Raw genomic sequence first — 57206 nt, 5'->3', positions numbered from 1 at the left:
AGTCCCAGTTGGAGAATGAGCCGCACGTTCATGTCCAGCCTGCCCTGGCGCAACGTGCCGATCACGTGGTCCAGCCAGCTCTGGTTGCGCAGAACGCCGAAGACCAGGGCCTGTACCAGATGCCTGTCCGCCGGGGACAGGGAGAGCCGCGAACATTCCCGGTCCACCAGGGTTTCCGCAAAGGCGCGGCCTTCATGCCAGCGCGTCAGGCAGGCCAGGGCGGCCTGGCGCGAGTTGGATAGGTTGCTGTTCACCGGGGCACTCTACCTGCGGAATGGGGAAGTTTCAACCAGCAAAAAAGCGGAAAGGAATGGAAAGCTGCGGAGATTTCTCCCTATTACCTGTCTTTCCGCGGACTACCCGCTTCCTTTTTGTAAATGGCCTGGAGCCGTTCCAGTTGTTTTGGCTGTTTTTCCGCCAGATTGTTCCTTTCTTCCGGGTCCCTGCTGATCTGGAACAGGAGCCACTGGCCGTTTTTCATGGTCAGTTTCCAGCCGTCTCCGGTGATGATCGTGTGGTCGATGACGATGTAGTCCCTCAATTTGCCCGGTTTGCCCAGCAGCATGTTTTTGTAGGAGACGGCGTCCTTGCCCTCAGGCATGCGGACTCCCGCCAGGTCGGCAAAGGTGGCCATGTGGTCGTAATTGGCCACCAGGCCGTGGCAGACTTTTCCGTGCGGGAGGGTTCCCGGCCAGGAAACGATCATGGGAACGCGGATGCCTCCTTCGTGGTTGGTCCATTTGAGTCCCGCCAAGTTGACCATGGCATTTTTCAGGCCCACTTTCCCGCGGTTGCCGCGGAAGATGTCCAGCAGTTCCCCGTTTTTATCCACTACCCCGCCGTGGTAGTCGAGGCCGCGGCCTCGGCCCTTGTCCGTGCGGTAGTAGATTTCATGCCCGTTGTCGGAAGCGAAGATGATCATGGTGTGTTTCTCCAGGCCCAGCTTGTGCACCTGGGCGACGATAGCCCCCACCTGCCTGTCCAGCTTGTCCACCATGGAGGCGTATTCCTCCGCCGCCGCGCCGCATTCCTTGTTGCCGCCGGAGGCGTTGGCGTAGGCCTTGCGTATTTCCGGGTTCCCGGCATAGACGTTTTCCGCGGGGAGGATGTCCACCGGCCCGTGGGGAAGGTTGGTGGAGAAGAAGATGAACATGGGCTTTTTGCGGTTTTCCTCCATGAATTTGAGGGTTTCCCGCAGCATGACGTCCGGGGCGTAGGTGACTTTGCCCTCCCGGTTGCCGCGGCGTTTTTCCGTAGCGCCCTGGGAGTAGTTTTCCGGAGTTTTTCCCGCATCGGCGTGCGTGTTTCCTTCCAGCGGCAGGCGTTCTCCGTTTTTCCAGAGGAAGGAGGGATAGTAGCCGTGGGCGCGCACATGGTCCATGTAGCCTACGTAGTGGTCCCAGCCGTGGCGCTGCAACTCCCCGTGCCAGGTGGTGAAGCCCCAGTCCAGTTTTCCGAACTGGGCTGTCACGTAGCCGGCCTTTTTCAGCATTTCCGGGAGGAATACTTCCTGCGGGGTGGGCTTGATGCCTGCCCTCCGGGCGGCCTTTTGTTCAAATTCCTCATTGCTCCAGCCTTGTTTTTCCGCCGTGATGACCAGGCCTCCGGGAGTTTCCGAGTAGGATTTGGAGTGGCTGTCATGCACGCCCATGAGCAGGGAGGCGCGCGCCGGGCAGCAGTACTGGCTGCTGTAGCACCTGGTGAACATGACGCCCTGTTCGGCAAGACGGTCGATATTGGGCGTTTTGACGAGGCTCTCGCCGTAGCATCCCAGCAGTCCCATGCCCATGTCGTCCGCATAAATGAGGATGATGTTGGGTTTGGGCGGGGTTACGGCTGCCTGGGATAGGCCGGCGGTCATCAAAAGGGCCGTCTGCAGGAAGAGTCGCAGGAAAGTGTGCATCATGAATAGTACGGCAGGGACAATTTCCTCTATCGATAAATAAAAAGCCGCCCGGAAATTACTTTTCCGGACGGCTGGCAAAAAGTCGGTGCCTTTAGTGGCCGTAAGGTTTGTTGACGCGGCTGAATTGCTTCAGGCGCAGGCCGTTGAGGTGGATGAAGCCTTCGGCGTCGTCCTGGTTGTACAGTTCTTCGTGACCGCCTTCCATGGTGGCGATTTCTTCGGAGTACAGGGACTGCGGGGAACGGCGGCCTGCGTACATGATGTTGCCCTTGTAGAGCTTCAGGCGCACTTCGCCATTGACGGTTTCCTGGGATTTGGTGACCAGGGCCTGGATGGCCTCGCGTTCCGGCGCGAACCAGAAGCCGTTGTACACCAGCGTGGCGTATTCCGGAATGAGGGAGTCGCGCACTTTCTGCACTTCGCGGTCCACGGTGATGGTTTCAATGTCGCGGTGGGCCGCCAGCAGGATGGTGCCGCCGGGGGTTTCATAAATGCCGCGGCTCTTCATGCCTACGAAGCGGTTTTCTACGATGTCCACGCGGCCGATGCCGTGCTTGCCGCCCAGGGCGTTGAGCACATACATGACGCCCAGCGGGCTGAGCAGGGTGTAGCCGTCGCGTTCGCCGCGGGGGGTGACGTCCAGTTCTTTCAGCAGGCCGTCCAGTCCGTCGTACTGAATGCCGACCACGTCGCCCTTTTCATACAGGAGCTGGATGTATTCGGCCTGGTCCGGGGCGTCTTCCGGAGAGACGGAAAGCTTGTACATTTCACGGTCGGCCGGGGTGGTGCCGTCGTACCAGGTGTCTTCCAACATGCCCGCTTCAAACGAGATGTGGAGCAGGTTGCGGTCCATGGAGTACGGTTTTTTCAGGGACTGGCGGATCGGAATGCCGTGGGATTCCGCATAGGCGATCATTTCCGTGCGGCCCGGGAACTGCCTGCGGAATTCGGGGTCGCGCCACGGGGCGATGACCTTGATGTTGGGTGCCAGGGCGTTCACGGCCAGTTCAAAGCGCACCTGGTCGTTGCCCTTGCCGGTGGCGCCGTGGGCGATGGCGTCCGCTCCTTCCCGGATGGCCAGGTCCACCATGTCCTTGGAGATGCAGGGGCGCGCGATAGAGGTGCCCAGCAGGTAGCGGCCTTCGTACAGGGCGTTGGCCTGCATCATCGGGAAGATGTAATTGGTGGCGAAGTCTTCCTTGAGGTCGCCGATGAAACATTTGGAGGCGCCCGTCGCAAGGGCTTTTTCTTCCAGGCCGTCAAGTTCTTCAGCCTGGCCTACGTCCGCGCAGTATGCGATGATTTCGGCATTGTACTTTTCCTTGAGCCACTTCAGAAGAACGGAGGTGTCAAGGCCGCCAGAGTATGCAACTACGATTTTCATGTACGTCAGTGATTAGTGTGCGCGGTCATGATGCCCCATTCCCTTTCCGGTGGAAAGGACAAAATCGTCTTGTACGGCGTCCTTTTTTCAATATTCCCTTCCGGAAGGGGCGGGAGGGGATGGGCGGAGTTTTTGCCCTGGTCCGCCAGGGTGGGGCCGGGGAGGGAACAGGAAGAGAAAAGAAGAAGGAAGGTTTCCCGGAAGGGCGGGGAAGCGGGAGTTCCGGAGATGGTTAGGAAGTGTTAAGCAATTCCGGGAGTCCTTTCCCGGAAGGGGTTCCCCGGCGGCGTGTTCCGCGGTGCGTTTATGGAAGAAGCAGGCATTCAGGGTCATAGATGTGTGGACGGGAAAAGGCCGGATGACATTGAAAACAGCTTGAATTTGATGAAATTGAAAAAAAGCGCTTGATTTTTCACTGCGGGGCCTCTACTTATTCCGCCGAACTTATGGCTAAGAAGAGCTGGATAGCAAGAGACAAGAAAAAGGCTGACACCGTCAAGCGCTACGCAGAGCTGCGCGAGCAATTGAAGGCTGAGAAGGATTATATCGGTTTAACCATGTTGCCCCGCAATGCAAGCCCGACCCGTATGGTCAACCGCTGCCTTGTTTCGGGCCGCCGCCGTGCATTCATCCGCCGCTTCAAGCTTTCCCGTATTTCCTTCCGCGAACTGGCCAACGCCGGCATGATCCCCGGTGTGACCAAGTCCAGCTGGTAAGAGGGGAAAAGGTTGCAGCCTTACAAAGATTTTGACGCTAGGCTGATTTTTATTTAGCCTAGCGTTTTGCTATGCCCATATACGAGTACATTTCCGAACACCCCGACGATCCCGAACAGTCCTGTCCGGTGTGCCGCCGCGGTTTCGAATTGCGGAGGCCCGTGGACCGTGCGCCGCTTGAAAAGTGCCTGGTATGCAAGCACCCGGTGCGCAAGGTGATCAGCCGGGTGAACGTCCCGGAAATCACCAAGCCCCTGTCCGTTTCCGACGCCAAGGCCGCCGGCTTTACCGTGCTGGAAAAACGGGACAAGGGTGTTTATGAAAAATTGTGACGTACAAAGCATGTGCATGAGAACGGTTTTTCCCGTATTTTAAATCCAACGGAATGAGTGATCCAGACCCTCTGAGTATTCTTGCGGCCTCCGGGGCCGCTGAAGTGCCGGTTATTGAACCGGCGCTGGGTGGGATAGCGCTGGCAGTGGCCGGCCTTGTCCTTTTCTTATTATTGAATGCGTTTTTCGTGGCGAGCGAGTTCGCCCTGATGAAAGTCCGCGAAAGCCAGCTGCACGCTGAGGAAGGCGCCACGGCGCGGACGAGGAGGAAGCTGGTCCTCGCTAAAAAGGCGGTCAGGCACCTGGACCTGTATTTGTCCGCCTGCCAGATAGGCATCACGCTTTCCTCCCTGGCGCTGGGTTTTTTGGGCGCTCCGTTCGTGGCGGAGCTGACGGCACCCTTTCTGTACTCCCTGGGCCTGGAAGCCTCCGCACCCGTTTACTGGGCGGCCCTGGTTCTTACCTTCCTTTTCTTTGCCTGCTGCCATGTGGTTCTGGGGGAATTTCTTCCCAAGTGCATGGCGGTCCGGCATCCCGGCAAGTCCGTCATGGCGGTGGCCCCCCTGCTGTATTCCTTTTATGGGGTGTTCAAATATACGGGCATTCTCGGCCTGACCAACGGAATCGCCCGGTTTATCATGAAATACCTGCTGGGTATTGATCCCGGAGTGGCGGCGTGCACCGTGCACAGCACGGATGAACTGATGTACCTGGTGGAGGAGAGCGAGCGCTCCCGCGAACTGACCCGGCAGGAGGCGGAAATCTCCAAGAACGCCCTTGAATTGAACGATATGTGCGTGAAGGACGTCATGACGCCGCGTTCCGAAGTGGACGTCATGGACCTGACGGCTCCCTTTGAGGAGAACTGGGCCCTGGCGCGGGAATCATGGCATACCCGCTTTCCGCTGGTGGAAGGAGACCATCTGGACGAGGTGAAGGGCTGGGTGCACGTGAAGGACCTGCTCAAGCTCGTGGGCCAGGATAATCCGGACCTGATGAGCGTGAAGCGGGAATTGCGCGTGGTGCCGGATACGATGCCCCTGGACAGCCTGCTGACTTTCTTTTTGAAGGAGCACGCCCATTTTGCCCTGGTGGTGGACGAGTTCGGGGATTCCATCGGCCTCGTGTTCCTGGACGACATTCTGGAACAGATCGTGGGCGATGACATTCAGGACGAGTTTGACCGGGAGGAAATGAGGGAATTCGTCAAGACGGGCAAGGATACTTATGCCGTGAACGGCGCCGTCACCCTGTTTGACCTGGCGGACTACCTGCCGGAAATGGACCTGGATTGTCCGGGCGTGACCACGCTGGGCGGCTACATGATCAGCCAGCTGGGGCATATTCCGGAGGAAGGGGAGGAATTGAAAATAGGCCGTTACCGGGCCGTGGTGACGGGATCGGACGGCAGAAGGATCACGCAGATTCTGCTGACCAGGCTGCCGGAGGAACAGGAGGAGAAATAATCCCATGGCGGAAAGATCACACCCGGACATGAGCTTTGAAACGGAGGCGCGGGCTTCCGGCTTCCTGCACGTGGCCGGGGTGGACGAGGCCGGACGCGGTCCGCTGGCCGGTCCCGTGGTGGCCGGCGCCGCGATTCTGCCGGAGCATCTGGAAGGCCTTCCCGGCCTGAACGATTCCAAGCAGCTTACCGCCGCCAAACGGGAGGCCCTGTTTGCCGCCCTGCTGGAACGTGCGGACGTGCATTGCTCCGTGGGCATTGCCTCCACGGAGGAGATCGACCGGCTCAATATTCTGCGCGCCACCCATCTGGCGATGGCCCGCGCCGTGGAGGGGCTTTCCCTGCGGCCGGATTTCTGCCTGGTGGACGGCCTCCCCGTGAAGGGACTGCCCGTGCCGCACCGCGCCATTGTGAAGGGGGACGGCAGAAGCCTGTCCATCGCCGCCGCCAGCGTGCTGGCCAAGGTAACGCGCGACCGGATGATGACGGAGGCGGACGCCGAGTTTCCGCAGTATGGTTTTGCAAAACACAAGGGGTATGGCACCAAGGTTCACATGGAGGCCCTGCGGAAGCATGGGCCTTGTCCGCTGCATCGCCGCTCGTTTGCGCCTGTTTCACAGATGGAATTGTCCCTGCCTGAATAGGGAAGAGCGGAGTACGGACTGGCTGGGCGCTTACGGGGAGCTGGCTGCGTCCTCCTTCCTGCGCGCGGCTGGCTGTTCCGTTTTACGGAGGAATTGGCGTCCCGTCCGCGGAGGAGAGATTGATTTGGTGTGCCGTGACGGAGCCTGCCTTGTCTTTGTGGAGGTGAAAACGCGCACGCATGGCGGCTACGGGGGAGCGCGCCGGGCCGTGAATGCCCGCAAGCGCGCCCTGATCCGCCAGGGAGCGGCTGAATGGCTGCGCCAGCTTCCGGACACGGTTCCCTTCCGCTACGATATTGTGGAAGTCATGTACCGGGAAGGTGAAGTTCCGGAAATCACGCGCCTTTGCGGAGCGTTTGGAGAGCGGGACTTGGCGGCGTCATGAAAAATGCCGCAGGCGCAGGGCGTTGAGGATGACGGAAACGGAACTCAGGCACATGGCCGCCGCCGCAATGACCGGGGAGAGCAGGATGCCCCAGAAGGGATAAAGGACGCCCGCGGCTATGGGAATGCCCAGTGCGTTGTATATGAAGGCAAAGCCCAGGTTGGACTTCATGTTGTTCACGGTGGCGGTGGAAAGGGCGAAGGCCTTGGAGATGACCAGCAGGTTCCCTTTCACCAGCGTGACGCCGCAGCTCTGCATGGCTACGTCCGATCCCGTTCCCATGGCGATGCCCACGTCCGCCTCCGCCAGCGCGGGGGCATCGTTCACGCCGTCGCCGGCCATGGCAACCACGCTTCCCTGTTTTTTGAGGCTGGAGACCAGGGATTGCTTGTCCGCCGGAGACATGCCTCCGTGGTATTCGGGAATTTCCAGTTCCTGCGCCACGGCTTCCACCGTTGCCGGCGCGTCTCCGGAGGCGATGATGATGTGGATGCCGCGCGCCTTCAGGTCCGCAAGAGCCCTGCGCGTGTTGTCGCGGATTTTGTCCGCCAGGGAGAACGCCCCCGCCGCCTGTCCGTCCAGCGCGGCAAAAACGGTCACGCGGCCCTGCCGACGCTGTTCATCCACCCACGGGGCCAGGGAGGAAATGTCCACGCCCTGTTTCTGCATCATGTCCCCGGTACCCAGGGATACCTTGCTGCCCTGGATGGTTCCGGCCACACCCCCTCCGGGGAAGGACTGGAAGTCCGCAACGGAGTCCAGGGGGAGTTTTTCATCCCGCGCTCTCTGGACGAAGGCGCGCGCAATGGGATGTTCGCTGCCTTGTTCCAGGGAGGCGCATTGGGCAAGCAGCTTGTCCATGTTCATGCCGCCTGCCGTGGTGACGTTGACGAGGGAGGGCCTGCCTTCCGTGAGGGTCCCGGTTTTATCCATGACCAGGGTGTCCACCTTGTGCATGGTTTCCAGGGAAGCCGCGTCCCGGAACAGGATGCCCAGGGAGGCCGCCTTTCCGGAGGCCACCATCATGGACATGGGGGTAGCCAGTCCCAGTGCGCACGGGCATGCCACAATCAGGACGGCCACGGCGTTCACCAGCCCGTGCGGCCAGCTCGGCTGCGGTCCCCAGAATCCCCAGACGAAGAATGTGAGTATGGCGACCGCCGCCACGGCAAGGACAAAATAACGCGCCACCTTGTCCGCCAGCCGCTGCATGGGGGCCTTTGTCCTCTGGGCCTGGGCCACCAGGCTGACGATGCGTGCCAGCACGGTGCCGTCCCCCACTTCCCGGGCCGTCATGGTGAAGGTGCCCGTGGTGTTCAGCGTGGCGCCGATCAAGGTGTCTCCGGGAACGTGGGTGACGGGAATGGGTTCTCCCGTGAGCATGGATTCGTCCACATCGCTCCCTCCGTCCTTCAGGATGCCGTCCACGGGAATCTTTTCTCCCGGTTTCACCCTCAGCACGTCGCCGGGCTGGACTTCTTTCAGGGGAATGTCGCTCTCCACGCCGTTGGGCAGCACGAGGTGCGCCGTGGAGGGGGCCAGGTTCATCAGCGACCTGATGGCTTCCGCCGTGCGGGACCTGGCCTTCAATTCCAGGACCTGCCCGAGCAGGCTCAGGGAGATGATGATGGCCGCCGCTTCATAATACACGGGTACGTGGCCGTCGCGGACGAAGACCTCAGGAAACCATCCGGGCACGATCGTAGCCGCCAGACTGTACAGGAAGGCGACGGAAGTTCCGGCTCCGATCAGCGTCCACATATTGGGATTGCGCGTTTTAACGGATTCCCAGCCACGGATCAGCAGCGGCTTGCCCGCCCACAGGACTACGGGGGCGGCCAGCAGCAGTTCCACCCAGTTCTGCACCCCCGGATTCAGCCATGCGGCGATGTGGCCGCCCATGGAAATGGCAAAGAGCACGATCACCAGCGGGAGGGAAATGTAGAAGCGCCTGCGGAAGTCGTCCAGTTCCCTGTTGTCCTGCGGGGCGGCGGAAGGAAGAACGGGTTCAAGCGTCATGCCGCAGATGGGGCACGAACCGGGATGGTTCTGCCGGATTTGGGGATGCATGGGGCAGGTGTAAACGGCGCCGGAAGGGGAAGGGCCTGGGTCCGCAGGGGCAGGGGAGGAGGGAGGCATGTCCATTCCCTTCATATTCATGCCCCCGTGGGGTGAGGAAGAATGGGAAAGAGCCTGTTCCGGGGCCTCGTTTTTGCCGGAATCATGCCGGCAATGTGAGCAGTTCGTCATGTCCATACGAAAAGTGAGACAGGACGCGGTCCCGTTCCGTTTCAAATGGGGCGTGATTGGGATAACGAAAAGGATTCATGCCCGCGGTTTTTCCGGAGCGGGCATGAATCCGCCACACTATATTATATATAGTGCAGGAAAGGGGCTGGAAGGGTTATTCCGCCCTCAGGGCCAGGATGGCTTCCATGAATTCCTGGGGAATGTCCAGGTGCGCCAGTTCGTCCTGGAGAATGACTCCGTTCGCACCGGCATCCAGCATCCGGAGGGCGTCTTCCACGGTGCGGATTCCGCCGGCTGAAAGAACGGTGACGGAGGCGGGGAGTTCTTCAATCAGCCTTTCCGTGACTGCCGGATTGGCCTGAAGGGTGTGCGGGTCCGCGTTGTTGATGCAGACGAAGTCGGCTTCCAGATCCATGGCGGCTTCAAGCTCTTTCAGAGTATGGACTTCCATCATCACGTCCAGCCCCAGTCCGGTGGCCATGCGGTACAGGGGTTCCAGCTCCTTTTCCGGAACGGCCGCCACGAGGAGGTTGACGGCGTCCGCCCCGGTGACGATGGCCTGGCAGATTTGAACCGGGTGAATGAAGACGTCGCGCGCCATGACGGGAATGGAACTTATTTTGGAAATCACGGATACCATGTCCCAGGACCCGCCGTACACCTGCGGTTCCACCGCTATGGAGACGCCTTGCGCGCCGCCCTGCACGAACATGGAGTACTGGCGCCTGATGTCCATGTCCATATGCGGGAGCCCCTGTGCGGGATAGGACCGGGAGATTTCCGGAATGACGGAGAGGCGGTTTTCGCCCAGGTCCACGGCGGTCCTGAATCCCGCATAGTCGTTCCTCAGGATGGCGGAGGCCCGCAATTTGCCTTCCAGGGGAAGGATTTTTTTCAAATCGGCGCGTTTGCGCTCCAGAATGGCGTTTAAATAATCCATATGTTACTTTCTGGGTAGGAAATAGGAACGCTGTTTGTCCGAGATGGGGAGCCCCGCCCGTTCCATGACGCACAGCATGTCTTCCCAGACCTTTCGCTTTTCCGAAATATCTTCCGTCCGCAGCAGGTAGCTGGGGTTGTAGGTGACGCGCACGGGCGTGTCGAAAGCCGTGTGGAAGGTTCCCCGCAGCGCGGAAAGCGGCGTTTCCCCGGATTGGAGGATTCCCCTGGCGGCGATGGCGCCCAGGGCGACAACCACTTTCGGACGCACCAGCATGATTTCTTCCCGGAGGATGGGACGGGAAATTTCTATCTCCCGGTCGGTGGGGGGGCGGTTGTTGGTGAGCTGCCGGGGCAGGGAGGGACGGAACTTGACCAGGTGGGTCAGGTAAATGTCCGCTCGGGTAATGCCCATGGCCTGGAGCATGGCGTCCAGCTTTTCCCCGGACGGTCCCGCCAGGGGCCTGCCCAGCTTTTCTTCATACAGTCCGGGAGCGTCCGTCACCATCATGATGTCCGCCCGGGGATTGCCGGAGGAAAAGACGGGGGTGTCCCGCAGGGAATTCAGGTTTTTGAGCGGGGGCCAGTGCAGCACCAGTTCGCGGAGGGAGGCAAGTTTTTCTTCTTCCGTTTCCCCCTCCAGGTCAAAGGCCACGTGGCGCGGAACGGCGGGTTCCTCTTCCGTCCCTCCGGGATGCACGCCGTTGAGGATGGCTCTGAGTTCGTTGCCGAAGGAGATTTCATCCACGGAAGCGGGTTGGGAGTTCTCCGGAATGCCGGCAGGATGGGGATGTTCCGTTCCGGAAACGGGCGGAGCGGAGGCGGGAGTGTCTCCCCGGGCCACCCGGCGCGCCTCAATCACCCACTGCCTCAGGACTTTCCGGGCCTCTTCCGTCACGGGCGCGTGCTCCACGCCCCTGGATAACAAAGAGCGCAGATAGTCAAGGGTGAGGTGTTGGGGCAGGCCGGCGGACATGTTTGGCCGGAATTGTAGTCTATTTCCTTGTGGATGCAACAGCCCATTGGGTATGCGGCCGCTTCGCCGGAAGGGGAATTTGCAGGAAGGGAATACAGCATTTCGTTCACTGTTTTTAAGCAATGCAGGAGTTCCCGCTTCTTTCCCCCTTGAACTTTTTTATGGAAAATTTTGAAGGGTTGAATGCTTTTTGCGTAAATAACGCATTCACTGTAAAAGGATTTAATGTAAAGTAAAAAAGTGTGTCGTACTATGATAGAAAAAGAGAATTCGTGAAGTATATTATTTGTCATGATATGACAAAAATGCGGCATGTTTTTTATATTGTTGATTTTTAATGTGTTGCGGTAAGGAATTTTTTGTGTTTACAAGAGGTGGTATAGAAAAAAAGTTTGCCAAGGCTGAAATTATTTCGTAACCAAGAGCCGCCGTTGCCGATTTTTGTCGGCACCGCACGCGGCCAGAAGGTTTTTTTCAGGCGTGATTGCCGCGTGTGTGGCGCTTTAACCACGTACCACATGAATCTACGAATAATTGCCACCCTGTCTTGCGCCGTTATGGCGATGTTTGTCAGCAGCTGTGCGACAAACGGTGCCGTCACCGGCACGGGGAAATCCGATAGTGATACTCTTGTCCTGGCCCGCGTAAGTGAAAAATCGCCGGGATTTGTTCAGCCTCTGGCGCCCAGCCGCTCGGCGATGCCCTCTTCCAGCCTGCCCAAACTGGGGCGCGACAAGCACAAGATGCCGTTTTACCATCCGTCCCAGCGTACTCGCGTAGTGCGCACGACGGCTTACACCCATTCCGAACGCGACCATTTGGCGTACGGCCCCCGCAATGCGGTGGGCACGTCCCTGAAGTACACGTCTTCCGTGCGCAGCGCGGCGGCGGACTGGTCCGTCTATCCGCTGGGGACCACGTTCCGCATCAAGGGCCAGCCCTACCTCTACGTTGTTGACGACTACGGCAGCGCCCTGGTGGGCACGGGCACCATTGACATTTACCAGCCCAGCAAAAAGCTGATGAAGGATTGGGGACGCCGCTACGTGGAACTGACCATCGTGCGCTGGGGAGACCCGGCCAACAGCCTGGAAGTCCTCAGCGGCCGCCGGGGCTACAAGCACTGCCGCACCATGTACGCCGCCCTTCAGCACCGCGTGTCCAAGGGCCTGTACGCCAAGGCCGACAAGTAATTCCGCGCAAAAACGCTTTCATGCCGCTCCGCCGTCCCGATGGATGGCGGAGCGTTTTTTTGTTTTCCGCCGCGTTCGCGGAATGGTATTCTGGCGGCATGGACAAGAAAGAACGGGCCTCCGTCGTACAGGAGGAATTGATGAGGCTGTATGAAAATCCGCCCATTCCCCTTACCCACCATGATCCCTATACCCTGCTGGTTGCCGTTCTTTTGTCCGCCCAGTGTACGGACAAGCGTGTGAACCTGGTTACTCCGGCCCTGTTTGCCCTGGCTTCCACGCCGGAGGAAATGGCCCGGCAGGACGTGGAGGCCGTGCGTGAAATCGTGCGCCCCTGCGGCCTTTCGGAGAGGAAGGCTTCCGCCATCGTGAACCTGAGCAGGATTCTGGCGGAGCAGTACGGCGGGCAGGTCCCCTGCGACTTCCAGGCGCTGGAATCACTGCCCGGCGTGGGTCATAAGACGGCCTCCGTTGTCATGGCGCAGGCGTTCGGCGTTCCGGCGTTTCCGGTGGATACCCACATCTTCCGCCTGTCGCGCCTGTGGGGGCTGAGCAGCGGGAAAACGGTGGAGGCCGTGGAGCGCGATCTGAAAGCTCTTTACCCTCAAAACACATGGGGGGATCTCCATTTGCGCATCGTGCTGTACGGCCGGGAATATTGCCCCGCCAGAGGGTGCGGAGGGAGCTGTCCCATCTGCAGCCGGCTGAACCGGACGGAGGGGTTTACAGACGTTTGAATTTTGACAGAGTCCAAAATGAATGCTTGCAAGTCTGAATTTGCGTGCTTTAATACACCAGTATCTTTTCGAACAACCATATAACTTACATTATGAAGAACCTTTTTAGACTGGGTTTCCGTTTCGCTGCATTCGCTACTGTGCTGATGGCTGCATTTTCCACGTCGGCCTTTGCCCAGGATGCGGCAGCCGCCGGCCCGCAGGAAAAGACCATGCTTGACAAGTGGATCATCGCCGGTGGTTGGACCATGATTCCGATCATGCTGGTGGAAGCCTTCATCGTCTTCCTGGTGATTTACAACATGGTTGCCCTGAAAAAGGACAAGTTCTGCCCGGAAGACCTGAAAGTCACCCTTCTTCAACTGATGGCCGAATGTCGCATCCGCTCCGCCATTGAAGTGGCTGCCGGTAGCCCCACCTATTTGGGCCGCCTGGTTGCCTACGCCCTGCCGAACGTGGACGCCACCCGTCCGGAAGATCTTGGCAAGGACGCCATCGAAGACGCCATTGCCGACTTTACGGCCAATGAAAGCCGTTCCGTGTTCAAGTGGATCAACATGCTTGCCCTTTGCGCGCAGATTTCTCCGATGCTCGGCCTCTTCGGTACGGTGCAGGGGATGGTGGGTGCGTTCGGTACGCTGTCCACTGCGGGCCAGGCGGACCCCACCCAGCTTGCCGGTGACATTTCCGTGGCCCTGCTGACGACGTTCTGGGGCCTGATCAACGCCATTATCGCCACGCCGTTCTTCTTCTTCCAGAAGGGCATTGCCAACGCCCATATTGCCGAATGCGTGGGAACGCTGCAGGAAATGGTGAATACCTCTATCAACGTGGTGAACGCTGAAGCCCAGCTTGCCCGCATCCCCGAAGGCTTGGCCTGATCGCAGGCGAGCCTATGGTCCGGCCCGGAAATTCCGCCCCAGGCGGAGACGGGCCGGAGAATCTCAACCAAATGTAGCTTATGGGGAAGAAAAAAGCCAATATAGCTTCCGATGAAGAGAGCGGGGAAATGGATATGTCCCCCATGATCGACATGGTGTTCCTCCTGTTGATTTTCTTCGTGGTGAACGCTACGGCCATTACCGTTAAAAAGGATAAGAACATTCAGATGCCTACGGCCACCAGCTCCGGTGAAGTGAAGTCCGCCAACGGCTGTATCGTGGTGAATGTGTACGGGGAAGGCGAAGGCAAACGGCCCGACGGCATGAGCAATGACGTGCGCTGGGCTTCCGATGTCAGCGCCCCTCTCAATTCTCCGGAAGAACTGAAGGAATACATCAAGAACCTTGCGGAACGCTTCAAGGACAAGCAGGATTTTGAAACGCGCCTTTATCTGCGCGGCGACCAGAAGGCTCTGTTCAAAGGCTCCCGCGAAGTCATTCGCGTGGCGGCGGAATGCGGAGTGACCAAAGTGGTCTTTGCCGTGCTGCCCGCCAAGAACTCCGCCCCCGCAAGCAGGGAAGACTAATCATCACGCATCATGGCCAGACACAAGAAATTGGAACCGATTGAGGATGAAGATCCCAAGCTGGATATCTCGTCCCTGATCGACGTGTGCTTCCTTCTGCTGATTTACTTCATCGTGGCGACCTCTCTGATTCAGGAACGCAAGCTGGATATGTCCATGCCCGGCAGCGCTCCGAGCGATACGGCCGCCCAGATCGAACCCGCTCTGATCCGCATCATCAAGGACGGCACCATTTACTGGGGCAAGGACAACAGCCTGATGATCGACAATGACATGAACAATCACAACCTGTCGACGCTCGTGCAGCAGCTGGAAGCCAAGAAGCAGGAAGCCAGCGCCGTGGGCACCAAGCCCGTCGTTCAGTTGTGGGTGGAAGGCGAAGTCCCCCACCAGCGCGTCATTGACGTCATGAACGCCTTGACGGAAGCCGGGATCACAACGGTGGCCCTGACCGACCTCAAGGACGATTAAAGGCGGAAGCCCTGACTGGATTTTCAGCTCCCGGGCCTTTGTGGCTTTCCGGGAGCTTTTTTATGGAGTGGAAGGCCGGATGCCGGGAAGGACCGTTCATCCCCTTCTTTCTCATGTTCCGGTCCTCAACTCCGGAACGGGCGGGAGATTTTCTGTAAGGCCCTTGGGGATGCGGAAGCACTGCAGAAGGCCGGCAGAGTGCGGGAATAAATAAACGCGGAGCGCGTGCGGCTTCTTGCACGGATGACTAAAAAGGCGAACTTTCTGCTTTAGACTTTGCCGCATCTTGTTAAAATGACGCAATCCATTACAGGCAGGCATATTTCATGCTTTTGCGGAGATGCCGTACCTGTTCGGCTATCTCTTCTGTTTCAACGATTTTTTAAACACATGATCAACTCAAACTATACTACTGCACTGGCGGCCGGCCTGGTTTCCGTGCTGAGCATTGGCACGGTGATGCCTTCTCATGCGCAGAATGGTCCGCGCGATTACCAGCGTACGGCCCTGGCTGCCATGAAGGAAGGCAAGTGGCAGGAAGCTCTGGATGCCGTCGACCGCTGCATCCGCGTTTATGAACCCCGTATCAAGATGCTGGGCCTGGATGACGGTTTCGGCTGGTTTTATTACCAGAAAGGCGTCTGTCTGTCCCAACTGAAGAAATACAGTGAAGCCGTGGAGGCTTTCAAGGCCTGCTATACCAAGTTCCCGAGCGCCAGAAACCAGCTCGTGAAGATGGCCCTGTTCCGCGAAGGGGAAAATTACTGCCGTATGGGCGAATTCGGCAAGGGAGCCGAGCTTCTGGAAAAGTTCCTGAAGGAATACCGCAACGATCCCGTCGCCAGAAACGTGAATGCCGGGGAAGTGCAGGGCCTGCTGGCCCAGTGCTATTTCAGGATGGATCCGCCTTCTTTCGACAAGGGGCTGGAAAACCTCACCGCCTGCGTGAATTCCCGCTACAAAGGACGCCGCATTTCAGACGCCGTCATCACCAATTCCTTCCTGGCGATGGTGGAGTCCGCCATCAAGATCGGCAAATGCCAGGAAACGGTGAAATTTGTGGAAGCCCACCCTTCCGTGATGAATATCAGCCCCACCCGGGTGGCGCTGTACGCCCCCAAGCTGGTGAGCGATATTGCGGAAGCCCTGGAAAAATCCCGTTCCCTTCTTCAGAGCGGCAAGCAGAAGGAGTCTGAAGACTATGCCTCCCTGGCCCTGACGCTGATGGGGCTTTTGCCCGACCAGGCCGGAGTGCTGGCGGACGCCAACCATTCCCTGGACCGCCTGGGCCGCGCCAACGGCGCCGTTCCCGGCGTCACCGATCTTTCCCATACGCTGGACAAGTCCAAGGTGAACGCCTTGATTGAACAGTTCAACAAGATGAAGGAGGAAGGCAAGGTTCTGGACGCCTTCACGTTCAATTTCATGGGCAACCAGGCCATGGTGCATGGTTCGCAGCGCGTTGCCCGCGCCGCCTACCAGCTCATCAATGACTTCTATCCGGATGCCCCGGGCAGGGAAGACAATCTGTTCTACCTGGCCATGACCACCTGGCAGCTTGGGGAAGCGGACAAGGGCGGGGAGCTGGTGGCCCAGCACATCAAGGAGTTCCCGAATTCCAAGTACGCACCCACGTTGAATACCCTGTCCCTGGAAGGCTTGCTGAAGGACAAGAAGTTCGATCTTTGCGTTCAGCAGGCGGACAAGGTCATGGAATTGCACAAGGACGACCCCACCCACAAGTTCTATGAACTGGCGCTGTATTGCAAGGGGGCTTCCCTGTTCAACCTGGGAGCCGCCGACGCTGCTCGCTACAAGGATGCCGTTCCTGTGCTGGAACGCTTCGTCAAGGAATACCGGGACAGCACCTACCTGAAAACGGCCATGTACCTGCTGGGTGAAACGTACACGAACCTGGGCAGGACGGATGACGCCATCCAGGCTTTCACCAACTACATTGCCCGCTTCCCGGACAAGGATGACGCCAACCTGGCCGCCGTGCTTTATGACCGCGCCTTCAATTACCTGGGCCGCAAGAATCCCGGCGACGAGGAGCTTGCGATCAAGGATGCCAAGGAGATCGTGGACAATTTCAAGGACCACCGCCTGTTCCCGTATGCCAACAACCTGCTTGCCAGCCTTTACGCCGGCAGCAAGGAGCATGAGCAGGAGTCGGAAGCCTATTCTCTGGCCGCTCTGGAATCCGCCAAGAAGCTGGGCGACAAGCGCCCCGCCGCGGAAGCCGTGTACAACCTGCTGGTGAACGCCACCAGGAAGCCTCTTCCCCTGGAGCCGAAGGAAGCCGTGGAGGCCGCCCGCAAGGCCCGCCGGGATGAAGTCAAGAAGTGGTACGACGAATACTGGAAGGTTGCCGACATGCCCGGCAGCCGCTACAGCCTCCAGCTTGCCGCGGCAGCCATGGATTTCTTCAAGGACGACAAGGAAATGTTTGACCCCTCTGCCGTCAAGATGCAGGAAGTCATTGTCCGGGAAGGCAAGAAGGATGATCCCAAGATGACCGTTCTGCTGGAGGAAGCCGTGAATTCCTACACCAAGAATTACATGGCCGGCTACAAGGCCCTTGGACGGGAATTGGACGCCAACGCCCTGCGCAACCACTTCTACAGGTTCCCCGGCGTGGACAACAGCACGGACAAGACCTTGAGCGCCATGCTCCGCATGGCCGTCATCGCCCAGACACAGGAAGCCTTTGAAAAGGCTCCTGCGGAAACGGACGAACAGCGCGCCGCCAAGGCGGCCCAGGAAGGTCTGGTCAAGCAGCTCTTCGTGGAACTGAAGCGCGACTTCAAGCCCTCCGACCTGCCTCCCTATACGCTTGTCAAGCTGGGCATGCACCTGGCCAACACCTCTCAGCCGGAGGAAAGCATTGCCTACTTTGATGAAATCCTGGATCCGTCGGAACCAAATCCGGTGCGCAAGCAGGCCCGTATCAACGGCATGTCCAAGTACCGCAAGAACGCGGTCTTCGGCAAGGCCGTGGCTCTGGGCCGCAGCAAGGATAACGCCAAGGTGGATACCGCCATCAAGATGATGAGGGATGAACTCAGCAAGGAGGAATCCAGCTCCAATCCGGACCGCAAGGCCATGGAAGACGCCCAGTACAATCTGGTCAAGTTCACCGCCGCCCGCCAGGACTGGCCCGCCGTGATTGCCGCCGCGGAGAAATACCGCGCCGACAAGTCCTACAAGAAGAATCTGCCGGAAGTCCTCTTCCTGCAGGGGCAGGCCTATCTGAAGCAGAATGAGCCGGACAAGGCCCTGGTCTGCTTCATGAACATTACGGGCGCCGATTACAAGGGCCTGGTGAAATGGTCCGCTCCCGCCATGCTGGCCCAGATGGATACGCTGTGGAACAGAAACAAGATGTCCCAGGGCACCGGCAAGCAGCCTTCCGACAGGTACGTCGCATGGAGGACGGGCAGCCAGTATGTCCAGTTGCTGGATACTCCGGCCAACCGCAAGAGGATGACCGCGGAGGACAGCGACCTGCTCAACCAGGTCAAGGACAAGGTGTCCAGATTCGGTTCCGATCCTGCCGTCAGCCAGGAACGTTCGGACATCGCCGCCTATGAAGCGGCCATCCGTTCCGCCAGGGGGCAGAAATAACGAAACACGGTTAGCATATAAACGATATGAAAGCACTTTCAGTAATAATGGTATTGGCCGGTCTGTCCACTCTGGTTCCGGCCATGGCGCAGAACGCCGCGGATCCTCCCCGCCTGAGGGCCCGCGTAGCGAATCCCGCCATCAAGAATGGCCGCCCGACGGATATTTTCATTCTGTCGGCCAACGGTCCCATGGTCCAGTTTGTGGAAACACGGGAATCCCAGGACATTCTTCAACAGGCTGCCAGCGCGTTCAGGACGCTGTACATTTTTGAAACGGATGATTTCGTCGACGCGAAGGTAGCCATGGAAAACCGCAAGTACCAGGACGCCCGCAACAAGTTCCATGCCCTGATCGGCAAGTATGCCGCCACGCTTCCCATCAAGGACAGCCTGTCCGCCCGGGCAGCCGTCAATGAACTGGAATGCGCCATGCGCATGATGGACTGGGCCGGCGTGAAGGGGCTGGTGTCCCGGTTCCCCGTCAGGACTGTCAATCTGTCCCCTTCCGCACAGAATGATTTGGAAGTGGCCAAAATCATGGCCCTGATTCCGGACAGGAACTGGAATGAGGTGAAGACCCAGGCCTCCTCCTTCCTCGCAACGAAGAAGAACGCCACGCGCCTTCAGCAGGCGCGCATGAAGTACGCCCTGGGAGCAGCCTCCCTCGCATCAAGGGACCCCAACAAGGCTCTGGATTATTTTGCGGAAGCGCTGGTGCTCCTGCATGGTTCCGACGAGAACCTCGGTTCCGCCAGCATCACCCGCTCCCTGGATGCCTACCTGCGCATGCCGGATGTTGCCCAGTTCCTGGAAAACTCCGCGGTATCCGCCGCGGTGGAGGCCAGAAAGCATAATCCGGAAACCGTGATTCCCGAGATGCAGATGAAGACGCGTCCCCTCAACGTGAAGGAAGCGGCGGCCCTGTACCGTCTGCATGAACTCATGTTCCCGGACAGGAAGCTGCCGGCCAAGTACGATGCCTTTGCCGTTTCCTACAAGAATCCCTCTGCCGGAACTGCCGAACAGGCTCCCGCAGAAGCGGAAAAGAAGCAGTAGGAACCAGGCGGGGAAATATCATCGCTTTTCCCGGTTTAAACGGAGCCGTCCTGCACGGGGTGCAGGGCGGTTCCGTTTTTTTCATGGTATGAATGGCGGCCACGGGTGTCGGAAGGCGCAAGCCGTTTCGCGGCGGCAGACTCGTGAATCCGCATGAAACGGACATTTTTCCCATCCGGAATCAAGAGATATCGCCCGTGGCAGCACGGCTTTGTAAAGCCGCCGCCATTCGGGATTGAGGCGCCGCAACAGAAAAAATCGTCAAGTCCTTGTCCGGCCTGCCGATAGAATTGGCCACGCCACGCTTTTCCCAAAGCCGCATGAGAAAAACGCTCCTTGCAGACAAAGACCGTAGGAAGGAGCCAAATGCGGAAAAAACGCCCTGAAAAGCTGAAGGCAGCATTTCACGGTATATGCGACATGCTGCCTTCCCCTGTTGAAAGAGGAGCCGGTTCCCTGTGACCGGGGACGGCATTCAGCCGGTCCGGTGAACAGGGAATTGCGCCTTCGTCCCAGGCCCGTTTTGCCCGTTACAAAACCAGCATGTCGTTGTCATCAAATTCGTCACGCGGTCCCCACGCGACTTCCCAGCAGTAGCCGTCCAAATCGGCAAAATAGGCATGAAAACCGCCCCAGAACACATCCTGCGGCTCTTTTACAATCGTTGCCCCCGCCTTGCGGGCAAGTTCGACGACTTCCACCACTTCTTCCTTGCTTTTGGCATTATAAGCAAGCGTGATTCCGGCGAATCCCGTACCTGTTTCCGGAGGATTGTCCTTGTTGATATCCTTTGCCAAAAGATCCAGAGGATATAATTCCAGCTTTGTACCGGAAGTACTGAAAAAGATGACATCGGGGGTGTTGCTTTTTTCCTTTGTCTGAAAGCCCAGGCCGTCCCGATAAAAGCGGATGGCCTTTTCCATGTCTTTAACGCCGAGGCATATGATATTTATTCTGTTCATGTTCGGTTTCTCTTTCACTTGATACGATAAACTCCGCCGATTCCCATTTGGCGTAGTTCGCCTTGTTGGTTTCAGGCGGACAAACGCGGGCCCGTTTTTCTATTGTAATATCCGGCTGTGCAAATGTAAATATCCGAGGGCCCCAGCCGGGCCGTAAATTCGCATCACCGGCCATAAGCGGTTTTATGAATTGGGACGACGCCTGGGAGTCCTGTTGCCTTGTCCGGATGGGAGGGCTTGCAACGGAAAGGCTTCCTTGACGGATTTTCCGGCCGGAAGCAAGAAGCTGCTTTTGCTGAGAATGTCTTTTTTATTGCAGTTCTGAAAAGCGTCCGGGCATTCAGGCTGCTTTGCGCCTCCGGCGCAGCAGGACGAGGGAGAAGCCGAAGATGCCCAGAACGGCAGCGGTCGGTTCCGGGGTATTGAAGTTGATGCCGATGAAGCCGTCCCGGCTCAGGTCCAGCTGGTACCCCTGTTCCGTGCGGATATCCAGCCCGTCCAGGCTGATGCCGTCGGACGCCAGTTGGAAGTAAACCATCCCTCCGTCATCGGAATCGGTATTGACGTTTCCGGTTCCCAGCAGTTGGAGGGTTACGTCCTGAAAGCTCAGGGAAGGGCCGGTTTCCCTGGAGGTGCTGCCGGAAAGCGTGAACAGGGGCGAATCCTGGCTGAGGGAGGCAAGCTCCATCGTGATGGTGAGCCCGCTCAGAACGATGTCTCCCGATTCAACCCGTATGGAATTGAAGTTTTTCAGGTCGGCATTGAAGGTCGTACTCTGTCCGGCGGCACTTTGGAAGATCATGGCATTGTTTCCGGAGCCGCCGTCGATGCCGCCGCTGACGGTTCCGGCCATGTAAGTGAAGGTATCGTTTCCGGAACCCATGATGACCGCTGTTCCGCTGCCGCCATGAATCAGGCCGCCCGCCATCGTAATGCTGTTGGCCTGGTCGCTGACGATTTTGATGCCTACGCCGTTGCTTCCTTCCCCTTGGATGGTGCCGGAGTTGAGGATGGCGACGGATTCAAAGGCGTTCCCTCCGTCGGAATCATCCACCAGAATGCCATAGGCCTGCCCGGCCGCGTTGGAGTTGGAAGCGGAGATGGTTCCCGAATTGGTCACGCTGCCGCCCCCGATGGCCAGGCCGTCCGCACTGCCGAAGGAGTCTTTGGCGATGATCTGGCCACGGTTGGTCAGGTTGACGGCGTAGTCCACGTCCACCCCGTCCCCGTCCAGGGCGGTGGTGTTCCCCGTGCCGCGGATCATGCCGTTTTCTTCATTGATTACGGTGACGATGTATTTGTCGTTCTGCTGGAGGGTTGGGTCCCAGTCCCAGTTCAGGCCGGAGCCTCCCTTGCCTTCAATCAGGGCGGAGTTGGTGACGGCGGCTTCTCCTTCCCCGGTGACGCCGTGTTTCATGCCGATGATTCTGCCGTCTCCGGAGTTGATGAGCTGAAGCCCGTGGGCGAATGTGGAGATGCCGTCGTCCTCTGGGTTGTAATTTTTGGCGGTGATGCCGTTTTCCCCGGCTGCCGTTGTTTCAATAAGGCCGGAATTGATGAGGGTGGCGTTGTTGCCCAGCTTGACGGCGCCTTTCTGGGACGCGGAAATGGCGCCCGTATTGGTGATGGTGGCGGAAGTGTTGATCATGTGGCTGAGGTCGATGGCCTGGTTTTCCGTGCCTGTCATCGTGCCTGCATTGTTCAGGCGGATCAATTCTCCCGTGACTCCCTTTTCCATGTCCGGATCAAGCGCGAGGGCCCTTTTTCCGGATATGCGGCCTCCTTCCAGGATTTCAATTTCCAGGAGGGACTGGATTTCCTTGTTCAGGTTGACGGCGTTTTTTTCAACGTTCAGGAATCCCGTTCCCGTGACGGTCAGTTTGCCTTCCGTCATGTTGACCGCCTTCGTCTGGGTGCCGCTGATGGTTTGGGCGGACAAGGGCTGGGCGGAGATCATGGCCGCGGCGGCCAGGATCATGGCTGTGGAATAGAGATGGTGTGTTTTCATGGCGCATGCTCCGCAGGGTTGAGGGAGCATCGCCACCATGCCAGAATGGAGGTGCGGGAGGGAATGCCGTTCGTGAAACAAGTTTGCCACGGGGCATGCCGGCCCGGAGGAAAGGAAGGACGGGATATGTCAGGGGAGGGTAGGAGCGGCTTTGACGTCTTCCAGCCATTTTTCGTACACTTCCGGAGAGATTTCGGAAGGCTTGATTTCTGAGCGTTCCCCCCAGAAGACGGCCGTATGCAGCACGGGAATGCCCTTGGCGTCCAGATGGCGGTCAATGGCGGCCTTGTGCTCCATCACGGAGTCCCGTTCCAGCCCATGCACCACGCCCATGATTTGTGCGCCGCCGAAGACGTCCCCCCCTGTTCTCCAGTAGCAGTGGGTCATGCAGATGTGGCGTCCGCATTCGGAACCGGCCCGGATTTCCATGCCGGCGGGTACCGTCCAGTGGAACAGTCCGTTGTATTTGGTGACGGGGCCGTCCTCCGTTTTGGCGCGCACATGCTCCAGGAAGGTGGCGAAGCGGCCGATGACCTGTTTTCTGTCCAGTTCTTCCGCCGTGCGGCAGTATTCCTCCGTACTTAGTCCCATCTGCGCGGCGCGGAGGGACCAGGGGTCTTCCACCATTTCCTCCGGTTTGAGCTGTTCCTTGACGGAAAGCAGGACTTTCCATTCCAGTCCGGAGAGGGAGACGGTTTTCGTCTCCTGCATGGGGGCGGGTTCCGGCGTCTTGTCGCCGGGCTGGAGGTTCCTGCGGCGCATGTGGCCCACGCCCAGCGCAAAGACGCCGCGAGCGGGCAGCAGGACGTAGTCGTCCGCGCCTACGTGGCGCTTCAGGATGTCGCAGTGTCCTTCCAGCGTGCCGCAGCCCACGGGCACCTTGATCGTGGTCCAGAGCCGGTAGTCGGCTCCGGGATTGGCGCTGTCCGTGTTGCGGAGCACCACATGGCCCGTGAAGGGGTCGTGAGCCTTCATCCAGTCAAAGGCGGCTTCCAGCCTTTCTTCCGGCACGCGCCAGGCTACCAGGGCCCCCTGGGCCAGCTTGGTGGCAAGAAGCGTCTGGCGCACGCGCCGCACCACGCCGGCCTCCATCATGGCCTTGAGCCGTTCAATGACCAGGGGCACGGGGTGGCCGCACTGTTCGGCGATGGCGTGGAAGGGCAGGCGGCGGAAACCTTTGACGCGGTCTTCCGCCACCATGAGGATGTCCGTGTTGACGGGATCGTTCGGCGAGGTGGGAATGCGGTTCATGGGGGATTAAAAAAGGCCGGGCGACCAAGTCGCCCGGCCGGAAGGCTGGTGGTGCGATAGTACAGGTTACTGGCCGGACTGGTACAGGGGCTTGTTGTCGTACCGGGCGTCGTAGATGGCAAAGCTTTCGCGGTGCTGGTTGTGGTCGCCGCGGAAGATCAGCCTGCCGCTGTGCTGGCGTTCCAGTTCCATCAGAAGGCTGGAGTCTTCATTCTTGAAGCGGGAGAGCACTTCCGAGTTCACGACGATGACCATGTCACCGATGGTGTCGCGGTATTTCTGGATGCAGGCGTAGATCTGGCGCTGAATTTCCACGCTCATGGTCATCACGGATTTGATGCGTCCGCGTCCGGAGCAGTAGGGGCAGGGATCGTGGACGGATTCCCGCAGGCTTTCGTTGAGGCGCTGGCGGGTCATTTCCATCAGGCCGATGGGGGTGATCTGGAGTACCTGGGTCTTGGCCTTGTCACGTTTCAGGCGTTCCTTCATGGCCTTATAAACGGCCTGCTGGTCCTTCCTGTGGCGCATGTCGATGAAGTCCACCACCACCAGGCCGCCGATGTTGCGCAGGCGGAGCTGGCGGGCGATTTCATAGGCCGCTTCCAGGTTGGTGTCCAGAATGGTTTTGTCCAGGTCCTTGGTTCCCTTGTTGCGCCCGGTGTTCACGTCGATGGCGATCAGGGCTTCCGTTTCGTCAATGACCAGGTAGCCGCCGCAGGGCAGGAGCACCTGGCGCTGGAATGCCTCGTTGATCTGCTTTTCAATACCCAGTTCTTCAAAGATGGGCGTGCGGACGGGGAAGTGCTGGATATGGCGCTTGGCACGGCGGGAAATCTTGCCGGCGATGGAGCGCATGTGTTCCGTGGTTTCCGAGTCGTCGCAAATGATGTTGTCCACGGTGTCTGTCAGGAAGTCGCGGGCGGTGCGTTCAATGAGGTCCGGTTCCTTGTACACGCACACGGGGGCCGGGTTGGCCTCTTTCTTTTCTTCCACGGAGTACCATTGTTCCAGCAGCATGGCCAGGTCCCGGACGAAGTGGCGGTAGCGCTGCCCCTGGGCGACCGTGCGCATGATGATGCCCATGCCGTCCGGCACGTTCAGCTTCTGCATGATCTGGCGCAGGCGCAGGCGTTCCTTCGGGTCTTCGATCTTGCGGGAGATGCCGAACTGGTCCGTGAAGGGCATCAGGACGAGGTAGCGTCCGGCCAGGGAGACATTGGTGGTGACGCGCGGGCCTTTCGTGCCGATAGGACCCTTGGTGACCTGCACCATGATTTCAGACCCGATGGGATAGATGTCCGGAATGTCCTTGGAGGTGATTTTGCGCTGCTGCTTCTTGGGGCGGCCTTCGCGTTCGATTTCTTCCAGGCTGGAGTCCAGCGCGGCGGGCAGGGCGTCCCAGAAGTGGAGGAACGCGTTTTTTTCCTGGCCGATGTCCACGAACATGGCCTTGAGGCCCGGTTCTATGTTTTTGACGCGGCCCTTGAAGATGCCGCCAACGATGTTGTCTTCGCCTTCGCGCTCGATGGTGTATTCTTCCAGCACGCCGTTTTCCAGAAGGGCTACGCGGCGTTCGAGTTTTTCGGCATTGATGATGATGGTGGAGCCTTCCATGGGATCACATGATCCGAAGCCGAAGGCTCTTTTGATTTTTTTAAGCATTTTTGTAAACACGGGGTGTGAGTAAGCTAGGGTGTGCTATTGCCCGTAATGTTTCCGGAAGGCCATTCCCCGGCGGGAGTGGCTGGAATGAAAGTTTTGGAAATGGCCGGAAAGGAATCATGGCGGGCAGATGCGTTTGACCGGATGCGGGGAGATGAAAGCGGAAGGCCGGACAAGTGGAGCCGGCTCTGCCGGATTCAGTCTTCCGCATCCGTAACATTAGTGAAGAAGTCCAGTTCCTGAAGGGCTTTTCCCGTCCCTTCCGCAACTGCGCTGAGCGGATCTTCCGCGATGTGGATAGGCAGGCCGGTCTGCTCGTGAAGGAGCTGATCCAGTCCGCGCAGCAAGGCGCCTCCGCCGGCCAGAACGATCCCCCGGTCCACGAGGTCGGCGGCAAGTTCGGGGGGGCAGCGTTCCAGAGTCGTGCGCACGGCGTCAACAATGGTATTGAGTTGTTCCGTGAGTGCTTCCCGCACTTCTTCAGAGCGGATGGTCACTGTCTTGGGAAGGCCCGCGACCAGGTCGCGGCCCTTGACCTCGATAGAGAGTTCCTGTGGCAGGGGATAGGCAGAGCCGATGCGGATTTTAATGTCCTCGGCGGTGCGTTCCCCGACCATGAGATTGTAAGTTCTCCTCATGTAGGAGATGATGGCGTCGTCCAGTTCGTCCCCGGCGCAGCGTACGGAACGGCTGTAAACGATGCCGGAAAGGGAGATGAGGGCCACTTCCGTAGTGCCGCCGCCGATGTCCACGATCATGTTGCCGGCGGCTTCTTGAACAGGCAGGCCCACGCCGATGGCGGCCGCCATCGGTTCCTCAATCAGGTGTACGCGCCGCGCGCCCGCCGCTTCCGCGGATTCCTTGACGGCCCTGCGCTCCACTTCCGTGATGCCGGAGGGAATGGCGATGAGCACGCGCGGCTTGATCAGGTAGTACCTGGCCGTAGCCTTTTTGATAAAGTAGCGGAGCATTTCCTCCGTGATGTAGAAGTCGGCAATGACGCCGTCCTTCAGCGGCCGGATGGCCGTGACGGAACCGGGGGTACGGCCCAGCATGCGCTTGGCTTCGTCCCCCACGGCCAGTACCTTGTCCCCCTTGACGGCTACGACGGAGGGCTCGCGCAGGACGATGCCCTGGTCCTTGACGTTGACCAGCGTATTGGCTGTGCCCAGGTCAATGCCAATGTCATAGGAGAACAGTTTGACAATTTTCTGAAAGAAAGATGACATAAAAAAACTAGTGGATAAAAGCGGGCGTCCCGGTCTAACCCAGGGGGAGTCATGCTTTTTCCTTTTCACGGGACTGAAAGTCTGACCCCCGGAGCCGGGGCTGCGGAACGGTTCCGCACAGGACGAATTGACTATGAAAAAACATGCCAGTCAGGTCAAGCGGAAGATGCCTGATGACGTATGTATTTGCATTATCAGCAAGGATGTATTATAGGAGTGAAAGACCCGCACGGATTTTTCCGTAAAAGGTCTTTGCAATAGAAACTCCCATTTATTATTTATGAACATCTCTCCTGTTTTTTGGGCGGCCGCGGTTTTGTCCGCCATGTCTGCGCCTGCGGACCAGAAAACCGCCGCCGAGGAGGCGGCTTCCTCCACAGGCCAGTATTCCGTAGCCGGAGCGCTTCGCCTGCCGGAACAAACGACCAAAAGGCATGTGTACGGTATGAACGTAGGCTGGAAGTTTTTCAAGGGGAAGGATGCTCCGCAGGGCGTGACCGGAGCGGATTTTGACGATTCTTCCTGGCAGTCCGTGAATCTCCCCGACGGAACCGAATTGCTGCCGGAAGAGGCCAGCGGCTGCTCCAATTACCAGGGACCGGTCTGGTACCGGAAGACGTTTACGGCGCCTGCCGATCTGAAAGGCAAGAGAAATACCCTGTATTTTGAAGGGATCATGGGGAAGAGCGAGATATGGGTGAACGGCGAGAAGGCCGCCGAACATTTCGGCGGGTATCTCCCCGTCATCGTGAATCTGGACAAGTGGCTGAAGCCGGGCCAGAAGAACGTCATCGTCGTGAAGGCGGACAATTCCAACGACAGCTCCTATCCTCCCGGAAAGCCCCAGGAGAGTCTGGATTTTGCCTATTTCGGCGGCATTTACCGTGATGCGTACCTGATTTCTACGGGCCCCGTTTATATTACGGACCCGAATGAAGCGGGAACCGTGGCCGGCGGCGGCATCTTTTTCCGGACGGAATCCCTTGATCCTCGTACCCGGAAGGGAAAGGTGGGGGTGAAGGTGCAGGTAGCCAACAATACGGACAAGGAGCAGAAAGTGCGCGTGCAGGCGCTGATGACGGACCCCAAGGGCGTGGACCCCGTGGGGGAGACGGCCCCCCTCGTGATTCCGCCGCATTCCACGGGTGAAGTGGATATTCCTCTGGTGATTTCCAATGTCAGGCCGTGGTCTCCGGATAATCCCAATTTGTACACGCTGAGCGTAGAGGTCTGGAAGGCCGCCGGAGGGGCGGATGCCAAGAATCCGGCCCATTTGCTGGACAACCGCTCCATGAGGGTGGGCGTGCGGACTGTGGAAATTACGGAAAAAGGGCTGGTACTGAACGGTTCCCTGTTCCCGGAAAAATTGATCGGGGGCAACAGGCACCAGGATTTCGCCCGGCTGGGCAATGCCGTGCCCAACAACCTGCAATGGCAGGATGCCGTGAAGCTGAGAAAGGCGGGTATGCGTGTTATCCGCAGCGCCCATTACCCCCAGGACCCGGCTTTCATGGATGCCTGCGATCGGCTGGGACTGTTTGTGATCGTCGCTACGCCGGGATGGCAGTTCTGGGGCAAAGGGCCTTTTGCGGACCGGGTGTACGACGATGTGCGCCAGATGGTGCGCCGCGACCGGAACCACCCCTCCGTAATGATGTGGGAGCCCATTCTCAATGAGACCCATTATCCGAAAGATTTTGCCAAGAAGGTCCGCGACCTGGTGCATGAGGAATACCCGTATCCGGGGTGCTATACCGCTTGCGATGCGGTGGCCCAGGGCAGCGAACATTATGAAGTGCTTTATGCTCATCCCTCCACGGGGGACAAGCACTGGTCCATCAAGGAGCGGAAAAACAACAAGCCGTATTTTACCCGGGAATTCGGGGACAACGTGGATACCTGGTCCGCCCATAATTCCACCTCCCGCGTGGCGCGGCACTGGGGGGAAGCTCCGATGATGGTGCAGGCCCTCCATTATCTCAAGACGTCCTTCCCCTATACTACATATGATACTTTGAACGCCGCTCCGGCCTACCACTTCGGCGGCTGCCTCTGGCATCCGTTCGACCACCAGCGCGGCTACCATCCGGACCCCTTTTACGGCGGTATTCTGGATGCCTTCCGCCAGCCGAAGACATCTTATTATGCCTTCATGTCCCAGCGGCCCCAGAAGTCCCAGAACGCACTTGGTTCCGGTCCGGTGGTTTACATCGCCAATGAGTGCACTCCCTTTTCTCCGGAAGACGTCACGGTGTTTTCCAACTGTGATTCCGTGCGCCTGAGCGTCAACGGCGGCGCTCCGGTGGAAAAGAAGGTGGGTTCCTATCCCAACGGCCTCAAGCGCGTGCCCGTCGTCTTCCCGAAAGCCTGGGATTTCATGGAAAACAAGAAGCTTGCCCGCGGCGGCAAGGAAGGCGCGGTGAAGCTGGTGGCGGAAGGCCTGATTGGCGGGAAGGTGGTGACCAGGCATGAGGTGCGCCCGTCCCGACGTGCGGAGAAAATCCGCCTGCGCCTGGACCGGGAGGAAGGAGTGGAATTGTCCGCGAACGGTTCCGACGTGTTTGCCGTGGTGGCGGAAGTCACGGACGGCCGCGGAACCGTGAAGCGCCTGAATGATGAGGAGATCGTTTTCTCCATTGAGGGCCCGGCCGAGCTGCTGACGGATTCTCCGGACGGCACGCTGGTTCAGCCTGTCAAGTGGGGGTCCGCCCCGGCGCTGGTGCGCCTGGGAACGCAGCCCGGCACCGTGACGGTGAAAGCCTCCGTGAAGCACCCCGGTTCCCAGAAACCCGTTTCCGGCGTGCTGAAGTTTGACACGAAGGCATCCGGCCTGAAGATGCTTTTCCAGGAAGATGCCGTAGGCAAGTCCCGAAAAGGAGGGAAGACCCAGCCTTCCTCCGCGGGGACTGCCTCCGAACGGGAAAAGGCGCTTCAACTGGAGTTGGAAAAGGTCCGCCACGAACTCAATAATTTGCGCAATGACAAGGTGAGCCGCCAGCAAAGCCACTTTGAATAACAGAAAGCGTCCGTCATGCTGAGAGAGAAAATAGTACGTACCTGCATGTTCCTGCTCCGGGTAGGGATGGGGGGCTTTTTTCTTTTTGTGGCAGGGCGCAAGCTCCTTCATCTGGACCAGCTCCAGGCGACCATAGACCGTTTCTCCATTTTCCCGGAGGCCTGGGGGCATCCCCTGGCTTCCCTGGGAGTGGCGTGTGAAATCGTGGTGGGCCTGGGTCTTCTGTTCCGCAGGACCTGCGCCGGCGCCGCTCTGCTGGGCAGTGCGCTGACGTTTACGTTTGTGGCTCTCTTTGTGCAGGGGTGGATCAGGGGGCTTTCCCTTTCCTGCAACTGCATCGGGGTGGAGCGGGAAGTGACCAGCTATCCCTTTGAAGTGGCATGGCGGCTGGGCCTGTTTGCCCTGATGCTGGTTATCCTGTGGAATTCCTGCCGGAAGGGGAAAACCTACTTCAACGTTACCCGGCTGGATTTCAGCGAAATGTAAGGCAGGCCGTCCCGGAGGAAGGGCCGGGTTTCCGGCGGCATCCGTTTCCGGCGGAGTGTATCTGTACCGCCCAGGTGCGCCGGCTCCCGCCTTTTTATGGTTGAAAAGCGTTCCGGAACATGGTGGAGGGGAATCCTCCTTCTCCGGAAAACGCGTTTTTTTGGAAGTACGCGGCAATAAAAAACCGCCTGCCGTAAAAACGGCAGGCGGCTTGATAGGAAAAACGTGTGTTGATCAGGCTTCCTGGGAAGCTTCTTCCTGCACCTGCACCACGCGGAAAGGCACGCGGGAGGCCAGTTCTCCGTCCACCGTCAGGTCGATGGAGTAGTTGCCCGGCTTTTCAAAGCGCAGTCCCTGGAAGTTCATGATCAGGTTGCGGGTGAAGAAGGAGGCGCCTTCCGGGAAGGCAGGCACCGGGAAATTGATCTTGATGGGCATGCGTTCCTTGTCCAGCGGCGTGCCGTCGGCGTCAACGATGCTCAGGCCCAGTTCATGGTTGCCTTCGTCTTCAGGGGTGAGGCAGATGCGGAGGGCAACGGCGCAAACGGGATGCACTACCGGGAACTGGCGGGCAACCAGGGAGTCGAACCCGCCCTGGATGCAAAGCTTGCCCTGGTAATCGGCGGCGAAGTCACAAAGAGTAGAAACTAAAATATCCATGTCGTGATAATGTTGGTGTATTTTGGCCCGCTTCCATTTGGAAGGCGAGGAACATTGGACAGAACTATACTTACGCCGGACCTATTGCAAGATAAAGGTGCAGAAAATATTGTCATTTCTCCGGGGAAGGCCGGTTCCGCTTGAGGTGGCGCGGGAATCCCTGTACTACTGGTGCAGGCAACGCGTTCCCTGGCATGATCCGATGGTTTTTTGACATACCCTCCAAGCTGATCCACTGGAGGTTGAATCTGGTCAGGACGCTGGGCGCCTATGTTCCGTGGCTGCGCCGGGACGACGGGTCCATGAAGATCCACGCCGGAACACTGGTGGACCTGTTTGCCACCATTCTGAGCGGCCGCCGCCACTTGAGCGCGCGGGATGCGGACGCCGCCCTGGACATTCTGCGCTACACTTTCCCGGAAGTGGAGCACCGCTGGCTTTCCAACCGGTTTGAACGGTCCATGCGCGCCAGCCTGACGGTGGAGGACGTGCTGGCGTCCGCCGCCTCCGGCCGGGATGAAACGGAGCGCATGGCGATTGCCCTGGAAGTGCTTTCCCTGCTCATCAATACCGGAGACCCCAGAATGACCGGTGAGCTGTTCGACCAGGTGACATACGGGCTGGAACTGCCGGGAGCGGCCAACCATTTGAGGCAGCTTCTGATGACTCCGGATGTGGAGGCCCAGGAACCGGCCTACAGCGTGAGCTTTTCTTCCGGAATCGGCGGGGAGGTGTCCCTTCCGGAGTCCGACCAGGGAATTTCCTTCCGGCTGATCCGGTGTTCCCGCCTGGTGCTGGTGGTCAATGACGGCAGCAAGTCCATCGTGGTTCGGGGGAGGCATCTGGCCCCCGGGGGGGTGATGCCTCTGACCAACGGACAGGTGGTGCTGCTGCCCTCCGGGCCGCTGAGTTTTGAGGATTTCGCCTTTTTCCTGGACTGCAAGCGTTCCGGCAAGCAGGAAGTCTGCTATCTTGTCCTGGACAACGGTTCGCTCCAGATCAGCCGCATGAGGTCCAGGGCCAGCGCGGTGCGCGTAAGCATGGGCCTGGCCTGCGAGGCGGAGGTGCTGAGGCCGGAGGTGGAGTTCGTGGTGGACGGTCGCCGCCTGTACCCCGGCGAGAGTGTCAGGATGGAATATTATTCCTCCTTCACGCTGGACGGGGAAGGGCCTTTTTCCATGGGGGAGATGCAGAACGCCCTGTCCGACATCGGCCGCCGCTTCCGCCTGGATCCCGGCACCCGCAAGCTGCGCGTGACCAACATGCCGGAAAAGGCGCGCAAGGGGGATATGCTGCTGACTCCCGGCCTGGCCGCGGGAGTGGTGCTGGAGGTTTCTTTTTCCAGCGCTACCAATTCCGGCTGGCTGGAGGTGGTGGAGGCGTCCATGCCCCTGTGGATCAACGGCAGGATTGTCAAGGGCTGGATGTCTTTAAAGGACGGGGATGTGGTGCACCTGAATTCCTACCACGCCCTGCGCTGCCGGTTTTCCGCCGGAGTGCTGGATGAAGAGTACCACGCCATCAGGACGCTCAGCGTGGAAGGCGTCACCAAGGAATTCCGGCGTTCCGGGCGCGTTCTGGACAATATTGACCTGAGCGTGAAGCGCGGAGAAATGGTGTGCATCCTGGGGCCCAGCGGGTCCGGGAAAAGTACCCTGCTGGCCATGATGGCGGGGCATTTGCCGCCCACGCGCGGATGCATCCGCTACAACAACCAGCTTCTGTACAGCGCGCCGGAACTGGTGCGCCCCTACATTGCCTTCATTCCCCGGGAAGATATTCTGGACGCCGCCATGAGCGTTTCGGAACACATCGCCCAGGCCACCATCATCAGGAGGCCGCGCCTGACGCGTTCCGGCCGTGCCAGGAGGGTGAACGCCATTCTGAAATTCTTGGGGCTGACGCACATTGCCTCCCGCCGTGTAGGGGAAATGAATGCGCGCACCATTTCCGACGGGGAGAGAACCCGCCTGAACCTGGGGCTTGATCTGGCAGGCATTGCGGACGTGTTCCTGCTGGACGAGCCCATCAGCGGCCTTTCCACCTCGGACGCCAAGCTGGTCATGCAGACTTTGCAGAACATGAGCCGTGACAAGATGGTGATTGCCACCATGCACCGCCCCAGCACGGCCATTCTGAACCAGTTCAACAAGGTGCTGGTGCTGGACCACGGCGGCCAGATGGCCTACTGGGGTGATGTGCCGGGCATGATGCGCTATTTCCGGAAGGCGGCCGTGGACATGTCCATAGAAGTCTCGGAAGAATCCCGGACCGCCGGAGGCGCGGATTACGTGTTTGAGGTGCTGGAAGCCCCTCTTTCCTGGCATGACCGCCGCCGCAGGCAGCATCCGCGGCTGTGGCAGGAACGCTTTGAGGGCTACCGTTTCCGCAATGTGATGGGGCACCATCATGAAGGGGGCGGTCCCAGGACGCTGTATGAAGGCACGCTGGAGTTTCCCCCGGCCCCCCGGCGCAGTATGATGCAGCTCTGGCGGCTTTTCCGCATCTGGGCCGTACGCACGTTTCTGGGGCGTGTCCGGAGCCGGATGGGGCTGTACACCATGCTGCTGGAAGGCCCCGTGCTGGCTCTGCTGATTTCCCTGACTCTGCGCGCTTCTTCCAGCCCGGAGTACACGTTTGCCACGGCGCTTCACATTCCATCCTATCTGTTTCTGGCGACGATCGTAGCCATGTTTTTCGGCCTGACCGGGGCGGCCAGCGAGGTGCTCAAGGACCGCGCCCTGCTCAAGAGGGAGAGCAATTCCAAGGTGTTCGTGACCGGTTACGTGCTTGCCAAGGCACTGGTGCTGACAGGGCTGTCCGCCGTGCAGTCCGCCCTGTTCCTGTGGGTGGGGAACGCCATTCTGGAAATCCATGAAATGTTCCTGGTTTATCTGGGAACGATGACCTTGACGGCCTTCATCGGCGTGAGCCTGTCCCTGCTTGTCTCCGTTTTTGCCAAAACGGAGCGGGCGGCGCTCAACATGGTGCCGCTGCTGCTGATTCCCCAGATTCTGATGGCCGGGGCCATCGTGCATTTTGATGAAATGAACCAGTTCATTCCCTGGTCCGCCCACCGCACGGACGAACACGGCCGCCTCAAGCCGGGGCGCGTTCCCCTGGTGGCGGAGTTTTGTCCCCTGCGCTATTCCTTTGAGATGATGGTAGTGGACCAGGCTTCCAAAAATGTCTGGGAAAAGGAACGGGAGACCATTCAGGAAAAAGTGGATGAATTGAAGGCCAAGCCTCAGTTGAGCAACCGTGAATTTGAGGAGTTCAAGCTGCTCAAGCTGGCGCTGCTGCACATTTCCGCCATTGGCGCGGAGAATCCGGAACAGGCGAAAGACGCCGTGCGTACCGTCCGGCGCGCCGCCATTGACGGTTCGGAGAAAAGCTACAAGCGGACTATTGACCGTCTGGAGCGGGAGGGCAAAGGCAAGCCTTCCGTCAAATCCTTTTATGTCAACGACCGCATTGTGATGCTGGATGAGTCCGCGGAGATTCAGCGTGTCAGCCGGGATACGCTGGACCGCCCGGAAATTTTCCTGGCACGCCGCCAGCCCCTGCCGTGGGGCAATTCCGGAAAGTCTCCGGATGATCCGGGCTACAGCGCGGACGAAGGGACGGTGCCCACGCCGTGGAAGGATTCCGTGTTCCTGTTCCTGATGGGAGCCGCTCCCCTCTTTGTGACGGGCCGCGTAATCAAGAGACGGCTGGAAAAAGCCGGATAACCCTTCTCCGGAAGTGCAGCCGCTGCGTGATTTTCAGTGGACTGTGGCGGAGGAGGTTATTCGCGGGTGGCGGTTCAGGCAGGAAAAACAGTTTTTTCATTCTTTTCCATGCTTCAGGACGACGGGCTGCCGGCAGTTTTTCCTTTCCCCTTTTTTCTCCGTGGCGTCCCAGGTAGGGAGACAACGCGGAGATATGAATACCCGCAGTTATTTTATTGACGTTCGCGGAAGAAACACTATCTTAGAAAAAACTTATTTTCCATTATGTCTGCCCGTTTATTCAACAAGTATTCTCTCTCTTCTCTGTCTCTGGCGGTGTTGTCTGTCGGATTCCTGTCCTGCGGAGGCAGCGGCGATACGGGGGAAGGGGATTGCCTGCCGACCGGGAGCAGGCTGGACATGGTCGTGCCGATTGCGGATGAAGTGAATCCGGAGAATCGCACTACTCTGACTATTCAGTTGACGGGCAATGGTTCCGATCTGCCGTTGGCGAAGATCCAGGGAGCGGCCGCCGAGCCTGCGATTCCCGCTACGACACACATGATCTACAGGAGGCCGAGTGCGGAGAAAGCTTCCCTGAAAGGAAACTTTGTATTGGCCCAGGGGCAGATTACATTGCCGGGTCCGATTGTGGTGATTTTTTATGGTTCCGTTCAGGTGGACATGGATATTACGTACCATGCTTCCACAAAGCATGAAACGGCCCAGGGTACGTGTACGGGTTCCGTTTCCTTCATAAGCGGCGTGCAGGAAGGCGCCGGTGCTGTCGCAGGAAATCCGTGGTCCGGAACGGCCGGCACCGTGTACTACTACCCCACCGGCAATTGATTGGCCATCTCATCAAGTGGCTCATGAGTCACAGGTTTTATATTCAAAGTGCGGTGGTTCGCAAAGGACTTCCGCGCTTTTTCTTTTACAGGGAAATATGTTGAGAAAGTGGAAAAAATCCTGCCTGATGGCGTTGCCGTGTGTGCTGGCATTCAGCCAGCTTCATGGGGCCGGGATGGATTCTGCTCCGAATGTGGGGTCGGAGTCCTCCGTTGCCGTACAGGACTGCTACATCAATGCATTCAAGGCCAAGATCGTGCCCGAGAGGATACGCTCGTTTGCCATGCCGGCGGACGGAATCGTCAGCAACTGGATTCCTGCGGAAGGCCGGGTCCGGAAGGATGCCATCATCGCTACGGTCAATGAGGATGAAATCGAGATGGAACGAAGGGAGCTGGAAGTCAAGATTTTGAAGGACCGCATCGCCAAGGAGGAAGAATTGTCCGAACTGGAAAAGCAGCTGGATGAAATGAAATTCTATTCCTCCCTGTCCAGGGAAGAAAGGCAGTACGCCAGCAAGCAGCCGGAGGGAGGGCAGAAGGCGGAGCAGTCCCTGAAGAACAAAATCGAACTGGTCAAGAAGGAGTTGACCATGGTGGAAGACAAACCCCGGCTGGAGTTCCGTAAGAAGGAGGAAAAGTACATCCTCAGAATGCCTTTTGACGGCAAGCTGCAGTACCAGTTTTCCTTTCCGCGGGACGACAGCACGTCCCTGTATCTGGATGCGGCATCTTCCATTGCGACCGTTTGTGATGATTCCGCCTACTATATTACCATTTCCATTGTGGATCCCGATCTGACCAGGCTGCCTCCGGAGTCCCTTTATCTGGCCGTTCCCATGAGTGACGGTTCCTCTCTGAAAGGAACGTTCGCTTTCAAACGCGTGGAGAAGAATACTTCCAGCGGAGGAGATTTGCTGGCCTACTTTTTCCGGCTGCCTCCGGAAGACCATGACCGGGCGCACGCCATGCTGGGTTCCAATTGCACGGCCAGGCTTTATTATTCCCCCCCCGGAGAAGTAATCCGCCTTAATAAGATCCGTCTGGCCTCCAGTCCGGAGGGAAGAAAGTGCTCCTCCTGGCAGGAACTTCTGGAAAAGATGCATCCCGATCTGGAGCTGGTCGTGAGTGGAGAAACGGAATTGATTGTTCGGAAAAAATGAAATTGGAATGTGAATCCGTCTGGTTCAGCTATTCGAACAAGCAATGGATTTTTGAGAATTACAACAGGGTTTTTTCTTCCGGAATCACCATTTTAAAAGGATATTCCGGATGCGGAAAGACCACGCTGCTGAAAATTCTGGCCGGTTATCTGCGGCCCCAGCGGGGGAGGGTGCTCACCCCGCGCCGCGGGTCCCTGACGGATGCTCTTTACCGTCGCAAGGAGGTGAGCTACATGTTCCAGGGCATCAACCTGCTGCCCCTGGCAACGGTGGAGAGAAATCTGCAGTTATGCGCGGAAATGGCCATGCTGCCGAGAAAACAGTGGAAGCGCAGGGCAGATGACCTGGTGGAGAGGCTGGGTTTGGAGTCCCTGCGCCACAAGAAGGCCGGAAGCCTGTCCGGAGGCCAGGCCCAGCGCGCCGCCCTGGCCCGTACGCTGATGAAGGATTCTGATATTCTGCTGCTGGACGAACCTACTTCCGGACTGGATGACGGCAACACGGAGATCATCAAGAAATTGATCAGGGAGTATCCTGCCGACAAGATTTGCATTCTGAGTACGCATGATTCCCGCCTTTTTGATCTGACTCATGAAATCATTGATTTTAATCAGCCTGTATCTCTTTAAGGATACGCTTCACCGTTGGAAGGAAAGGCCGGCCAGCCCTCTTTCCCGCGTGCTCGTCGCGTTTTTTCTTTCCCTGTGTGCCCTTTCCTTTCTTGCGAATTACGTTCTTTCCTCCAAGATGCTGCATGATGAGATCAGGAAGAACGGTGCAGACCTGATTACGGTTTTTGATACCGTGCGTGAGGGGGAGGCCTCCAAAAGAAGTCTGCTTCAGCACGAACTGCCTCTCCTGCACGATTGCGATGTTCTGGCTCTGAAGGATTCTCCAGCGGGGTTTGCCCGGGTGGGGAAGGCCGTTTTCCCCATTCTGGAATACAACATGGAGTCCTGCGCTTTTCTTGCCGATCTGGAGTTGGAGGAGCATTCCATTGTCCTCTTGTTTAATCCCGGCAGGAGTCCCCTGCATCCGGGACCATGCGCGGTATCCATCGGGGATTTTGATTTTTCCCTGAATGCCTCCCCGCTGCCGGAAAACCATCTGCTGGGGAAATTGTACCCTTCGGGAGTTATTCTTGCCCCGGAGGGCGCTTTCAATTTTGAATTGGATTCCCTCATGAGCAATTACCGTTATGTCATCCGGGTGCATGAGATGACCGCGGCCAATATCCAGAGCATTGAAGAGACGCTGAATAATATTGTACGCTATGACGGGAGCATGACGATAGTGCAGACTCACGTGGGACTTCTGAAAAGATTGGAAGTTCTGATGAGCAACCAGATGGAATGCCGGATGGGTTTTTCCATCGGCATTGCGGTTATTGTGGGGATTCTTCTGACTGCCCTGGCTTCCATGGAATTCCGCCAGAACGAATATGTTTATACCCTGATGAAAAGTTTCGGGGTGCGACCGCTCCTTCTGATCCTCACATTCATTGTCGAGAATATTTTCCTGATCGGCATTTCCTTTGCCGGAGCCGTATGGGCTTTCATGAAGACACAGAAGATCGTGCTGGGAGAGTTTTTCAAATTGGGCGATACTGTTCTGACGTATGCCGATATACGGCAGGATTTGTGGCTTCTGGGCATTTCCCTTTTAGGATGCGTGCTGTTTTCTTCCATTCCGGTCGTTTTCTCCGCCTATCGCCCTATCGGAAAGGTGCTGAAATAGATGGGACGGGGGTGAATTCCGTTGTCCGGGCCAGGGGATGCAGGCTCTGTTTTTTACAGGAAAATGGAATGGAGCGGGTGACCAGTCTTGAAGCTTTGCCCTTTTTCAGCAATGCGCTGGACATTTGAATATCCGTTTTTCAATGACCCGGCCTGGATTATCCGTATAGACCGCGCAGTACGGAATTAAAGACGGCAGTTACGAAGGGGAATGTTCTTCCCCGTTTTTAAAGCGGGCTTTTCCGCCACGAAAAAGCCCGCAGGGGTATCCGCGGGCTTTTTGGAAAGAAACAGGAAGGATGAGCTATTAATTCGGTAAATTGAATCTCGTCAGCGTTCCGGGGCGGTCCGTAACGGCAGGATCGGCAAAGTAGATGTCGGATACGGCGCATGTGGCGCTTCCGGTTCCCTTGGTGACGTTTTGGACGTTGGTCATGACCAGGTAGCAGGGGAAAGCTTCTGCGCCATCCCGGTTGGTATACCAGTAAAAGGATATTTCGCTTGCGGTATCGTCCGCGGGAACGTACCCCCTGACGTGCATGGAGGCGCTGCTCGGGCTTCCACTTTCGCCGGAATAGATGTAGGCGTTCTGTGCGGAGATCACATTAAAGCCAATGACGAATGAGCGTCCGTTTTCCAGGTTGACGGTTACGTTGCGGGCGGTGCCCACAGGAAGATAGATTTCTTCGGTTTTGCTGGAACCGCCGCAGCCCGTAAGCACCGAAGTGCATAATACGGAAGGGAGCAACAAGGAAGCCAGGAGGCAAAAACGAGTGTTCATATGGATAAGAAATGTCGTGGATTATATCGAGGAAGGGGAGGATCAGTTGTTATAGAAAATGGTGACGTCCGCCGTGATGTTGCTGAGAGTTTGCATTTCCTCTCCTGCAGGCTGGAATGAGAGCGTGGCTCCTTCCCCCCCTGCGACTGCATGCGTGGACTGGTCAAATTCGAGAGAAGGTATGTCCAGGGAATTGGCGGTAGTATTGTTTGTGCCCTGGATCCAGCGCAGATTCAGGAGTGCGGTACTGTCGCCCGTCTTGTAGTAGACCACGGTGGGGGCACCGTTCCATAAGGCGATTTGACTTCCTCTGGTGGTAAGTTGGGATTGACCGCTGTTGTCGGTGATTAACTCAAAGATGTTCGGGAAGGATGAAGCCGTTATGCCCAAGCTGATGGATACCGTGGTACCGTTAAGCGTCGTGGGGGCGATGCCGTTGCTGCTGCTTCCGCCGCATTGGGTAAGAGAAAGGAGACCAAGGGAACAGCAAGCCATGGAGATGGTTTGAAAAAGAGGGCGCATAACAACTAACTGGATAATGTTTATTGCGCAGACTGTGGTATTTCATATGGTTTGTCAAGGAAGGAAATCGGGAAAATAAAAGACACCGGAAAAGGCCTGGAGGGAAAAGCCGGAACCGGAGTTGTCGCAGGCCCTTTCTTTTCTTTTTTCACCTTCATTCCTTTCCCGGATCTGTCGTGTTGGTGCTTGACTTTTCAGGGGCAGAAGTTATGAAACGAACACCCTCATGCTTTTTTTCTCCCCGGTTTTCAGCCTTTTCAGGAGGTCATTCGGAGCGGCCTGGTTGAAGGCCGCATTGTGTTCCTGCATTTGCGCAGCCGTCTGGACTTCCTGTTCCGTGGACAAGCATATGGAAAGAAAGGCGGGGGAGTTGATGAACCGGATGGCCGCTATTCCCGATTGGAACCGGCTGCCCAGGAAGGAAATTTCATGGGACCAGGCGATGGCCTGCATGATGGAGGGGAATTTGGATTTGAAGCGTTCGGAACAGTCCCTCAGGACGACGGAGCGTGCGGTCGTCAATGTATTCACCCAGATCATCCCGGGTGTGAACCTGGACTGGATGCTGACGAAGGAACTGAGCGAACTGAGCCGGGTGACGGCACAGGATGTGGAGTACAATACCAACATTCTGTTCAATATGCCCTCCCTGACCCAGATACCCTTTGATTATTATTCCGCCAAATCCGCCGTTTATACGGCCCAAAAGACGCTGGAAATGAAAAAAAGGGAGCTGGTGTCCCGGCTGTACCGCCAGGTGATTTCCTATCAAAATGCGCGTATCAGCTACAGGAACCGGCTGAATTCGCTGCCCTATGACGATGACGGGGTTCAGAAGAAGATAGCGGAACAGGAACTGGAGAAAAGCCTGGACGATATTTCCGAGGGGTTCGCCACGCTTATGGGGAACATGGAGGCCCGGTGGCTCGTCAAGCCCGAAACGATGCCCAGGCTGGATTGGGGGAAGTACAAGTCCGCCGCGCGCCATCTGGACCTGCTGGTGGTGACTATGGTCGCCATGGAGCTGGAAGCTTCCAGGTTGCAGGTGCTGAATGCCAAAATGAAGTTTTTCCCGTCCGTGGATATCAATTTTTACAGCCCCACCCTGTTTTCCAGTACGGGCGGCACGTATCAGGGCTTTTTTGCCGGAGGAGGGGACATGCAGGTGAACATGAGCCTTCGGGAAGAGCTGGATACCCGGCTGACCTCGTGGTTCCAGTATAAAACGGCCAAGGAGAATCATGACTTGATGCAGAAGAAGGTTCTGATGGATTTGCAGCAGAGGCGCATCAAGGTGGCGGCCCTGATGGAGAGCCGGAGAAGGTTCGAGGTCTGGAAGCGGGTGATTCTGAAGGAAATTGAGTTCAAGAAATCCCAGATGGCTTTTTCCGGCAAGGAGTATCTGGACCAGCGGAAGGATATCAAGACGATGTATGAGAACCTGGATTCCGAAACTGCGAAAAATGCGGAAGTGGAAGCGGCCCTGATCATGGAATACGGGTGGTTGAAGTAGGCGGTGCACCGCAGGAAGGGGGGCTGTGTGACTGCGGCGTCTTACTCTCTTGATGCCCTTCCCGGCTTGTGCTACGGTACAGACATGCAAAAAGTTCGGCAGCCTGTGGGCATGGCGTTGATGATCCTGGCTTTCCCGGAGGCCATTTATGGCGTGTTTCCGTGGGGACTGGCCGTGGCCGGGGTGTTGTTCCTGCTGGGGCTGATTGTGGCCGTGAGGCGTTTTTCCGCGATTGTGTGGTCCTGGTGCCTGTTTTCCCTGGGCATTTATCTGGCCGCCCCTTTTATCTGGATGTGGAATCCGGATTATTTTTTCAGCAGCAGGTTTGACTACCTGGCCCTGGCGTGCCTGGTGGGGAGCCTTGTGCTTCTCGCCATTCGTTTTGCCGTCATTCCCGTGCTGTGGCCGAAGGTGTTCCGCCACTTTGTGGAAGGAGGTCCCACTCTGGAAGATTTGGCCCCGGAAAAGGGAAAGACGGTTGCGGAATTGAGGAAGGGCATCAGGTACAGGAAGGTGAATTTTCTGTTCGGCCGTGCGGACGAGAAGCTGGTGGAAAAGTGGGGCAGGATCGCCCAGAGCATTGCCGCGCTGTCCAAAAGCCGGAAACGGCTGACTATTTATATGATGACAGCCCTGCTGGTCTGGCCGCTGGCCGTGTTTCTTCTTTCCGGCGGCATGGGGGGCGCTGGACCGCGACATTGACCGCATGTGGGAAACCAAGCCGTTCCGGGATGGAATGGTGGCGGCTACTCCCGCGGCCATGAATGCGGCGCGGCGCGTGTTCAGGAGCGAACGTTCCCTGCGCGGTTTGACGATGGCACAGGCGCGGGCCTGGCTGAAGACGGACCGCAGGAATCCGGCGTTCAAGCTGGGCAAGCCGCGCTACGATTTTGAAGATGACGAGACGGTCATGGTCCTTTCCGACGGCCGGGATTCCATTCGCCTGGTGGCGGTGTTCAATGACGCAGGCCAGATCATCCGTTCATGGCCGGAGGAATATATGACTCTCATGGTCCGGGATTTGGAAGAGTAGATTTCCTGTGCGCATTCACAAGGAATATTAAAAAGGGAATTCATCGTATCCCCGTGTAGGATCAACTTTTTTATAGAAAAAGTCTTTTCCTGTGCATTACTTGGCTTTTGCCCCGGATCTTTTTTCAGGGGGAGCCGTTTTAAGTGCTTCCGATGCCAGCATCCTTACCGTTTTTCCGTTGCGGAAGACGATGACGTATTGGCCCAGCCTGCTTTTTTTCTCCATTTCTTCTCTCACGGCTCGATGGAGTGCGCGCAAACCGCGTTTTGCTGTTTCGGACAGGTGTGGATGATTGTTCATGGGCGTACTGCCTGCTGGATGCTCTTGTACAGTTTTTTATTCACCACTTCAACCTTTCCCGCCGCCATGGTAAAAATCAGGGGATGATTCAGATCCGAGTTGTCGTAACACATGGTCTCGTTACAAATGGCGAGGTACCGGAATAAATTGCACAGGCTTTTATTATAGCGGCGCAAAATGGATTCCTGAGGAATGCCATGTCCCCCCCCTGGGCCACTTTTTCCTGCACGCGCAGGGCGGAAAATTGGGCATTGGGTATCCACAGATAATGGAGGACTATACGCCACCCGTCCTTCTTCCATTGTTTGATTTTTTGAAAATAGGAGGAACCGGAGAGTGTTGTTTCAAAGCAAAAACTTTCTCTCTGTTTCAGATGACGTTCCAATTCTTCCAGGAATAGTTTGCCTGCTTTGACTTGAACGGCTTCCGGCTTTAGAGGAGAAAGCCCCTGCGCGATCATGTCCGCATTAATGAAGGAGCGGCAGTTCGTTTCATGCATCAAATAGTCCAAGGCAAAGGTTGTTTTGCCTGCACCGTTAGGGCCTGCAACAATAGGGCATTGGGGCGTGCTGTCCACTCCGGAAGTGTTTCAGATTATGGATAGGGACTCAAGAATCAATCATGAATCGCCATGGATTATGTACGTTCTACAAGGTGCGCTTTTGCGGAGGGGTCAGGTTTAATCTGCCATCGCTGATGTGGAGGCCCATGCCGCTTTCTTCCACCATGTGGATGAGGGGGAAGCATGCCTGCAGCAGGTTTTCAAAGGCGGGCAGCAGGAAGATCATGTAACCCTGGGGCACGGACAGGGCGCCGATGGTTCCTCCCACGTGGATCCCGCCCGGCAGGGTTTTGTCATTGTAGAATTCAAAGCGGGTCTGAACAGCCATGTAGTTGTGCGGGTCCATGGACTGGAAGGGAGTCAGGAACAGGGAAATGGTCTGGCGGGAGTCCACGCCCGTATAGCGTTCAATGATGATTTCCATGTAGCCTTCCCCGATGGAGCCGTCAGGCTTTTCCTTGCCGCCATGCAGGCGCACGCCTACGGCGGGATTGGTGGCGAAGATGGCCAGGGCCCCGTGCTGCTTGGGCTGGAGGGAGGAGGCCAGATAGCGGTTGATGTCTTCCTCCGAGAAGGAGACGGAGGCGTCCCTCGCCACGGCCTGCTTTACTATTTTGGGAATGTCCGGGGCGTTGTCCTTTTGGCGGAAGCCCGGCAGGGAGCTCGTTTCCTGGGGTTGCCAGGAGTTGTAAACCAGCCAGGAGATGCCGGCCAGAATGGCGATGGTGAGCAGGAAGATGATGTTGCCGACTAGGGAGAAGGGTGTTTTTTCCCGCACGGGTTTTTCCGGCACGGCCTGGTCGTCCGGATCGTAGAAGTGTTCCACGATGTTTTCGTGTTCCGGCAGATCGCGCAGGTTTTTGATTTCGGCGGAGTCGTTCCGTTCCGGAGCTTCGTTGTCGGATGAGGCGGACATGAGGCGGCGGCGGGGTTACGGAAGCCTGGGGAATTTGGAAAAGTCCGGTTCGCGCTTTTCCACGAAGGCGTTTTTGCCTTCCTTGGCTTCCTCACTCATGTAGTAGAGCAGGGTGGCGTTTCCGGCCAGGTCCAGCAGGCCCATCTGGCCGTCGCAGTCTGCGTTGAGGGACGCTTTCAGGCAGCGCAGGGCCAGCGGGCTGTGGCGGAGCATTTCCCGGCACCAGGAGAGCGTTTCCTCTTCCAGCCTGTCCAGGGGCACGACCGTATTTACGAGGCCCATGTCCAGAGCCTGCTGCGCGTCGTACTGGCGGCACAGGTACCAGATTTCACGGGCTTTTTTCTGGCCTACGATGCGGGCCAGGTAGGAGGAGCCCAGCCCCCCGTCGAAGGAGCCCACCTTGGGGCCGGTTTGTCCGAATTTGGCGTTGTCCGCCGCAATGGTCAGGTCGCAGACGACGTGGAGGACATGCCCTCCGCCGATGGCATAGCCGGCCACCATGGCGACGACAGGCTTGGGCATGGTGCGGATGGTGCGCTGCACGTCCAGAATGTTCAGGCGCGGTACGCCGTCTTCGCCGATGTAGCCCGCATTTCCGCGCACTTTCTGGTCGCCGCCGGAACAGAAGGCGTCCGGGCCTTCCCCGGTGAGGATGACCACGCCCACCTTGGGGTCTTCATGCGCCGCGTTGAGGGCGTTGAGCATTTCATGGACGGTCTGGGGGCGGAAGGCGTTCCGGACCTGGGGGCGGTTGATCGTTATTTTTGCGATGCTGCCGTCGTCCGTGGTTTCATACTTGATGTCCGTATATTCCCTGGCGGTGGTCCACTGTGCGCTCATAGCGCCTACTTTAATGACGGGCCGGACAATGGAAAGCCAAAAGTGCGCCGCGCCGCCTTCCGGGCACATGCCGTCTGATGAGGGTAAAAACGCGGGCGGGAATGAATGGCGGCAGGGATGCCATGAACCGGACGGTTATTTGTACTTCCCTGTTTTCAGAATTTCCGCAATGCGGGGAACGTGTCCCGGATAGAAGGCGGGAAGGCTTCATGACGGAGTTTACGGTGGTCGGGACAGATGGTTCCGGAACGTTCTTTTTCCGTGGCCAGCTGGCTGCCGGGAGCGCTCCCGCCGTGGCGGAGGCTGGCGGCATTTGTGATTTACGGCATGCTCTTCTGTGCTAAATTGAAAACGGTATGATACATGACTTACTGGTGCGCGGCGTGACGGTGTTTCCCGGCAGCGAACATTTTGAGTTCGTGCCAGGAATCAATGTAGTGGTAGGCGGCAATGATTCCGGCAAGAGCCATTTGCTGAAGCTATGCTATACCGTCGCCAGATGGAGCGCAGACGGCGGCAAGAAGTCCCTGCCGGAAAAATGGGCGGAGGAACAGCGGCTCAGGAAGGACCTGATGCGGGTGTTTGCCGCCCGCGGGCTGGCCGGGCTGACCGCCCAGAACCGCGGGAACGCGCACGCCCATGTGGAAGCCGGGATGGAAGGAGAGGGCGTGCCGGAGGGGATGGGCAATCTTGTCTTTGATTTCCGGGCGGGGCAGGAGGAGGAAGGGCTGCACATTCAGGAAATGCCCAAGCGGTTTCTGAATGTTCCCGTCGTGTTTCTGGCGGCGCGGGAAGTGCTGACCATTTATCCGAGCTTTGTCCAGGTGGGGAGCAGATTCCCCGAGTTTCTGGACGGGGGGAGCTGGGACCTTTGCCGGTATCTGGATGTGGATGCCGGTTCCGTTCCCATCAGCACGGATGCGGGGCGTGTGGTGGCCAGGCTGGAAAAGATCATCGGAGGCGAGGTGGTGAAGAGGGACGGCCGGTTTTTCCTGCAAAGGCCGGGGCTTCATCCCATTGAGATGAGCCTGGTAGCCGAGGGGTTCAAAAGGCTGGGAACGCTGAGCTACCTGATCAGAAACGGTTCCGTGAAGAGAGGGTCCGTCCTGTTCTGGGACGAACCGGAGATGAATTTGAACGCCTCCCATCTGCCCGTGCTGGTGAAGACCCTGACGGGGCTTGCGAAGACGGGGGTGCAGGTGATTCTTTCCTCCCACAGCCTGTTCCTGCTCCGGGAGCTGATGATTCAGCTTTCCGAGCCGCGGAATGCCATGGTGCACAGGAAGTTTTTCGGCATGATCGTGCCCAGGGGGGACCGTTCCGGCGTCCGGGTGACGTGCGGGGATTCCCTGGAGGATGTGGGGCCTATTGAGTCGCTTGAAGCGGAAATCGAACAGGCGGACAGGTATTTGAAGCTGAGCTATGAGTCATAAGCCGTCAGAAGCCCATTACGTGGAGGGCGTCCACCGTTTCTGGATCGATGAGGGCTACGTCGTGTGCCGCATTGAATGCTCCGGCTATTATGCACGCCAGGCGCAGAATTTCTGCGGCGGCTGCAAGGAGATGGATTTTTTGCTCTATCATCCGGAACGGCAGGATTTGTGGCTGATTGAGGTAAAGGATTACCGTTTTGACGCCCGGCCCAAGGTGGGCGAGCTGGTTTGCGCCCTGAGCCGCAAGGTGAGGGATACCATGTTCCTGCTCCGGGCCGCGTCCGTGGCCGCTCCGGAGGAAGACCCGGCGGAGGGGATTTCCCTGAAGGAGTTCGCCGTTCTGGCGTCGGGGGCGAAAACGCTTCACCTGGCCTTCCTGCTGGAAATGGGCATGGGCGGCGTCTGGTCGGACGGAGGCGTACTGGCCAACGTCAAGAATATGCTGGTTACCTCCATGCGGTTTCTGGACGCCGACCTGATTTGCGCGCCGATTACGTACCCTTACCGCATCGGACCGTGGCGGGTGACATCCGCCCAGGGAGAGGTGAGCAAGCGCGTGGAAATCCGGAGAGCCCGGAAATTGGAGGAAATCCAGGCGCAGAGACGGAGGGAAAGGCAGAAGGCTTTGGAGGAACAGTCCCATTGGGGAAAGGTTCGGGAAGTCGGAGCCGCCCGGGTTGAGGAAAAAATCCCGCAATGGAAACAGAGGCTGCGCCAGCGTCTGAATGGAGAGACGGCAAATCACGAAGGACGACGCAGAAAAAGGAAACGGGATTGACGCCGCGGTTGTCTATTTCCCCATTGCCGCAGGGAGTGATCACATCTTGCATCTGCTGAGCGGCATGTCTCGGAAAAAAGTTTTATTTTACAATGTCTGGCGTATCATGCCGCCCGATTCATTAACTTCTGTGTGTTGATCGCCTCATGTCTGACCGAATGCCTCCCAATCCTCCTCGTCCTCCCAAGTTTCCAGGCTCCGGAAAGCCCGAATCCCCCAACTGGGGCGTGTGGGTGATGGTTCTCCTTATTGTGGGCGTGCTTGCCTTTGGTTTTTTCACCCCTGAATCCTTTGGCCTGGGACCCAAGAAGGAAAGCCTGGAGTCTTTTGAGGCCCAATACAAGGCCGGCCGGGTGGTCCTGAACGATCCGAAGGCTCCTGTGGAAGTGGTGCTGAGCGAAAACGGCTCGGAAGGGGTGATTCACGCCCTGGTGTACAAGAAAGACCTTCAGCCGAAGGTGGAAATGAAGCCTTTTGTGTTGTCCTATTCTGCGTCCCTGCCGGACCGCGACAAGCCTTTGCTGAACGAACTTTCCGGCTACCGGATTGTGGAAGGCAGCTGGGTTGACAATATTCCCAAGGACGCGCAGAAGCTTTCCGTAAACGAATTCAACCGGATGGCCCTGGAAGGCCGTATTGCGGGGGGCAATGACGCTCCGATGCTTGCGGATACCGGGAATGAGAATGTCCTGTCCGGGCAGCTTGTGGCCCGCATCTGGCCCGCAGCAACGGGGGACGCCGCCGTGGACAAGCAAAGGTTTGAACGCGTGGAGGTCCCTTTTACGCTGGAATTTCAGGGCGACCGGGTCAAGGAGCTGCTGGGGCCCGATACGAAGTTCAAGCGGGAATCCGGTTCCTGGGGCGGCATTCTGCTGAATCTGCTGCCCATCGTGTTGATTCTGGTGATTCTGTTCTTCATGTTCCGCGCCCAGAGCGGCGGAGCGAGAGGCGCCATGAGCTTCGGCAAGAGCCGGGCGCGCCTCATTTCCCCGGAGAAGAACAAGGTGACGTTCAAGGATGTGGCCGGCATCAGCGAGGCCAAGGAGGAAGTGTGGGAGCTTGTCGAGTTTCTGCGCAATCCGGAGAAGTTCCGCGAACTGGGAGCGACCATTCCGCGCGGCGTGCTGATGGTGGGTTCCCCAGGTACGGGTAAGACGCTTCTGGCCCGCGCCATTGCCGGTGAGTCCAACGCTTCGTTTTATTCCATCAGCGGTTCCGATTTTGTGGAAATGTTCGTGGGCGTGGGCGCCAGCCGTGTCAGGGACATGTTCGAACAGGCCAAGAGAACGGCCCCCAGCCTGATTTTCATCGATGAAATTGACGCCGTGGGCCGCCAGAGAGGCTACGGCATGGGCGGCGGCAATGACGAAAGGGAACAGACTCTGAATGCCCTGCTGGTGGAAATGGACGGTTTTGAGAATAATGCCAACGTGATTGTGATTGCGGCCACCAACCGCGCGGACATTCTGGACCCGGCCCTGCTGCGTCCCGGACGTTTTGACCGCCAAGTGGTGGTGAACCTTCCAGATGTCCGCGGCCGCGAACAGATCCTGCAGGTGCACGCCAAGAAAGTGAAGATGGCGCCCGACGTCAGCTTCAAGCGCATCGCACGCGGTACGGCCGGTTTTTCCGGAGCCCAGCTTGCCAATCTGATCAATGAGGCCGCCCTGCTGGCCGCCCGCAAGGGAGTAAAGGAAATCACGGAAGCGGAGCTTGAAGAAGCCCGCGACAAGGTCAATTGGGGCCGTGAACGCCGCAGTCTGGCAATCAACGAACGCGGGCGCCGCATCACCGCCGTGCACGAGGCGGGGCATGCCATCTGCCTGCTGAAAACGCCGCACAGCGAACCTCTGCACCGCGTGACCATCGTTCCCCGCGGGGGCGCCCTGGGCATGACCATGTGGCTGCCTGCGGACGACAAGATGCACCAGCTCCGTTCCGAAATGCTCGACCAGCTCGTTGTAGCCATGGGCGGCCGCTGTGCGGAACAAATCGTGTTCGGGGACGTGACCAGCGGCGCCACCGGCGATATCAAGAGCGCCACCAATCTGGCGCGCCGCATGGTGTGCGAATTCGGCATGAGTGAAAAACTGGGGCTGATCGAATACGGCGAACACCAGGGAGAAGTTTACATTGCCCGCGATCTGGGCACGCGTTCCCGCAATTATTCCGAGTCCACGGCTGAGCTTATTGACGCGGAAGTCCGCCTTCTCGTGGATACCGCCTATGAGCGGGCCATGACCATTCTGACGGAAAACCGTGACAAGCTTGATATTCTGACGGAAGCCCTTCTTGAGTTTGAAACGCTGGAAGGCTCGCAGGTCGTGGATATTCTGGAGTACGGAGTGATGAAGAACCCCCGGAAAAGGTAACGCCGCCGCCCATGCCTTCCGATGTGGAAGAGGAAGGGAAGAAGGACAAGTCCGGCGCGGCGGACAAAAAGAATTCCGAAGAAGACCGGGAAGATAAGACTGCGGAAGACAGGGAGGGGGAAGACAAGGCTCCGGGCAAGGAACAGGACCCCTTCTCCTATAATCCGGTGGAGGATTACGGCAGTGACCGCGAAGATAAAAATTAACTGAATAGAAACAAGCGAATATGGTATCCATTGATGCTATGGAGTTGGCCAAGATGTGCGCCCGCGCCGCGGATGACGCCAAGGCGGAGAATGTGCGGGTGTACGATCTGCGCGGCATGTCTTCCCTGACGGATTTCATGGTGGTGTGTACGGGGTTGTCCGTTCCCCATCTGCGCGCCGTCATCCGGGACCTGGAGGAAGCCGTGAGGGAAAAGACGGGAACCGTCCCCACTTACGTGGAAGATACGCCCGTGGCCCTGTGGTCCGTCGTGGACTACATTGACGTGATGGTCCACATCATGGGGCAGGAAACGCGCGAGTTCTACGGGATGGACACCCTGTGGAAAGACGCCCCCTTGTAGAATACTGACCATTCTGAAAGCAGGTTTTTCCGCCGTGCCGCCGGTTGTTCCGCGGCACGGCTTTTTTTGTCCTCCGGGGATGGACGGAATGCTTCTAACAAGATTCCAACCTTGCGTTGAACGTGGAATCGGATTAGTCTTTCAGTGTTATTTATGAGTAAGGCCGGACCCAGCACAACCCCGATGATGGAGCAGTATCTTCGCATGAAGAACGGGCTACCTGAAGACGTCTTGCTGTTCTTCCGCATGGGGGATTTTTACGAGATGTTTTTTGAGGACGCCAAGGATGCGTCCTCCCTTCTGGGGCTGACATTGACCAAGCGCCACGGCATTCCGATGTGCGGCGTCCCCCATCACAGCGCGGAAGGCTATATCGGGCGGCTGGTGAAGGAAGGACGCCGCGTCGCCATTGCGGAGCAGACCACACTGCCCCAGCCCGGAAAGCTGGTGGAACGGGAATTGACCCGTGTCATTTCCGCGGGGACTCTGGCGGATATGAATTTGCTGGATTCCTCCCGCCACAATTACATCGTGGCCCTGTATAAGGACAAGAAGCAGCTCGGCCTGGCATGCGTGGACCATACCACGGGGGAGTTTTCCGTAGCCCAGTTCGAGCACATGGACCTGCTGCTGGACGAGTTGTCCCGCATTAATCCTTCCGAGCTCCTGATCAGCGACGAGCAGAAGGAGAGCTTTCCCGGCACCCATCCCACCCTGTATTACGACGGGTACACTTTTCTTCCCTCCACGGCCATTCCCAGCCTGCTGAACCATTTCCGGGTGCATTCCCTGGACGGCTTCGGCTGCGGGGAGATGACGGCGGCGCTCGGGGCGTCCGGAGCGGTTCTGCATTATTTGAGCTACCAGCTCCGGAGGCCGACGGAACATTTGCGCCGCATTTCCGTGCGCGCTACGGAGAATGCCGTCCTGATCGACCAGGCCAGCCAGAGGAACCTGGACCTGGTGGATTCCCGCGGGGGCGTGAAGCTGTCCCTGCTGGGGACGCTGGACCGGACCAGCACGCCGATGGGCGCGCGCAAGCTCCGGGACTGGCTGCTGCACCCCCTCTGCGATCTGGGGAGGCTGCAGGCGCGCCAGGACATGATTGCGGCGCTTTTGCAGGAGCCTTTTTTGATGAGCAAGCTCCGGGACAGCCTGAAGAATGTCCGCGACATGGAGCGTTTGACGGGGCGCATTTCCCAGGGAGCCGGGAATGCCCGCGATTTGCAGGCCCTGGCCAGTTCCCTGGACCGGATTCCCGCGCTGAGGGATGATTTGGAGTCCCTGCCCGGCGGCGGAGAGATGCTGGAGAGCATCCGTTCCCGCATGGGGCGCTTTGATGAGCTGGTGGACCTTCTCCAGCGCGCGCTGGTGGATGAACCGCCCGTGACGATCAAGGAGGGCGGCATTATCCGGGAGGGCTATCACGCCGGGCTGGATGAGCTGCGCCTGGCCTCCCGCGACGGCAAGGCATGGCTGGCCCAGCTTCAGGAGAAGGAGCGCAAGCGCACGGGCATTGATTCTCTGAAGATCCGCTTCAACAATGTTTTCGGCTATTACATCGAGGTGACGAAGTCCCATTACGACAAGGTGCCTCCCGATTACCAGCGCAAGCAGACACTGGTGAATGCGGAGCGCTTTGTCACCCCGGAGCTCAAGCAGATGGAGAATACCATTCTGGGGGCGGACGAACGTTCCCGGCAGGTGGAGTATGAACAGTTCCTCCTTCTCCGGGAGGAGGTGGGCCATCACATTGACGGCATCCAGATTACCGCGGACGCCATGGCGGACCTGGACGTTTTGCTGGGGCTGGCGGAGATTGCGCAGCAGTACCAGTATTGCCGCCCCGTGCTGGACGATTCCATGACGCTGCACATTGTGAACGGCCGCCATCCCGTGATTGAACAGAGCCTGTCCGGCGATGTGTTCGTTCCGAACGATTCCTTCCTGGAACCAGAGGAGAACCGGTTGATTCTGCTGACCGGCCCGAATATGGCGGGCAAGAGCACCTATATCCGGCAGGTGGCCCTGATTACGCTGATGGCGCAGATAGGTTCCTATGTTCCGGCGGAAGCCGCCCATGTGGGGCTGGTGGACCGCATTTTCTGCCGCGTAGGCGCCAGCGATGATCTGGCGCGCGGCCAGTCCACCTTCATGGTGGAGATGAGCGAGACTTCCCTGATTTTGAATAACGCTACGGAACGTTCCCTGATTATTCTGGATGAGATCGGGCGTGGCACGGCCACCTTTGACGGTCTTTCCATCGCGTGGGCCGTGGCGGAGTACCTGCATGACGAACTGAAGTCCCGCACGCTGTTCGCCACGCATTACCATGAGCTGACGGATCTGGCGCGTTCCCGGACGGGTGTGCAGAATTACAACGTGGCCGTCCGCGAATGGAAGGAGGAGATCGTCTTCCTGCGCAAGATCGTGCAGGGTGCGGCGGACAAGTCCTACGGCATCCAGGTGGCACGTCTGGCGGGGATGCCCGCCGTGATTGTGGACCGGGCCAAGGCCATTTTGTCCCATTTGGAGATGAATTCCACGCGGCCCCGGAAGAAGGAGCGTTCACGCCTGGCGGAACCCAGGGCCAAGAATACCGACATGGACGACGATATGCCTGCCGGGGAGTACGCACAGCTGGAGTTGTTCTGATATGCCGCATGCCGGGGACATCATCGGCAGCCTGCGTTTTGCCGCCATTGATTTTGAGTCCGCCGGGGCTGCCCGGGGGGATACGGACCAGCCCGTGCAGATCGGCATTGCCGCGTGTTCCTCGCTGGAGGCGGAGCCGGAGTTGTGGACTTCCTATATTGCTACGGACAGGCCGGTCCTGTGGTCGGCTTCACAGGTACACGGCATCACCACGGAGATGCTGGCGGACGCTCCGCCTTTTCATGCGCTGTGGCCTGATATCCGCTCCCGGCTGGGCGGCGCCGTGGTGGCGGGCCACAATCCGGCCACGGAGAGGAAGTTCCTGCGGCGATTTCCGGGACACGGATTTGGTCCCTGGCTGGATACTCTGGTTCTGGGGAAGATGTGCGTTCCCGGACTGCCGGATTATTCCCTGTCCACCTTGTGCGATGCCCTCGGAGTGAGTCCTTCCGTGGATGCCCTGCTGCCCGGACGCCAGTGGCATGACGCCTTGTACGATGCTCTGGCGAGTTTTCTGGTCGTCCGTTTTCTGGTGCGGGAGCTGAAGTTGTCCGGCCAGCCCCTGGAGGTTCTCGGCAAGGCGGTAGGGAAGTGATTTTTCTTCCTGGGAAGAAAGTATATTCTATGGGAGATCGTATTTTCATGAAGAATGAATATACGCGTTTTTTTAACCGCCTGCCTGTTTTGGGCCGTGTCTTCCGTTGTTGCGAATATTTCTCCGGAGTATGCCGTTCCCGATCCTCCCGATGTTGCCAAGCTGAATACGCAGCCATGGGTTCCGGCGCGCTACAAGGTTGTCCGGGAACAGTTGATGGGCAAGGAATGCGGCGTGTTGTTCGTCGGGGATTCCATCACGCAGGGATGGGAGCGGGAGGGTGCGGACCTTTGGAAGAAATTGTTTTTACCGATGAAGGCCGTCAATTTCGGCGTAAGCGGGGACAGGACGGAAAGCATGCTGTGGAGGATGGAGGATACGGGCTTGGCCGTGAAGACACCGCCCCGGTATTGCGTTTTACTGGCCGGGACGAATAATATAGGCCTGTGGGAAGGGAAGCAGGCTCCGGAAGATACGGTGAAGGGCATCCGGGAGGTGGCTTCACGCCTGCTGAAGAAGTTCCCCGGCACTCATTTGATTCTGATGGAGGTGACTCCTTACGGACCCGATCCCCGCGGTCCGCTGCGGAAGCGCCAGGAGGAGATTAATGAACTCCTGCGTAAGCTCAGGCTTCCAAGAACCACCGTTTTGTCCATTAACAGGGATTTGCTGAATCCGGATGGAACATTCCGGGAGGGCATGTTCAGAGACAAGGTCCATCTGACGGCGAAAGGCTATCAGGTATGGGCGGATGCTCTTCTGCCGCTTCTGAAGAAGGGCGAATAGCTTTTTTTCAGAGGGCGTTTTTTCTGCGTTTCTGCATCTCCGGGGAGGATATCCCGGAGACGGAACGCTTCAGCGTTTCATTTCCGTTTCCAGGAATTCAAGCAGGTAGGAAGGGGACAGGAGCTCTCTGGTGACGACCGGTTTTTTTCCAGGCAGGTACAGCGCGTTTACGGGAACCGCCGTGCGGCCCAGGTTTTTGAGTTCCCGGTCAATGACGGGATTCGTCCGCGTTTTGTCCGCCTTCATCATGACGATGCCGTATTTTTTGAAGGCGGCCAGCACTTCATCCGTGTAGGAGGCCTTGTTTACCTGGCAGGTGGAGCACCAGCGGGCCGTGAAGTCCACGTAAACGGGTTTTCCCTGGTCCAGGGCAGCCTGCATGGCTTCCGGACTCCAGGGGGTCCACACGCTTTCTTCCGCATGGCCGGCGTTCTTTTTGTCCGCCGGAGCCGCCATTCCCGCATCCGATTCTCGGCCGAACCAGGCGGAGCTTTCCGGCGGCAGCATGTAGAAGAGGCCGGCAAGAAGGAACAGGATGGCGAAGATGCCCCCCGTAATGCGCGATTTCCGGCTGCGGTAGATGGGGCACCACCTGCCGTAGATCCAGAAGGCCATGGAGAAGAACACGAGGCCGAAGAAGAGGAAGAGGATGTCCTGCGGATGATTGTCCGCATCAAAGAAGGCCATGTATATCCAGAGGAAGTATGCGGCGGTGCCGAAGATGAGGAAGGACATGGCCTGCTTGAAGGATTCCATCCATGCTCCGGGTTTGGGAAGGTATTTGGTCAGGACGGGGAAGGCTCCCAGCACGATGTAGGGCAGGGACATGCCGAGCCCCATCATGGTGAGGCAGAGCACGATGCCCAGCGGGGGCTGGAGCATGGCGGCGCCGATGGCCTGCCCCAGGAACGGGGCGCTGCACGGGGTGGAAATGACGGTGGCCAGGGCGCCGGACCAGAAGGAGCCGGCATAGCCTTTTTTATGCTGGAGTTCGCCGCCCATCGTCGTGGCCTTGACGCCTATTTCAAAGACGCCGAACATGCTCAGCCCCAGGGCCAGCATCAGCCCCAGCAGGCAGAAGTTCACCCATGGGTTTTCAAACCAGAATGCCCAGTTGACGATCCCTTCAGCGCCGCGGCCCAGCCAGAAGTCGCCGCTGAATATTCCGGGTCCGGCGGGGGAGGACCAGTCGAACATGTTCGCTTTCAGGGCGATCAGGATGGCAGTGATGATCCAGAAGGAGATCATGATGCCGAGTACGAAGGTGAGGGAATGGGCCAGCACTTTTTTTCTTTCCCCGCCGCCCAGCTGGACAAAGCTCATGATTTTGAGCCCGATGACCGGGAAGACGCACGGCATGACGTTCAGGATGATGCCGCCGAGGAACATGAAGAACATGATTTCCGCCAGACCCATTACGGGGGGGGCGGGAACGGGAGATTCGGGGGAGGCCGCTGCGGCGGATTCCTGCCCCGCTGTGGAGAAGGGGGCATTGGGGGCGGTGATGCCGACGCCTTCATCGCCTATGCGAAGGATGCCGGAAAGGCTTGAGAGTGGCTTGCCCTTGTCCGCTTCCGGCAGGTTGTTGGGGTAGAGGCCGTCCGTAGTGTCGTTGAACTGCATGGACAGCTCGTAAGTGGAATCATCCAGTTTTTTGAGTGTCTGGGGAACGGTCGGATTGATTTCCCCCTGGTCGCAGAAGAAGTAGGCGGGAGCGTCCGGAAGGGGAGTCCCGGACGTTTTCAGATGAAGGACGACGGTTTTTCCCTCCTGGGAGATGCGGGATTGCATGCCTTGCGCCCAGGCAGGAGTGGAGAGCCCCACAAGTCCCCGGACCAGGGAGCCTGCTTCCGGGGAGGGCCGGCCTTCCCCACGTTTCAGGGTGACGGTGAAGTTTTTGGTTTCCGGCGCGGCACATTGTTCCGCGCACATTTGCCAGGTCATGGTGGTGGTGAATGAGGCCTGTTCCGGGGCGTTGTTTTCCGGCGTGATGCGGAAGGCCATTTTCGCGTTGCCGCTGTAGCCGTAGAAGTCCACGATTCCCTTGCCCAGCTCCGGAACCTGCCAGAAGGGGCCTTCAATGCGGAATCCGGGCGTTTCCTTCATGGAAGCTTCCATGGGCATGCCTACGGAGCCGGGATTTTTGTAATAGACGTGCCAGTGGTCCGGCAGGGTCAGTTCCGTTACCACTACGAAAGGTTCCGCTGCGTAGGATTCCACCGTGGCCCTGGCCGTGCCTGAGGCCTGGGGCGTCCCGAAGTCTCCGGCGCCGCCGAAGCTCATGGCGCCAAAGTCCTGTGCCGTTCCCGTGGAGATGATGCCCGGCAGCAGACCCAGGGAGAGGATGGCCGCATGGAAAAAGCTTTTCATGGGAAATTCGGGTAACATAAAGAAACGCCAGATTCAATGTTTGTGTGTTGCATGGCCGCAAACCTTGTATAAAATACGGCCATGGTAAAAACTATTACAATGTACGAAGGCGGCCTCCGCTGCTCCATGGTGCATGAACCGTCCGGAGCACAGTTTTCCACGGACGCTCCTGTGGACAATAACGGGAAAGGGGAGTCCTTTTCCCCCACGGATTTGGTGGGTGCGGCCCTTGCCGGCTGCATGAGCACCATCATGGGCATCGTAGCCGCCCGGAAAGGCATCAAGCTGGAAGGGATGACGGTGGAAGTGGGCAAACACATGAATGCGGACCCCCGCCGCATTGGAAAGCTGGAAGTAGTGATCAGCGTTCCGCTGCCTGCGGATCATCCGGACAGGAAGATGCTGGAACAGGCCGCGTTGAGCTGTCCCGTCAAGCACAGCCTGCATCCGGATATTGAGGTTCCCATTACCTGGAACTGGATCGGCTGATTCCGGTGCCTGTTGTTGAAGGCCGCCTGTTTCGACAGGCGGCTTTTTTTATGAAAAAATGTTGGAAAAATGAGAAAATGACTTGCTTTACTTGACTTAATATTTGTAATTGTCCATGTTTTTGCCGATGAGAATTTTTCCTCTGTTTCCCTTTTTGTTTTCCGTAGCTCTGACAGAAATTCTGGCCGGGTGCGGCGGCGGGTCCGGCCGCTCCGGAGATGACGGACAATTTTCCCTGAGCGGACGCACGGCTTTCCTGTCGAACGGAAGCATGACCTTGTTCAGCCTTCAATTCACAGGCAGTGATGTGAATATTATCCGGATTGGGAACCAATTTCCCTATAAGGGAGTTTATACGTATGCAGTCCGTCCCGACCACAATTCCATGATTCTCGATATCAAGGCCGGTGA

51 protein-coding genes and 1 pseudogene (2 of these 52 only partly in view) are annotated in these 57206 nt (G+C 58.1%); 32 read left to right on the top strand and 20 right to left on the bottom strand.

Annotated features, from left to right (window positions below):
- The 3 genes from OQH67_RS03290 to OQH67_RS03280 form a co-directional block, all read right to left on the bottom strand.
- Window positions 1-254, bottom strand: the 5' portion of a protein-coding gene (locus OQH67_RS03290; RefSeq protein WP_215435681.1) for a transcription antitermination factor NusB. 985 nt of this gene lie to the left of the window's left edge; 254 of the gene's 1239 nt are visible here — the first part of the coding sequence; the start codon lies at window positions 252-254; its stop codon lies beyond the left edge, outside the window.
- 83 nt (window positions 255-337) lie between these two features.
- Window positions 338-1906 carry a sulfatase-like hydrolase/transferase gene (locus OQH67_RS03285; RefSeq protein WP_215435682.1) on the bottom strand — a complete coding sequence of 523 codons (1569 nt, stop codon included), beginning with the start codon at window positions 1904-1906 and terminating at the stop codon, window positions 338-340.
- A 91-nt stretch (window positions 1907-1997) separates the two neighbouring features.
- Window positions 1998-3290 (bottom strand): argininosuccinate synthase, encoded by a 1293-nt coding sequence (locus OQH67_RS03280; protein WP_215435683.1) that lies wholly within the window; start codon window positions 3288-3290, stop codon window positions 1998-2000.
- Window positions 3291-3736: 446 nt separating this feature from the next.
- Between OQH67_RS03280 and rpsN the strand changes: the two genes are divergently transcribed.
- From rpsN to OQH67_RS03255, 5 genes are all read left to right on the top strand, one after another.
- A complete protein-coding gene (gene rpsN / locus OQH67_RS03275) occupies window positions 3737-4006 on the top strand; it encodes a 30S ribosomal protein S14 (RefSeq protein ID WP_067570980.1) in 270 nt (89 codons plus the stop codon).
- A gap of 71 nt (window positions 4007-4077) precedes the next feature.
- Window positions 4078-4338: an FmdB family zinc ribbon protein gene (locus tag OQH67_RS03270; protein ID WP_215435684.1), complete on the top strand. Its 261-nt coding sequence runs from the start codon at window positions 4078-4080 to the stop codon at window positions 4336-4338.
- Between the two features lie 53 nt (window positions 4339-4391).
- Complete coding sequence (locus OQH67_RS03265; protein ID WP_215435685.1) at window positions 4392-5804, top strand: hemolysin family protein; 1413 nt, start codon at window positions 4392-4394, stop codon at window positions 5802-5804.
- Window positions 5805-5808: 4 nt separating this feature from the next.
- Window positions 5809-6447: a ribonuclease HII gene (locus tag OQH67_RS03260; protein ID WP_215435686.1), complete on the top strand. Its 639-nt coding sequence runs from the start codon at window positions 5809-5811 to the stop codon at window positions 6445-6447.
- Complete coding sequence (locus OQH67_RS03255) at window positions 6407-6832, top strand: YraN family protein (protein WP_215435687.1); 426 nt, start codon at window positions 6407-6409, stop codon at window positions 6830-6832. The genes OQH67_RS03260 and OQH67_RS03255 overlap by 41 nt, the downstream gene beginning before the upstream one ends.
- On the opposite strand, the gene OQH67_RS03250 is transcribed toward OQH67_RS03255, so the two are convergent.
- From OQH67_RS03250 to OQH67_RS03240, 3 genes are all read right to left on the bottom strand, one after another.
- Entirely contained in the window at window positions 6827-9082 is a 2256-nt protein-coding gene (locus OQH67_RS03250) for a copper-transporting P-type ATPase (protein ID WP_251828176.1), read from the bottom strand. The genes OQH67_RS03255 and OQH67_RS03250 overlap by 6 nt on opposite strands.
- A 154-nt stretch (window positions 9083-9236) precedes the next feature.
- Entirely contained in the window at window positions 9237-10022 is a 786-nt protein-coding gene (locus tag OQH67_RS03245; RefSeq protein WP_215435688.1) for a beta/alpha barrel domain-containing protein, read from the bottom strand.
- A 3-nt stretch (window positions 10023-10025) separates the two neighbouring features.
- On the bottom strand, window positions 10026-10997 hold the full coding sequence (locus OQH67_RS03240; RefSeq protein ID WP_215435689.1) for a uracil-DNA glycosylase: 972 nt from the start codon (window positions 10995-10997) through the stop codon (window positions 10026-10028).
- A gap of 518 nt (window positions 10998-11515) precedes the next feature.
- Here OQH67_RS03240 and OQH67_RS03235 point away from each other — a divergent pair.
- The 7 genes from OQH67_RS03235 to mul1B all read left to right on the top strand — a co-directional run bounded on the left by OQH67_RS03235 (window position 11516) and on the right by mul1B (window position 19551).
- Window positions 11516-12190: a 3D domain-containing protein gene (locus OQH67_RS03235; RefSeq protein ID WP_251828177.1), complete on the top strand. Its 675-nt coding sequence runs from the start codon at window positions 11516-11518 to the stop codon at window positions 12188-12190.
- Window positions 12191-12288: 98 nt separating this feature from the next.
- Window positions 12289-12927 (top strand): endonuclease III domain-containing protein, encoded by a 639-nt coding sequence (locus OQH67_RS03230; protein ID WP_215435690.1) that lies wholly within the window; start codon window positions 12289-12291, stop codon window positions 12925-12927.
- A gap of 92 nt (window positions 12928-13019) precedes the next feature.
- Complete coding sequence (locus OQH67_RS03225) at window positions 13020-13808, top strand: MotA/TolQ/ExbB proton channel family protein (RefSeq protein WP_215435691.1); 789 nt, start codon at window positions 13020-13022, stop codon at window positions 13806-13808.
- Between the two features lie 80 nt (window positions 13809-13888).
- Window positions 13889-14395: an ExbD/TolR family protein gene (locus OQH67_RS03220; protein WP_215435692.1), complete on the top strand. Its 507-nt coding sequence runs from the start codon at window positions 13889-13891 to the stop codon at window positions 14393-14395.
- A 12-nt stretch (window positions 14396-14407) separates the two neighbouring features.
- A complete protein-coding gene (locus tag OQH67_RS03215; protein ID WP_130083221.1) occupies window positions 14408-14866 on the top strand; it encodes an ExbD/TolR family protein in 459 nt (152 codons plus the stop codon).
- Window positions 14867-15256: 390 nt separating this feature from the next.
- Window positions 15257-18493, top strand: a complete 3237-nt coding sequence (locus OQH67_RS03210) for a tetratricopeptide repeat protein (RefSeq protein ID WP_215435693.1) — start codon at window positions 15257-15259, stop codon at window positions 18491-18493.
- Between the two features lie 26 nt (window positions 18494-18519).
- Window positions 18520-19551 carry a mucin utilization putative transporter subunit Mul1B gene (gene mul1B, locus OQH67_RS03205; RefSeq protein ID WP_156473614.1) on the top strand — a complete coding sequence of 344 codons (1032 nt, stop codon included), beginning with the start codon at window positions 18520-18522 and terminating at the stop codon, window positions 19549-19551.
- 530 nt (window positions 19552-20081) lie between these two features.
- Here mul1B and OQH67_RS03200 read toward each other — a convergent pair.
- From OQH67_RS03200 to OQH67_RS03180, 5 genes are all read right to left on the bottom strand, one after another.
- A complete protein-coding gene (locus OQH67_RS03200) occupies window positions 20082-20513 on the bottom strand; it encodes a VOC family protein (protein WP_067570954.1) in 432 nt (143 codons plus the stop codon).
- A gap of 340 nt (window positions 20514-20853) precedes the next feature.
- Entirely contained in the window at window positions 20854-22521 is a 1668-nt protein-coding gene (locus OQH67_RS03195; protein WP_215435694.1) for an autotransporter outer membrane beta-barrel domain-containing protein, read from the bottom strand.
- A gap of 129 nt (window positions 22522-22650) precedes the next feature.
- A complete protein-coding gene (locus tag OQH67_RS03190; protein WP_215435695.1) occupies window positions 22651-23772 on the bottom strand; it encodes an Lrp/AsnC family transcriptional regulator in 1122 nt (373 codons plus the stop codon).
- A 66-nt stretch (window positions 23773-23838) separates the two neighbouring features.
- Window positions 23839-25434 carry an Rne/Rng family ribonuclease gene (locus tag OQH67_RS03185; RefSeq protein WP_067570949.1) on the bottom strand — a complete coding sequence of 532 codons (1596 nt, stop codon included), beginning with the start codon at window positions 25432-25434 and terminating at the stop codon, window positions 23839-23841.
- Between the two features lie 197 nt (window positions 25435-25631).
- Window positions 25632-26663, bottom strand: coding sequence for a rod shape-determining protein (locus tag OQH67_RS03180; protein ID WP_012419593.1), 1032 nt, complete (start codon window positions 26661-26663; stop codon window positions 25632-25634).
- A gap of 280 nt (window positions 26664-26943) precedes the next feature.
- On the opposite strand from OQH67_RS03180, the gene OQH67_RS03175 reads away from it, so the two are divergent.
- Both OQH67_RS03175 and OQH67_RS03170 read left to right on the top strand, forming a co-directional pair.
- Window positions 26944-29679, top strand: a complete 2736-nt coding sequence (locus OQH67_RS03175; RefSeq protein ID WP_215711610.1) for a glycoside hydrolase family 2 TIM barrel-domain containing protein — start codon at window positions 26944-26946, stop codon at window positions 29677-29679.
- A gap of 15 nt (window positions 29680-29694) precedes the next feature.
- Window positions 29695-30165, top strand: a complete 471-nt coding sequence (locus OQH67_RS03170; RefSeq protein WP_215435697.1) for a MauE/DoxX family redox-associated membrane protein — start codon at window positions 29695-29697, stop codon at window positions 30163-30165.
- Between the two features lie 234 nt (window positions 30166-30399).
- On the opposite strand, the gene OQH67_RS03165 is transcribed toward OQH67_RS03170, so the two are convergent.
- The gene (locus OQH67_RS03165; protein ID WP_067570945.1) at window positions 30400-30825 is read right to left on the bottom strand and encodes a DUF6941 family protein; all 426 of its coding nucleotides are present in this window, start codon (window positions 30823-30825) and stop codon (window positions 30400-30402) included.
- Window positions 30826-31019: 194 nt separating this feature from the next.
- Between OQH67_RS03165 and OQH67_RS03160 the strand changes: the two genes are divergently transcribed.
- From OQH67_RS03160 to OQH67_RS03140, 5 genes and pseudogenes are all read left to right on the top strand, one after another.
- A complete protein-coding gene (locus OQH67_RS03160) occupies window positions 31020-34556 on the top strand; it encodes an ATP-binding cassette domain-containing protein (protein ID WP_215435698.1) in 3537 nt (1178 codons plus the stop codon).
- 264 nt (window positions 34557-34820) lie between these two features.
- A complete protein-coding gene (locus tag OQH67_RS03155) occupies window positions 34821-35384 on the top strand; it encodes a hypothetical protein (protein ID WP_215435699.1) in 564 nt (187 codons plus the stop codon).
- A 97-nt stretch (window positions 35385-35481) separates the two neighbouring features.
- Complete coding sequence (locus OQH67_RS03150) at window positions 35482-36546, top strand: hypothetical protein (protein WP_215435700.1); 1065 nt, start codon at window positions 35482-35484, stop codon at window positions 36544-36546.
- Window positions 36543-37016, top strand: a pseudogene (locus OQH67_RS03145) (ATP-binding cassette domain-containing protein); the annotation flags it as partial. The gene OQH67_RS03150 and the pseudogene OQH67_RS03145, both read left to right, overlap by 4 nt.
- A gap of 121 nt (window positions 37017-37137) precedes the next feature.
- A complete protein-coding gene (locus tag OQH67_RS03140; RefSeq protein ID WP_215435701.1) occupies window positions 37138-38283 on the top strand; it encodes an ABC transporter permease family protein in 1146 nt (381 codons plus the stop codon).
- 306 nt (window positions 38284-38589) lie between these two features.
- Here the strand turns inward: OQH67_RS03140 and OQH67_RS03135 are convergent, their stop codons facing one another.
- From OQH67_RS03135 to OQH67_RS03125, 3 genes are all read right to left on the bottom strand, one after another.
- Entirely contained in the window at window positions 38590-39063 is a 474-nt protein-coding gene (locus OQH67_RS03135) for a hypothetical protein (RefSeq protein ID WP_215435702.1), read from the bottom strand.
- Between the two features lie 42 nt (window positions 39064-39105).
- Complete coding sequence (locus OQH67_RS03130) at window positions 39106-39336, bottom strand: hypothetical protein (RefSeq protein ID WP_265145624.1); 231 nt, start codon at window positions 39334-39336, stop codon at window positions 39106-39108.
- 456 nt (window positions 39337-39792) lie between these two features.
- Complete coding sequence (locus tag OQH67_RS03125) at window positions 39793-40038, bottom strand: hypothetical protein (RefSeq protein ID WP_215458886.1); 246 nt, start codon at window positions 40036-40038, stop codon at window positions 39793-39795.
- Here OQH67_RS03125 and OQH67_RS03120 point away from each other — a divergent pair.
- The 3 genes from OQH67_RS03120 to OQH67_RS03110 all read left to right on the top strand — a co-directional run bounded on the left by OQH67_RS03120 (window position 40037) and on the right by OQH67_RS03110 (window position 42131).
- Window positions 40037-41098, top strand: a complete 1062-nt coding sequence (locus tag OQH67_RS03120; RefSeq protein ID WP_067570928.1) for a hypothetical protein — start codon at window positions 40037-40039, stop codon at window positions 41096-41098. The genes OQH67_RS03125 and OQH67_RS03120 overlap by 2 nt on opposite strands.
- A gap of 84 nt (window positions 41099-41182) precedes the next feature.
- Window positions 41183-41800, top strand: coding sequence for a hypothetical protein (locus OQH67_RS03115; protein WP_265145623.1), 618 nt, complete (start codon window positions 41183-41185; stop codon window positions 41798-41800).
- A 4-nt stretch (window positions 41801-41804) separates the two neighbouring features.
- Window positions 41805-42131, top strand: a complete 327-nt coding sequence (locus OQH67_RS03110) for a hypothetical protein (protein WP_265145622.1) — start codon at window positions 41805-41807, stop codon at window positions 42129-42131.
- Window positions 42132-42227: 96 nt separating this feature from the next.
- On the opposite strand, the gene OQH67_RS03105 is transcribed toward OQH67_RS03110, so the two are convergent.
- The 4 genes from OQH67_RS03105 to menB all read right to left on the bottom strand — a co-directional run bounded on the left by OQH67_RS03105 (window position 42228) and on the right by menB (window position 44749).
- Window positions 42228-42431 carry a hypothetical protein gene (locus tag OQH67_RS03105; RefSeq protein ID WP_215458888.1) on the bottom strand — a complete coding sequence of 68 codons (204 nt, stop codon included), beginning with the start codon at window positions 42429-42431 and terminating at the stop codon, window positions 42228-42230.
- Between the two features lie 88 nt (window positions 42432-42519).
- A complete protein-coding gene (locus OQH67_RS03100) occupies window positions 42520-43008 on the bottom strand; it encodes an ATPase (RefSeq protein WP_215435706.1) in 489 nt (162 codons plus the stop codon).
- 70 nt (window positions 43009-43078) lie between these two features.
- Window positions 43079-43909, bottom strand: coding sequence for a hypothetical protein (locus OQH67_RS03095; protein WP_215435707.1), 831 nt, complete (start codon window positions 43907-43909; stop codon window positions 43079-43081).
- 15 nt (window positions 43910-43924) lie between these two features.
- A complete protein-coding gene (menB, locus tag OQH67_RS03090) occupies window positions 43925-44749 on the bottom strand; it encodes a 1,4-dihydroxy-2-naphthoyl-CoA synthase (protein WP_130083204.1) in 825 nt (274 codons plus the stop codon).
- 356 nt (window positions 44750-45105) lie between these two features.
- Between menB and OQH67_RS03085 the strand changes: the two genes are divergently transcribed.
- The 8 genes from OQH67_RS03085 (at window position 45106) to OQH67_RS03050 (ending at window position 53936) form a co-directional block, all read left to right on the top strand.
- The gene (locus OQH67_RS03085) at window positions 45106-46182 is read left to right on the top strand and encodes an AAA family ATPase (protein ID WP_215435708.1); all 1077 of its coding nucleotides are present in this window, start codon (window positions 45106-45108) and stop codon (window positions 46180-46182) included.
- Window positions 46172-46960 carry a hypothetical protein gene (locus tag OQH67_RS03080; protein WP_215435709.1) on the top strand — a complete coding sequence of 263 codons (789 nt, stop codon included), beginning with the start codon at window positions 46172-46174 and terminating at the stop codon, window positions 46958-46960. Before OQH67_RS03085 ends, OQH67_RS03080 begins: the two co-directional genes overlap by 11 nt.
- A gap of 146 nt (window positions 46961-47106) precedes the next feature.
- Complete coding sequence (ftsH, locus tag OQH67_RS03075; protein ID WP_265145621.1) at window positions 47107-49332, top strand: ATP-dependent zinc metalloprotease FtsH; 2226 nt, start codon at window positions 47107-47109, stop codon at window positions 49330-49332.
- Window positions 49333-49343: 11 nt separating this feature from the next.
- Window positions 49344-49538, top strand: a complete 195-nt coding sequence (locus tag OQH67_RS03070) for a hypothetical protein (protein WP_265145620.1) — start codon at window positions 49344-49346, stop codon at window positions 49536-49538.
- A 38-nt stretch (window positions 49539-49576) separates the two neighbouring features.
- On the top strand, window positions 49577-49900 hold the full coding sequence (rsfS, locus tag OQH67_RS03065) for a ribosome silencing factor (RefSeq protein WP_265145619.1): 324 nt from the start codon (window positions 49577-49579) through the stop codon (window positions 49898-49900).
- Between the two features lie 153 nt (window positions 49901-50053).
- On the top strand, window positions 50054-52555 hold the full coding sequence (mutS, locus tag OQH67_RS03060; protein ID WP_257227004.1) for a DNA mismatch repair protein MutS: 2502 nt from the start codon (window positions 50054-50056) through the stop codon (window positions 52553-52555).
- A 1-nt stretch (window position 52556) separates the two neighbouring features.
- The gene (locus OQH67_RS03055) at window positions 52557-53150 is read left to right on the top strand and encodes a 3'-5' exonuclease (protein ID WP_215435711.1); all 594 of its coding nucleotides are present in this window, start codon (window positions 52557-52559) and stop codon (window positions 53148-53150) included.
- 54 nt (window positions 53151-53204) lie between these two features.
- On the top strand, window positions 53205-53936 hold the full coding sequence (locus tag OQH67_RS03050; RefSeq protein ID WP_215458889.1) for a GDSL-type esterase/lipase family protein: 732 nt from the start codon (window positions 53205-53207) through the stop codon (window positions 53934-53936).
- Between the two features lie 69 nt (window positions 53937-54005).
- Here the strand turns inward: OQH67_RS03050 and OQH67_RS03045 are convergent, their stop codons facing one another.
- Window positions 54006-56306 (bottom strand): protein-disulfide reductase DsbD family protein, encoded by a 2301-nt coding sequence (locus OQH67_RS03045; protein ID WP_215435713.1) that lies wholly within the window; start codon window positions 56304-56306, stop codon window positions 54006-54008.
- 81 nt (window positions 56307-56387) lie between these two features.
- On the opposite strand from OQH67_RS03045, the gene OQH67_RS03040 reads away from it, so the two are divergent.
- Window positions 56388-56795, top strand: a complete 408-nt coding sequence (locus tag OQH67_RS03040) for an OsmC family protein (protein ID WP_215435714.1) — start codon at window positions 56388-56390, stop codon at window positions 56793-56795.
- Window positions 56796-56922: 127 nt separating this feature from the next.
- Window positions 56923-57206: the 5' portion of a hypothetical protein gene (locus OQH67_RS03035; RefSeq protein ID WP_265145618.1), read on the top strand. 178 nt of this gene lie beyond the right edge of the window; the window shows 284 of its 462 coding nt (coding positions 1-284); the start codon lies at window positions 56923-56925; its stop codon lies beyond the right edge, outside the window.

The organism is Akkermansia biwaensis (assembly GCF_026072915.1).
Lineage (GTDB): Bacteria > Verrucomicrobiota > Verrucomicrobiia > Verrucomicrobiales > Akkermansiaceae > Akkermansia > Akkermansia biwaensis.
The sequence above is the reverse complement of the archived record's forward strand: the minus strand, read 5'-3'. Positions and strand labels throughout refer to the sequence as shown.

Bases quoted from the DNA above. Each gene is read 5' to 3' on its own strand.
- OQH67_RS03285 (WP_215435682.1), bottom strand. From the start codon at position 1,906: ATGATGCACACTTTCCTGCGACTCTTCCTGCAGACGGCCCTTTTGATG.
- OQH67_RS03280 (WP_215435683.1), bottom strand. From the start codon at position 3,290: ATGAAAATCGTAGTTGCATACTCTGGCGGCCTTGACACCTCCGTTCTT.
- rpsN (WP_067570980.1), top strand. From the start codon at position 3,737: ATGGCTAAGAAGAGCTGGATAGCAAGAGACAAGAAAAAGGCTGACACC.
- OQH67_RS03270 (WP_215435684.1), top strand. From the start codon at position 4,078: ATGCCCATATACGAGTACATTTCCGAACACCCCGACGATCCCGAACAG.
- OQH67_RS03265 (WP_215435685.1), top strand. From the start codon at position 4,392: ATGAGTGATCCAGACCCTCTGAGTATTCTTGCGGCCTCCGGGGCCGCT.
- OQH67_RS03260 (WP_215435686.1), top strand. From the start codon at position 5,809: ATGGCGGAAAGATCACACCCGGACATGAGCTTTGAAACGGAGGCGCGG.
- OQH67_RS03250 (WP_251828176.1), bottom strand. From the start codon at position 9,082: ATGACGAACTGCTCACATTGCCGGCATGATTCCGGCAAAAACGAGGCC.
- OQH67_RS03245 (WP_215435688.1), bottom strand. From the start codon at position 10,022: ATGGATTATTTAAACGCCATTCTGGAGCGCAAACGCGCCGATTTGAAA.
- OQH67_RS03240 (WP_215435689.1), bottom strand. From the start codon at position 10,997: ATGTCCGCCGGCCTGCCCCAACACCTCACCCTTGACTATCTGCGCTCT.
- OQH67_RS03235 (WP_251828177.1), top strand. From the start codon at position 11,516: ATGAATCTACGAATAATTGCCACCCTGTCTTGCGCCGTTATGGCGATG.
- OQH67_RS03230 (WP_215435690.1), top strand. From the start codon at position 12,289: ATGGACAAGAAAGAACGGGCCTCCGTCGTACAGGAGGAATTGATGAGG.
- OQH67_RS03225 (WP_215435691.1), top strand. From the start codon at position 13,020: ATGAAGAACCTTTTTAGACTGGGTTTCCGTTTCGCTGCATTCGCTACT.
- OQH67_RS03220 (WP_215435692.1), top strand. From the start codon at position 13,889: ATGGGGAAGAAAAAAGCCAATATAGCTTCCGATGAAGAGAGCGGGGAA.
- OQH67_RS03215 (WP_130083221.1), top strand. From the start codon at position 14,408: ATGGCCAGACACAAGAAATTGGAACCGATTGAGGATGAAGATCCCAAG.
- OQH67_RS03210 (WP_215435693.1), top strand. From the start codon at position 15,257: ATGATCAACTCAAACTATACTACTGCACTGGCGGCCGGCCTGGTTTCC.
- mul1B (WP_156473614.1), top strand. From the start codon at position 18,520: ATGAAAGCACTTTCAGTAATAATGGTATTGGCCGGTCTGTCCACTCTG.
- OQH67_RS03200 (WP_067570954.1), bottom strand. From the start codon at position 20,513: ATGAACAGAATAAATATCATATGCCTCGGCGTTAAAGACATGGAAAAG.
- OQH67_RS03195 (WP_215435694.1), bottom strand. From the start codon at position 22,521: ATGAAAACACACCATCTCTATTCCACAGCCATGATCCTGGCCGCCGCG.
- OQH67_RS03190 (WP_215435695.1), bottom strand. From the start codon at position 23,772: ATGAACCGCATTCCCACCTCGCCGAACGATCCCGTCAACACGGACATC.
- OQH67_RS03185 (WP_067570949.1), bottom strand. From the start codon at position 25,434: ATGCTTAAAAAAATCAAAAGAGCCTTCGGCTTCGGATCATGTGATCCC.
- OQH67_RS03180 (WP_012419593.1), bottom strand. From the start codon at position 26,663: ATGTCATCTTTCTTTCAGAAAATTGTCAAACTGTTCTCCTATGACATT.
- OQH67_RS03175 (WP_215711610.1), top strand. From the start codon at position 26,944: ATGAACATCTCTCCTGTTTTTTGGGCGGCCGCGGTTTTGTCCGCCATG.
- OQH67_RS03170 (WP_215435697.1), top strand. From the start codon at position 29,695: ATGCTGAGAGAGAAAATAGTACGTACCTGCATGTTCCTGCTCCGGGTA.
- OQH67_RS03165 (WP_067570945.1), bottom strand. From the start codon at position 30,825: ATGGATATTTTAGTTTCTACTCTTTGTGACTTCGCCGCCGATTACCAG.
- OQH67_RS03160 (WP_215435698.1), top strand. From the start codon at position 31,020: ATGATCCGATGGTTTTTTGACATACCCTCCAAGCTGATCCACTGGAGG.
- OQH67_RS03155 (WP_215435699.1), top strand. From the start codon at position 34,821: ATGTCTGCCCGTTTATTCAACAAGTATTCTCTCTCTTCTCTGTCTCTG.
- OQH67_RS03150 (WP_215435700.1), top strand. From the start codon at position 35,482: ATGTTGAGAAAGTGGAAAAAATCCTGCCTGATGGCGTTGCCGTGTGTG.
- OQH67_RS03140 (WP_215435701.1), top strand. From the start codon at position 37,138: ATGAAATCATTGATTTTAATCAGCCTGTATCTCTTTAAGGATACGCTT.
- OQH67_RS03135 (WP_215435702.1), bottom strand. From the start codon at position 39,063: ATGAACACTCGTTTTTGCCTCCTGGCTTCCTTGTTGCTCCCTTCCGTA.
- OQH67_RS03120 (WP_067570928.1), top strand. From the start codon at position 40,037: ATGATGGAGGGGAATTTGGATTTGAAGCGTTCGGAACAGTCCCTCAGG.
- OQH67_RS03125 (WP_215458886.1), bottom strand. From the start codon at position 40,038: ATGCAGGCCATCGCCTGGTCCCATGAAATTTCCTTCCTGGGCAGCCGG.
- OQH67_RS03115 (WP_265145623.1), top strand. From the start codon at position 41,183: ATGCAAAAAGTTCGGCAGCCTGTGGGCATGGCGTTGATGATCCTGGCT.
- OQH67_RS03110 (WP_265145622.1), top strand. From the start codon at position 41,805: ATGTGGGAAACCAAGCCGTTCCGGGATGGAATGGTGGCGGCTACTCCC.
- OQH67_RS03105 (WP_215458888.1), bottom strand. From the start codon at position 42,431: ATGAACAATCATCCACACCTGTCCGAAACAGCAAAACGCGGTTTGCGC.
- OQH67_RS03095 (WP_215435707.1), bottom strand. From the start codon at position 43,909: ATGTCCGCCTCATCCGACAACGAAGCTCCGGAACGGAACGACTCCGCC.
- menB (WP_130083204.1), bottom strand. From the start codon at position 44,749: ATGAGCGCACAGTGGACCACCGCCAGGGAATATACGGACATCAAGTAT.
- OQH67_RS03085 (WP_215435708.1), top strand. From the start codon at position 45,106: ATGATACATGACTTACTGGTGCGCGGCGTGACGGTGTTTCCCGGCAGC.
- OQH67_RS03080 (WP_215435709.1), top strand. From the start codon at position 46,172: ATGAGTCATAAGCCGTCAGAAGCCCATTACGTGGAGGGCGTCCACCGT.
- ftsH (WP_265145621.1), top strand. From the start codon at position 47,107: ATGTCTGACCGAATGCCTCCCAATCCTCCTCGTCCTCCCAAGTTTCCA.
- OQH67_RS03070 (WP_265145620.1), top strand. From the start codon at position 49,344: ATGCCTTCCGATGTGGAAGAGGAAGGGAAGAAGGACAAGTCCGGCGCG.
- rsfS (WP_265145619.1), top strand. From the start codon at position 49,577: ATGGAGTTGGCCAAGATGTGCGCCCGCGCCGCGGATGACGCCAAGGCG.
- mutS (WP_257227004.1), top strand. From the start codon at position 50,054: ATGAGTAAGGCCGGACCCAGCACAACCCCGATGATGGAGCAGTATCTT.
- OQH67_RS03055 (WP_215435711.1), top strand. From the start codon at position 52,557: ATGCCGCATGCCGGGGACATCATCGGCAGCCTGCGTTTTGCCGCCATT.
- OQH67_RS03050 (WP_215458889.1), top strand. From the start codon at position 53,205: ATGAATATACGCGTTTTTTTAACCGCCTGCCTGTTTTGGGCCGTGTCT.
- OQH67_RS03045 (WP_215435713.1), bottom strand. From the start codon at position 56,306: ATGAAAAGCTTTTTCCATGCGGCCATCCTCTCCCTGGGTCTGCTGCCG.
- OQH67_RS03040 (WP_215435714.1), top strand. From the start codon at position 56,388: ATGGTAAAAACTATTACAATGTACGAAGGCGGCCTCCGCTGCTCCATG.